The following is a 57,671-nucleotide window of genomic DNA, read 5'->3' as shown; positions in this document are numbered from 1 at the left end:
TAACCAAGGCCGCGAACAGTTTTTATATATTCTGGTTTACTTGGATCGTGTTCAATTTTTTCACGTAGTTTTCGAATGTGGACCATAACAGTGTTGTCATCGCCATTATAGGCAGGTGCTCCCCAAACTTTTTCGTATATTTCCTCTTTCGAAAATACGTAGTTCGGATTCTCGCAAAAGAAGAGTAGTAGTTGAAAGAGTTGAGCGGAACATTCGACAATGTGACCATCCACTGTCAGTTCTGCAGAGTGTTGATCAATTTCAAATCTTCCAAATGAAATCGAGTGTGATTTTTGTTCGTGCGGTACTGCTTGTTTCATATGTCTCCGAAGCTGTGCTTTCATGCGTGCTACTACTTCTAATGGATTAAAGGGCTTCGTAATATAATCATCCGCACCGTATGAAAATCCAGATATTTTATCTAAATCAGATGCTTTTGCTGATAGGAAGAAAATGGGACAATCTGTTTGTTGGCGAATGATTGGACAAATATCAAAACCAGATTGTCCAGGAAGCATTACATCTAAAATAATTAAATCGTAATTGTTTTCCTTAGTTAGAGATAAAGCTATTTCAGCTGATGTTGCAGTTGTAATATGAGAAAAACCTTCTTTTTCAAGAATGGTAGTTAGTAATTGTAAAATTGCTGTTTCATCATCAACGAGTAAAATATTTGCTTGGTACATAAACATCCCTCCTAATTTTCTCGAATATCATATCATTCTTTTGTAACTTATGGAATTTTTAAGGAAATTTTAAGGTTTTCTTTCGCAAAAAATTAAGAATCAAATGATATGATAAAAGTAACATAGGGGAGGAGATGAGTGTGAATCCGTTTCAAGTGATGCGAGCTAGATATTTTTTAATTGTATTTGCACTATTAATTTTAATAGCGAGAAGTAGTGGCGAGTTGCTAACAAGTATATTTCATATACAAAATTCTTCTTTTATAAATATCCTTATATTCTATATCCTTCCGATGGTATGGATTTTTTATGAGTATAAAAAGCATCGCATTTCATTTTCATTGTTTGTTAATAAAAATGAAACATTTAACTTGGTGCAAGTTTTATACATTACGGTTATGTTATGCATATTTAGTTACGGGTATCTTATTTTGTATATGTATAGTTTTGCATGGATCACACCAGACTTTATTATGAATGCATTGCATGAACCGATTATAGATAGTACTGGGGGATATGTATATCAAGTCATTAGGGTTGTATTCATCGCACCAATTATCGGGGAGTTTGTTTTTCGCGGATTTTTACTTCAACGCTTTGCAACAAAATGGGGAACGAGCATAGCGACCATCGTTGTAGCAATATTGTTTGCATTGTTACATGTTGATTTCCTCGGTGCAGCCATATTCAGCATCGTATTGTCGATCGTATATATTCGTACGGAAAGTTTACTCATGCCAATTGCAATACATATGTTAAACAATGCATTTGTAATGGGCGCGTCTTTTTTAATAAGTAGAGAAAAAATTATGAGTTTTGCAGACTTCTCAAATTATACGACATTCTTTCCTGGACTTATTATATTTATAACGGGATTAAACTTAGTACTTATCTTTTTATTTGTTAATCGCAAGTATTGGAGTAAAGAAGTGCCAGTTATATATGCAGAGCAGGAAAAGAGCTTTTCAGATGTAGTCGGGAGTAAATAAGATGAAGAAGACGGTTGAAAAAATATTAAAAGAAATTATAGATGCTACGTCTATTGCAGATATGTGTGATAAAAGCTTTTGTAATTGGATTCAACCTGTAGTATTTGTTTTCTAGTAATCATTTAAAAGAAAATATTATTTCTCTTCTTATTGTATTAGGAGTTGTACTAATATTTGGTCTAATTGTAGAAGAAATGATGAAGCGCATCTTCAGAAAAAATGGAGAGAAGTATATGTGGGTTCATAAAGTATTCGAGAAAGTAATAGTGGCTTTCCTTTTGTTTTATAGTATGAAAACAATCATTTACTTTATAGCTTTGAAACATCATTAATTCTAAATTTGAAAGGGATGTATAAAATTATATGAATGAAACGATATCATCAAATAAGTTTTTTTATTTGATTTTACTTAGTCTAGTGTTAATAACGACAGTGAATGTTATTTTGCGCTGGGAGGAAGCTTACTTTTTCATGTATTTAGCGCTCCATTTGTTGGGGATTTTATGTATAAGTGGTGGAGTCGTTACTGAAAAAAAGAGTGAAGAAAGCGTTAACTATATGTGTGTGATCGGTCTTATTTTACTTTTAGCTGTACAGGGTATTATGAAATATAGTTCCTTCTCTTTACAAGATTTTAGTTTATTAATAGATGTACTTCCTTAAAGAGGCTCTTTATGTTATCTAAAAAGCAAGTAGGGTACGTACTAGTTTTAATCGGATTTTTTAAGATTATCCCGCTATTTGCCGGGCAGTAAGACCCCACTGATTAAAGTTTCGCTTTATTATAACGACGCTATTCTTTCAAGACTATGAGTATATTTGATATGTAAAAGGCGTTGGTTTGTAAGTGCTTCCGGATTATGAACCGAAGAAAGTGTTTAAAGATAGGTAAAACTCTTCTTATGTAGAAGAGTTTTTTTATGTAAATAAAAAGATCCAGAGCAATTCACATAATAAGCTTGTTCTAATTTAGCGTGTACGAACTTACAATAATAATAGACAGGCAGCATAGAGGAGGGAATAGCGTGAGGAAGGTTATTGGTTGGTCGCTTTTTTTGTACGTTGGATTTGCGTTACTTATATATTGGTATTTATTTGGATGGAATCATGAACTTATTCCGGACATGTATAAAGGAACAAGTGCAGATCCAGAAAGGTTTATGAGTGCTAGAGAGCTTACGCTAAGCCAAGATTATTCGCGCGTGAAAAATTTACTATACTTTTTAGCGACGCCTCTTGAATGGATTATTTTATTATTTGTACTTGTGCTAGGTATTTCAAGAAAGTTTGAGAAATGGTCGAAGGAAACGACTAAAATAAGTGTCTTGCAAGTTGCGATTTATCTCTTTTATTTATCATTACTGACAACAGTGCTTGCCTTACCGATGCAATGGATTGGCCGGAAAGTATCCGTTGATTACGGCATTTCAACACAAAGTACACAAAGCTGGATAAAAGATCATGTTATCGGTTTTTGGGAAAGTTATGCGACTATGTTAATTGTAGTTACCGTTCTATTATGGCTTATCCGTAAATTTCCGAAGAGGTGGTGGCTAGCAGGGTGGGCGCTCTCTGTTCCATTTACAATCTTTTTAACATTCATACAGCCTGTCGTTATTGATCCGCTTTATAACGACTTCTCAACGCTGAAAAATAAAGAATTAGAAACGAAAATTTTAGCGATAGCAGACAAAGCTGACATTCCTGCTAAACACGTATATGAAGTAAATATGTCAGAAAAAACGAATGCATTAAATGCTTACGTAACAGGAATTGGTCCTAACGCCCGTATTGTAATGTGGGATACAACGCTTAAGCAGTTAAAAGATAAAGAGATATTATTTATCATGGCTCATGAAATGGGACATTATGTTATGAAGCATATATACTTTGGCGTTGCAAGTTATGTATTGCTATCGTTTATAGGTATGTTTTTAATTAGTCGTATTATAAATATGTGTATTCGCAAATGGGGAGATACATTGCAAATTTCAAAAGTAGCATGTTTCTCCATTTTACCTTTATTTTTCTTAATTTCTTCTGTACTCTCTTTTGCAGCACAGCCAGCAACAAACTACGTTTCACGTATAGAAGAAAGAGCGGCAGATCAATATGCTTTAAATATGACGAAGGATGGTAAATCTGGTGTGAAAACTTTTCAATATTTATCAAAAACAAGTTTAAGCCAAGTCAATCCGCCTGCGTTAGTGAAATTTTTCTTATACACGCACCCACCAATTTTTGAAAGAATTCACACGTTTGAACAATATGAGAAACAAAGAAAAAAGGAGTAGCTATTATGCTACTTTTTTTTATAGAGATATAAGTTTCATATTGGGAATATTTATCATTGTTTTTTATTGCGATTTTGTAAATAATAAGCTATAAAATTCTAAAAATCTATATATAAAGGAATAAAGGTGAAAAAATGTATTTTTTACAAAATTTAAAAGTGAAATATAAATTATTAGCGCTTATTTCATTAGCAGTTTTAGGTATGATAATTATAAGCAGTGTAGCAATTCATTCTATTAATAAGATTAAACAAGATACAGAGGTTGTAGTAGATGATTATCAATATTCTGCAATTTTATTAGAAGGAATGCTTCGCACACAAAATTCACTAGAATATAACTTATTAGAGTTAATTACGGCATCACAAAATGAAGTAGCAAATAAAGAGGGAATAATTGATAATATTGAAAAGGATCTTAAAAAATATGATTCTTTATTAAAAGAATATGATGATGGTTTTAATTTAAGTAAGCAAGAGGATGAACTGTTTCAGAAGATGAAGAAATCTTTACCAAGTTATAAAGATACATATAAAAAATTATTTGAAAAGGCGAAGGCAACAAACGAGCCACAAATGGTACATGAATTTCAGAAGGAATTAAAACCGAAGGGAATAGAGTTAGCTGGTTATGCAGTGGATCTAGAATCGTATGTTTCAAACTTAGCTGATCAAGTGTTTAAAGATTCTCAAAAAATGATTGATCGATCCGTTATTACCTTTATCATTCTTGTAGTAGTTACTACAATCGTTATATGTATAGTAAGTTATATTATTAGCAAGCTTATAGTTGCTCCTTTACAAACGGTTAGTCGTATGATGGAAAGAGCGAAAGAAGGAGATTTAACCGTACATGGTGATTATACTGCTAAGGATGAATTAGGTGTATTAGTAAGTAATTTTAACGAGATGATTGCAGGGCTAAGAACAAATATGCAAGAAGTAGAGAATAATATTCAGCTTTTATTCCAACATGCAGACGGAGTAGTATCTGCATCAGAAGTATCTAGTAGTGCAGCGAAGAAAATCACTATGGATATTGAAGAAGTTGCAAATGGTGCAGAGAGTCAAATGCAAGCAATGGAACAAACTGCGGGTGCGATGGAAGAATTGACACAAGGAATGCAGAGTATAGTCAATACATCGTCCTCTGTAAATGAATTGTCTGCTCAATCAGCATTAGATGCAGAGAATGGTAACAAATTAATGAAACAAATGATTCAACAGATGGATACAATCCAAAATTCGGTACATAGCGGTGTGAAACAAGTAGAGACTATGAAAGAACAATCAGAAGAAATTGTTAAAATCATTGATGTTATGCAAGGTATTACCTCTCAGATTAACTTATTAGCATTAAACGCCGCAATTGAGGCTGCACGTGCTGGTGAAAGTGGTAGAGGATTTGCAATTGTGGCAGATGAAGTGCGGAAATTAGCAGAACAATCTAGTGATTCTGCAAAACAAATTGAGAATCTTATTACTCAAGTTATGGGAACAACGAACCATACGGTACATATGATGGGGAAAGTAGATAATGAGGTACAGGCAGGTACACAAGTAGTAATGCACACAGAAAAAGTATTTGGAACAATTACAGAAAAAGTACAGCAAGTATCTGAGCAAATTCAAACGGTATCTATGTCTACAGATGAAATTGCAGCGAGTAGTGAGGAAATCTCGGCTTCTGCAGAAGACATGGCTCAAATTTCCCAAAGATCATCTGACCGAACTGATAGGGTAAAAGAGTCTATTCAACAGCAAGAAAAATCTGTTCAAGAGATTTCGGTTTCAATTGAACATATGCATAACGCAGCAGGAAAATTAAAACAAATAGTTGGCCAATTTACTCTTCAAAAGTAGTAGCATATTTGAGTGTTAATAAATATAAAAAAGCATCCTCTTTTAAGAAAAAAGGATGCTTTTTTTATTACTACTATTCTTAGATTTCGAGCATTTTCAAGGTGATGATCTGTACATACTAGATTTGTATATTACTTATTTTTTGACAGTTTAAGACATTTATCGACGAGAATTATTTCTGTATTAGTGTTTTTAGATCCTGCTGTTGCAATATTATTAGATACTGTTTTTACCGGATTTAGACCAACTAGTATGCAAGTAGTAGGGATTATCCTTATATTTGTAGGGATGGCGCTAACTTTTCGCAAGGGAAGAGAAGGCGAGTTATCAGTGGAGAGGAATGCTACCTCTGAAATATAAATCATGAATATAGTAACCTTCATTAGGCATCTCCTTTACGCGCCAATAAAGGGAAGTTGTAAAGTGAAAAGGAGTTTATAAAGAGATTGTAGAATGTTTTAGTATATAACACCTTAGATGTGACAACTTCCTTTTTGAAAAAGAAAGAAGGAGGCATAAAGCAGAAAGGTAGTGGAAATATTTCTTCTAGAAGATTTGCATTTTATCTTACATTCACCAAAAAATAGTACTCCTGAAACAATGAAGTTCATTTTATTTGAATGAAATAGGGAGAGAGGACGATGAAGAAAAAAATATTGGGTGTAATGATGATTGCGACAATGGCAGGAGGGATATTTGCAGGGACGAATGTGACGCCTGTAAAAGCGGAAGAGTATCCACAAATGATTGTGTTTGAAGATGTTCCATACGGGTTTTGGGCATATGACGCTATTATGGATTTAGCATATCATAAAATTATATTAGGGTATGGAAACGGGAAGTATGGTGTTGGTGATCTTACAACACGTGAACAAGTAGCTGGTATTATTTACAGAACACTTGAAATGAAAGAAGAAGGATCAGTAGCGAATCCGTATAAAGATATTTCTGATAGTACAACAACTTTTAAAAAGGAAATTTTGGCGTTAACAAAACGTGGTGTTTTTACAGGGGATGGGCAAGGGAACTTTAGGCCGAAAGCACCAGTCTCTAGAGCGGAAATGGCTGTCATTTTAAAACGAGCATTTACTTTTGAAACGAAGCAAAAACATACATTTAAAGATATTCCAAAAGGCCACTGGGCAGAAGATGCAATTAGTGCGCTACAATCTAATAATGTTGTAAGAGGAACTGGGAATGGCATGTATGAATTAAATCGCCCTGTACCTAGAGAACAATATGCTCAATTTATTAATAATGCGATTATTAATTATCATTTGAAAGAGGATTGGAGATAGAGTGAAATATGAAAGCACAAATAGAAATATTTGTGCTTTTTTGTTTGTTTAAAAAAGAATTATTATTCGTTTTTATGTATTTTTAATGTTATACATAAGCTTTATAATCAACCCCATAAAAAAGACATGATGTGTAATATGATTCACAAAACCGTCACGAAATGTGTCGGAAAATATATTGTTACTATACTATTTGTTATGTATATTTGAAAAAACATATACATATTGGGGAGGAAATGTAATGAGCAAAAAATTATTAAAAACAGCTACAGCATTAACAATTATGGGTGGGGTGTTATTCTCAGCAGAGAGTAACAATGTAAAAGCGGAAAGTGCACCGTTGCAAAAAACAAATACAATTGTATTTAAAGATGTACCAAAAGGGCATTGGGCATATGAGGCGATTCATGATTTAGCGGAACAAGAAATTATTTTGGGATATGGCGATGGAATATTCGGTTTTGGGGATAATGTAACACGTGAGCAAGTTGCAGCTTTAATTTACCGTGTGTTTGATATGGAAGAACAAGATGAATATGAAAACCCATATGGAGATATCGATGAAAATTCAACAAGCTTTATCGAGGAAATATTGGCTTTAACGGAAATGGGAATTTTCCAGGGAGACGAGAATGGAAACTTTAGACCGAAGGCGACGTTAACGCGTGCGGAAATGGCACAAGTTCTTACGAATGCTTTTGACTTACAGGCAAAGGGATCTCATAACTTTAATGATGTTTCAGCAAATTCATGGGCAACGAATGCAATTAGTGCAGTACAAACAAATGGTATTACAATGGGAATCGGAGAAGGTAAATTCGGTCCGTCTATGAAGGTAACGAGAGAACAATACGCACAGTTTTTACATAGAGCAATATTGCATGATATGGAACAAGGGCAGTAATAAAGTTTAACTAGTCAAAGTGAAATTTAAAAATAATACAAAAAGGTCGTTGTTGTATAACAGCGGCCTTTTTTTGTATGAAATAAAGCGCGAAAGAATGGCGTTTTGAAAAAAAAATGAAGTGAATTTTCAAAAAAAACTTCCTTTTCTGAAGATTTGTTATATAATATAAAACATGAAATCAAATCTGTTATAAAACAGTTTAAGAAGGGGATGCTAATATGTCGACGCAAACTTCACGGGTTACACTCGTTGGAGAAATGTTACCAGCGTACAACGAAATATTGACACCTGAGGTGCTTAGTTTTTTGAAGGAACTACATGAGAATTTTAATGAGCGCCGCATAGAACTTTTACAAAAACGTGTAGAAAAACAAAAGAGAATTGATGCAGGGGAGTTTCCGAAGTTTCTAGAAGAAACAAAACACATACGTGAAGCGGATTGGACAATTGCCAAGCTGCCAAAAGACTTAGAGGATCGCCGCGTAGAGATTACTGGACCGGTAGATAGAAAGATGGTCATTAACGCTTTAAATTCAGGAGCGCATCTTTTTATGGCGGATTTTGAAGATTCGAATTCACCAACTTGGGAAAATGCAGTGGAAGGTCAAATCAACTTACGAGATGCAGTAAAGGGAACGATTTCACATGAAAATGATAAAGGGAAAGAATATAGATTAAATGAGAAAACAGCTGTACTCATTGTACGTCCAAGAGGATGGCATTTAGAGGAAAAGCATATGCAAGTTGATGGGGAAAATATGTCAGGTAGCTTAGTAGATTTCGGCTTGTACTTTTTCCATAATGCGAAAGCTCTTTTAGCAAAAGGGAGCGGCCCATACTTTTACTTACCGAAAATGGAAAGTTATTTAGAAGCGAGATTATGGAATGATGTATTCGTATTTGCTCAAAAATATATCGGCATTCCAAATGGAACGATTAAAGCAACTGTGTTACTGGAAACGATTCACGCTTCGTTTGAAATGGATGAAATTTTGTATGAGCTAAAAGATCATTCTGCTGGCTTAAACTGTGGAAGATGGGATTATATTTTTAGCTTTTTAAAGAGTTTCCGTAATCATAATAAATTCTTACTACCAGATAGAGCACAAGTCACGATGACAGCGCCATTTATGCGTTCGTATTCTTTGAAAGTAATTCAAACGTGTCACCGCCGTAATGCACCAGCAATTGGAGGAATGGCGGCACAAATTCCGATTAAAAATAATCCAGAAGCGAATGAAGCAGCTTTTGAAAAAGTGCGTGCTGATAAGGAGCGCGAAGCTTTAGACGGTCATGACGGGACTTGGGTTGCTCACCCTGGACTTGTACCGGTTGCAATGGAAGTATTTAATCACATTATGAAAACACCAAATCAAATTTTCAGAAAAAGTGAAGAAATATGTGTAACAGAAAACGATTTACTAGAGGTACCGGTGGGAACGATTACAGAAGAGGGCCTTCGCATGAATATTAGCGTAGGTATTCAATATATTGCATCTTGGTTAAGCGGACGGGGAGCAGCACCCATTTATAACTTAATGGAAGATGCGGCAACTGCTGAAATTTCAAGAGCACAAGTATGGCAATGGATTCGTCATGAAGGTGGAAAACTAAATGATGGTCGTAATATTACGCTTGAATTAATGGAAGAGCTAAAAGAAGAAGAATTAGCAAAAATAGAAAGAGAGATTGGTAAGGAAGCCTTTAAGAAAGGGAGATTCCAAGAGGCGACAATGTTGTTTACAAATCTCGTTCGAAATGATGAATTCGTACCATTTTTAACATTACCAGGTTATGAAATTTTATAAAAAATGAAAAGGGGATGGAATAAATGAAAAACGAAAGAATCGAGAAATTACAAGAAAGCTGGGAATTAGATGAGCGTTGGAAAGGGATCACACGTCCATATTCGGCAGAAGATGTAATTCGCCTGCGCGGATCAATTGATATTGAACATACATTAGCGCGCCGCGGTGCTGAGAAGCTTTGGACATCGCTTCATACAGAAGACTATATTAACGCACTTGGCGCATTAACAGGAAATCAAGCGATGCAACAAGTAAAAGCTGGGTTAAAAGCGATTTACTTAAGTGGTTGGCAAGTGGCAGCTGATGCAAACCTTTCTGGACATATGTATCCAGACCAAAGTTTATATCCAGCGAACAGCGTACCTGCTGTAGTGAAACGAATTAATCAAACACTTCAACGTGCGGATCAAATTCAACATATGGAAGGAAGCGATGATACAGACTATTTCGTACCGATTGTAGCAGATGCAGAAGCTGGATTTGGTGGACAATTAAACGTATTCGAACTGATGAAAGGTATGATTGAAGCAGGTGCATCAGGTGTGCATTTTGAAGATCAATTATCTTCAGAGAAAAAATGTGGCCATTTAGGTGGAAAAGTACTACTACCAACGCAAACAGCGGTACGTAATTTAATTTCTGCACGTCTTGCAGCAGATGTAATGGGAGTGCCAACAATTATCGTTGCAAGAACAGATGCAGATGCAGCTGATTTAATTACGAGCGATATCGATCCTGTTGATAAAGCATTTATTACAGGAGAAAGAACACCAGAAGGATTTTACCGTACGAATGCAGGTCTTGATCAAGCGATTGCGCGCGGTTTAGCGTATGCACCGTATGCAGACCTCGTTTGGTGTGAAACGTCGGAACCAAATTTAGAAGATGCAAAACGATTTGCGGACGCAATTCATAAGGAGCATCCAGGAAAGTTACTTGCATATAACTGTTCACCTTCATTCAACTGGAAACAAAAACTAGATGAAAAAACAATTGCGAGCTTCCAAAAGGAAATCGCATCTTACGGTTATAAGTTCCAATTCGTAACACTTGCTGGATTCCATTCATTAAATTACGGTATGTTTGAACTAGCACGTGGCTATAAAGAGCGCGGCATGGCAGCATACTCTGAACTACAACAAGCTGAATTTGCAGCAGAAAAACACGGCTACTCTGCAACACGTCATCAACGCGAAGTAGGAACAGGTTACTTTGATGAAGTTGCACAAGTGATTACAGGCGGAACTTCATCAACGACAGCGTTAAAAGGATCTACAGAAGAAGCACAGTTTACGAAATAAAAGGAAGGGGCACCTGTTTGAAGGGGGCCCCTTGTTATTTTGTGAACGATTCGAAAAGAGATATCAATTTATCGGCAAAAAACGATACTAACTTTTCTTTATTACTAAATCAACGCCACTCAGCCCTATGATTACGAATAAACTTCATATCTTTCTCATAATGCTCTAGATGTCCTTCATCAATCATTCTTTGGAAATTCAAGTCGCCTTCTTGCGCTTTTCGTTTCATATATGTACATAACCCTTCTAATCGTAGCAACACCATTCCTAAGTAATCTTCATCCATATTTTTACCATAGGAATGAACGAATAATTTCACTCTCTCTTTAATACGATCTGCATGTTGCGATGATTCATAATGAATGGCTTCACCAGATTCTGTATAATACACTCTACTTAAAGGCACACAAGTATAAAGTGTATAAGCGATATCCCATAGTCTTGGACCAGGAGCAGCAACATCGAAATCAATAATCCCTACTGGCTTCTCATTATTAAAAATAATGTTATATATGGCAAAATCATTGTGGCATAAAACCTCAATGTTATTTGGCGTGTGATCCATCGGTTTCCAATCATCTAATAGCGGAAAATCACTTACAGCATCATGGTAAAGGCGGAGCATCTTTGCGATTCCTTTTAATACATCATTAGATCGCATATATTCTTTTAAAGGATAATTCCCAGCTTCTCCTTCAATAAAGGATAAAACCTCTCTATCTTCTTCATCTACACCTAAAAACTTTGGAGTATAATGAAATCCTTTGTTTTCTAAGTGTTGTAATAGCTTATGGATTTTTGCGCTATCTGGCTTTAACTCTCGACGAACAGTATTTTCAGAACGATATACGTTCGAAACGTTTTCGCCTGTTAGCTTTTCTTCGTTATCGTAGTTTGACATGTGAAAATTCCCCCTATAATTAAAAAATCCAATTCCAAATAGTGAATAGACCAACAATGGCAGAAAAGAGAAGGCAAGCAAGGAATGCTAGACAGCCAAAAGGAACTAGCTTATCTTGCCATGTTTCTTTATACTCATAAATTAACTCCTCTGCTACTTTCTTCTGCACTGAAGATAAAGGTTGATCTTTATACAAAGCTTTTATATGGTTAGAATCGCCTTTAAACTTTAAAGCGCGTGCAATATGATGAGGGTTATTTCCCATTGATTTCTCAAATAATAAACATGATTCATGCATAATATCTGTTTTATGCTCCTCTAGATACCAGTAACGTCCAGCCATTTCTGGATATTGTAATTTATAATAAATATCTCCGAGTTGTTTTCGAAGATGTAATTCATTTGGGTATGTAAAGATGAGGCCGTGCAATCTGTCTCTTGCTTTTCCAAGATTATTATTTTCAATATCCTCTTCGATTCTTTTTAATGTTTTTCTAGGAATTTTGTTGTTCATAAATTCCTCCTTATTTGGAATAGAGATAATTATATTTTATAAGAAATACTAAAAATTAGAAATTCCATTTTAGAAAAAGATTGTACATTTTATTTTAATGTGCTATGATGATGTCAGTTGAATAGTTAAATTAAGCAATCCATATGTTATCAAGTGCTGAAAACGAACGAGAAAAAGTATGTGAGAACTAGTTTATGTTTCGTATTTGATAATGTGTGGATTCTTTTTTTAGACAGGAAGACTAAAAAATTTAAAATTTGTATTTTCTTAGGAGGAAATAATTATGGCAGTAACAGGACAAGTAAAATGGTTTAACAACGAAAAAGGTTTCGGTTTCATCGAAGTTCCAGGCGAAAACGACGTATTCGTACACTTCTCAGCAATCGAAACTGACGGTTTCAAATCTTTAGAAGAAGGTCAAAAAGTTAGCTTCGAAATCGAAGACGGTAACCGTGGACCTCAAGCTAAAAACGTAATCAAACTATAATTTTATAGTTGATGATGGAAAAAAGGATGGCTAATGCCATCCTTTTTTTTTAGGTTGTGCAGAAATTTTTTTCAGAGCCTGTTTTTATATCTAAATCTCTTTTTCTATGTTACAACTGGTAAAAAATTATCGGGAATGCGTATTAGTTTCTGTATAAGAATTAGTTCAGCAAGAGCATTTGCTGCGTATGATAGTAAATAACTATAAGTTTGTATTCTTTATTGAAATAGGGGAATCTTTTCCAGATAGACCTTGAGTCTCATCTTTTTTGTTAGTATTGTTATTGGAATTTTGTACGTTTTGAGATGATGTTTCTAACAGTTGTTCTTGTTCCTTGCTAGGAGTATTCAGAGCATCTGAGGGGATGCTATTAACCTGCTGACTTAATAGATTTTCTTTATCCATAGTATACAACTCCTTTTTAGAATTCGATAAAAAGCAATGTAATTATAAATAGCTACTTATATATATTGTGTTTTTGAATGACATTATATACAAAACTTATATTACAAAGTTAATTAATTGACGAATTGTTAGTGATGGAAAAAGATGTACAAATTTAAATTTTTTAGTAAAAATTAAAAGCGGGTAACAAGTACAAATACTCTTTCTCATGTTTTATATAAGGATCATATTACAAATTAAAAAAGATGTAGAGAACCTTGGAAGAAAATATAGTTGTTTTTCTAAGGGTGAAGAAGAATAAATAAAATGATACTACAAATGTAAAAAGGCTTTCCAAAAAGGAAGGCCTTTTACTCTTTTTTCGCTACGTTTTTCTTCTCACGTTTTTTACATTCTGTACATTTTGATTTACGAAACGGTTTGGCAAAGAATAGCAGAATAAAAAATAAACCGAATATAATACTAGCTGAATTTTTCACGATAATGACGCTACTATTTTTCATTTGAATCGATGGTTGGATCTCTTTTTCTTCCATAGTGGCCCTCCATATATTGGATTTACATTTTAATTATAACAAAGTTAATTGTTGTAATGATGTGAAATGAGGAAGTGATTTCAAATATTTATAGCAGTATAAATGCTTTTTTGTGCACAATGCCATCTTGTTATTTTTATATATTTATTTTGAAATTTGAAGAATGTTTGATAAATAATAAATTAATGTAAAATAGTAGAATGTGCAATCCGTTTTCTTTTCATAGGTGCTAAAATTATATATGCAGCTGCTAATATAAATGGAAAAAAGGAGATAATAGAGTATGGAAAGTAAAGTGGAACGCTATGTCGAAAATTATGTTGTAACGAAAAATACGATGGCCTTACTTCCTGTTATTCTAAGTGAAAAGAAAATTGTTACGCGAGTCGTTGAAATGAATGATTCTTTTTTCGTATTTCAAAAACCACTAGATATTATAGAAAGAAGTTGCCGAAAGCATGGTTCTAGTTTCTTAGGCAGAAAAGAAGGAACGAAAGAATTAACTCATATTACACATAAAGCACCGATTGCGATTAGTCCTACAGATCAACTTTATTTTTTCCCTACCTATTCTTACTCTAGAAAAGAGTGCGCTTGGTTGTCTCATTTTTATATTGAAGGTAATAAAGAATTAAAAGATGGAAATCTTATTATTAGGTTTATAAATGGCTTTGCTGTGAAATTAGAAATATCAAAAACTAGTTTTGAAAATCAACAAAATCGTACAGCGAAATTGCGTACTGAATATGAAGATCGTAGGAAAAAACAAGGGAGCCCTTGTTTTAAAGAGATTGATAAAAAAGAGGAATCAACATTAAGACCTGCTTATGAGAGAGTGTATTTTGTGAAGGAAGGCGAAGTGTGAAAGGATGGGGGAATCATCCCCATTCTTTTTTTGTTTATCCGCTATTTACCGGGCAGTAAGACGCACACATCAAAATTCAGCGAAAGCAAAGAAGTTAGGTGGGGGCCCTGCTGCCTGTAAAAGCCGGATTGGTGAGGGTTGATTAAAGTTTCATTTTATCAATCTTTATAGATAAAGAGATGTGTTAGAAAAACCGAGTTGTAATTTCATTTACCGATAAAAATATCGGAAAACCACCTAAATAACAAAACGAACGACATTTCCTGTCGAATATTGATAGATTATCATAGCTAAATAATGAAGGAATTCTTATGAAAGATATGGAAACTTTAATAAATACATCTCCATATGTCGTATCTACCATTTCCTCTTTCATATAAGCAATGATACAGTAGGGATAGTATTTAGAGTAAAGGGGTAAAGTGTAGAATGGATTTTCAGACAATCAAAGAGTATTTTTCACCAGAAAATATGGATCATATTGTTGAGAGTTATAAAGCGTTCGGACCACTTCTTGGTATTGGTTTACCGATGATAGAGGCGTTGATTCCAGCATTACCGCTTATTGTATTTGTACTGGCGAATGCTGTTGCATTTGGCTTTTGGCTCGGTTTTCTTTATTCATGGCTTGGATCAGTAATGGGTGCATTACTTGTCTTTTTCATCATCCGCCATTTTGGTCGCAGTCGTTTCTTTTCGTTTGTAAATAAGCATGAGAGAGTAAGAAAAGCAATGGGGTGGATTGAAAGGAAAGGATTCGCACCGATTTTTGTTATATTTTGTTTTCCGTTTACACCGTCAGCGCTAATAAATGTTGTCGCTGGTTTATCACGAATTAGTGTAAAACAGTTTGGGCTAGCGTTAGCATTCGGAAAGCTTGTGATGATTTTTATTTTAACGTATATCGGTCATGATTTAATGTCATTTATTCATAATCCGGTGAAATCAGTCATTGTAGCGATTGGTATTTTTATTTTATGGTATGTCGGTAAGAAAATTGAAGTAAAGTTAGAACTACATTAAGAATAGTCTTCTTTGTAAAGGAAAGCTTCAGTATTAAAGGATAAGGGGAGAAGCGGATGAAGAAAACTTTGAAAAAAGAAGGCATAGAGTGGATACGAACAATTTTAATTGGTGTATTATTAGCTGTATTTTTTCGAACGTTTTTCTTCTCAACGTATGTTGTAGAGGGGAAGTCAATGATGCCGACATTGCAAGATGGTAATATGCTCGTTGTAAATAAGGTGAGTTATCAAGTTGGGGACTTGAACAGATTTGACGTTGTGGTGTTTCATGCGAATAAAAAAGAGGACTATGTAAAGCGAATTATCGGTTTACCTGGAGATCATATTGAATATAAGCATGATAAGTTATATATAAATGGACAATTTATTGATGAGCCGTATCTAGAGAAATATAAGAAAGAGATAAATGGAAGGCAACTAACAGGCGACTTTAAATTAGAAGAGTTAACGAAAGAAAAGCTGGTGCCACCCGGGTTTATTTTTGTAGTAGGTGATAACCGGCTCGGGAGCTGGGATAGTAGACACTTTGGCTTTGTAAAAGCTGATACAGTCGTCGGTAAAGTTGATTTGCGATATTGGCCAATTCAAGAGGTGCAAACGAATTTTTCAAAAGGTTGATATAATAGATAGAAGTATAGAAAAGACAAACAACTCAGTTTGTCTTTTTTCGTGTACTATAATACAATTATAGTAGCAAACTAACGTTCGTTATGTAAGTGAAAGGTGGGGTTACATGTCACTTCGATTTGTGATTGGTAGAGCGGGAAGTGGAAAAAGTACACTTTGTTTACGCGAAGTGCAAGAAGAGTTAAAACAGCGCCCGAGAGGGAAAACAATATTATATCTTGTGCCAGAACAGATGACATTCCAGACGCAGCAGGCGTTAATTGGAAGTGAGGATGTAAGAGGTTCTATTCGGGCACAAGTTTTTAGTTTTTCACGATTAGCGTGGAAGGTACTGCAAGAAGTTGGCGGAGCGAGTCGTCTTCATATTGATGAAGCTGGTGTACATATGTTACTCCGTAAAATTGTAGAGTCTCGTAAAGATGGATTATCGGTGTTCCAAAAAGCAGCGGAGCAAAACGGTTTCTTTGAACATCTTGGCAGTATGATTGCGGAATTTAAACGTTACAATGTAACGCCATCTAACGTATATGAAATGTGGCAACAATTAGATGCGCATAGTAGCAGTGCCGAACAAAAGCTACTAGCGAATAAAGTGTATGATTTACAGCTATTATATGATGATTTTGAACGTGCTTTAATTGGAAAATATTTAGATTCAGAAGACTACCTGCAATTGCTAGTGGAAAAGCTTCCGCAGTCTGAATATGTAAATGGTGCGGAAATTTATATAGATGGATTTCATTCATTCTCCCCGCAAGAGTTAGAGATTGTAAGACAGCTTATGGTTTGCGGAGCGAGAGTTACAATCACGTTAACGATAGATGAAAAAACGTTAGCGCAGCCAGTAAATGAACTCGATTTATTTTATGAAACGACGTTAACGTATGAAAAAATAAAACAAGTAGCACGTGAAGGGAAAATAGAAATTGAAAAAACAATCCCACTTATGGAACAGCCGCGTTTTCATTCTCCAGCATTAGCGCATTTAGAAGCTCATTATGAAGCGCGTCCGAATGAAAAATTTAACGGTGAAGCGAGTGTAACGATTAGTACAGCTGCGAATTTACGAGCGGAGGTAGAAGGTGTTGCTCGTGAAATTCGTAAACTTGTTGCGGATGAAAGGTATCGTTACCGAGATATTGCAGTGCTTCTTCGTAATGGGGAAAGTTATTACGATGTGATGCGAACGTTATTTACAGATTATAATATCCCGCACTTCATCGATGAAAAACGCCCGATGTCACACCACCCATTAGTAGAATGTATTCGTTCTGCACTCGAGATTATTAGTGGGAATTGGCGTTATGATACGGTGTTCCGCTGCGTGAAAACAGAGCTTTTATATCCATTAGACGTAAGAAAAGAAACGATGCGTGAAGAAATGGATGAATTTGAAAATTACTGTTTAGCGTACGGTGTACAAGGAAAGAGATGGACTTCAGAGGATTCATGGATGTATCGCCGTTATCGTTCTCTTGATGATACGAACGGGATGATTACAGACGGTGAACGTGAAATGGAAGAAAAAATAAATAGGCTACGTGACGTTGTAAGAACACCTGTTATTCGCATGCAAAAAAGGTTAAAGCGTGCAGGAACAGTTATGCAAATGTGTGAAGCAGTTTACTTATTTTTAGAAGAACTGGATGTTCCGAAGAAGCTAGAAGAATTACGTATACGTGCAGAAGAAAGTGGAGATTTCTTATTTGCGACAGATCATGAACAAGTATGGGAAGAAGTAATGAGTCTTCTTGATACATTTGTAGAGATGCTTGGTGAAGAGAAAATGTCTCTTTCTATGTTTACGGACGTTATGTCGACAGGTCTTGAGGCACTTCAATTTGCTAACATTCCGCCGTCATTAGACCAAGTGTTAATTGCTAATATTGATCACTCCAGGTTATCTGACGTGAAAGCAACGTTTATTATAGGTGTAAATGAGGGGGTCATTCCAGCAGCACCTATGGATGAAGGTATGCTTTCTGATGAGGAAAGAGAAGTTCTTGGTGCGGCAGGGATTGAATTAGCGCCAACGACGAGACAAACTTTGTTAGAAGAACAGTTCGTTATGTATCAAATGGTAACGAGAGCGTCTGAGAGGTTATACATTTCATGCCCGCTTGCAGATGAAGAAGGAAAGACGTTACTTGCGTCTAGCTTTATTAAGAAAATAAAAAGAATGTTCCCTAATGTGAAAGATTCATTTATTACGAATGACGTAAATGATTTATCACGTTCAGAACAAATTTCATACGTAGCAACGCCAGAAGTAACGTTATCTTACGTTATGCAGCAACTACAAACGTGGAAGCGATACGGATTTGAAGGGAATTTAGACTTTTGGTGGGACGTATACAACTTCTACGTAACTTCAGATGAATGGAAACAAAAAAGTAGCCGCGTCTTATCAAGTTTATTCTATCGAAATCGTGCGAAGAAACTAAGTACAGCAGTAAGTAGAGATTTATATGGAGATATAATTAAAGGAAGCGTCTCTCGTATGGAACTATTTAACCGTTGTGCATACGCTCATTTTGCACAGCACGGTTTATCACTTAGAGAGCGTGATATTTTCAAGCTTGATGCACCAGACATCGGTGAATTATTCCATGCGGCATTAAAGAAAATTGCGGATAAGTTATTGCGTGAAAACCGCACTTGGGCGGATTTATCTATAAAAGAGTGTGAGCATCTTTCTGTCTTAGTAATAGAAGAAATCGCACCGTTATTACAACGACAAATTTTATTAAGTTCAAACCGTCATTTCTATTTAAAACAAAAACTACAACAAATCATTTTCCGTACGTCAATCATTCTTCGTGAACATGCGAAGTCGAGCGGATTCGTACCAGTTGATTTAGAAGTGCCATTCGGTATGGGCGGTACAGGATCACTTCCGCCGATGGAATTCTCACTACCAAATGGTGTGAAGATGGAAGTAGTCGGCCGTATTGACCGTGTTGATAAGGCAGAAGATGAGAACGGGACGTTCTTACGTATTATTGATTATAAATCAAGTTCAAAAGCGTTAGATTTAACAGAAGTGTATTACGGATTAGCACTTCAAATGTTAACGTATTTAGATGTTGTTACTTCGAATGCACAGACGTGGATGAAAAAAGGCCAAGCAGCATCACCAGCGGGTGTATTGTATTTTCATATCCATAATCCAATTGTTGAAATGAAAGGTGACGCATCTGAAGCCGAAATTGAAAAAGAAATTTTAAAGAAATTCAAAATGAAAGGACTCGTACTAGGAGATGCTGACGTTGTTCGTTTAATGGATAACAAACTTTCAACAGGAAGCTCGGATATTATTTCTGCTGGCCTGAAAAAAGACGGTAGCTTTAGTGCGCGTTCAAGTATTGCAAGTGAGCAAGAGTTTAACGTATTGCAAAAATATGTACACCATACGTTTGAAAATATTGGAAAAGATATTACAGAAGGTGTTATCGATATTGCTCCTTATAAAATGGGAAATAAAGCAGCGTGCACGTTCTGTAACTTCAAATCTGTTTGTCAATTTGATGAGTCACTTGAAGATAATCAATTCCGTACGTTAAAAGATATGAAAGATAGTGAAGCGATGGAGAAAATAAGAGAGGAGGTTGGCGGAGAATGATAGAAAATTGGCCTAAAAAACCAGAAGGTAGTCAATGGACAGATGACCAGTGGAAAGCTGTTGTAGCGAACGGACGTGATATTTTAGTTGCGGCTGCAGCTGGATCAGGTAAAACAGCAGTATTAGTTGAACGTATTATTAAAAAGATTATTAATGAAGAGAATCCAGTCGATGTCGACCGCCTGCTCGTTGTAACATTTACAAATGCAGCAGCGCAAGAGATGAAAAATCGAATTGGGGAAGCGTTAGAAAAGGTATTAATTGATGAACCAGGCTCTCAGCATGTAAGAAAGCAACTGAGCCTATTAAATAAAGCTTCCATTTCAACAATTCACTCATTCTGTTTACAAGTAATTAGAGGATATTACTACATGCTGGATGTTGATCCTCGTTTCCGTATTGCGAATCAAACAGAAAATGAATTGTTAAAAGAAGAAGTGCTAGATGACATATTAGAAGAAGAGTACGGAATCGAAGATAATACAATCTTCTTTGAACTTGTTGATCGTTATACGAGTGACCGTAGTGATGATGACTTACAACGTATGATTTTAGCGCTTCATACAGAGTCAAGAGCGCATCCAAATCCGGAAAAATGGCTTGATAAATTAGTAGAAGCATATGACGTAGAAGGAAAGACAATTGAAGATTTAGTATATGCTTCTTATTTATTAGAAGATGTGAAATTCCAGCTTGAAACAGCGGAACAGCATATTCGTAAGGCAACAGAACTCGCAATGCTTCCTGACGGTCCAGCGCCTCGCGTTGAAACCCTGCAAGCAGATGTAGCATTACTTGGAACGTTATCATCAGCTGCTCGTGAGTCGTGGACAAGCGTGTATGAAGCGATGCAAAACGTATCGTGGCAAACGTTAAAGCGTATTAAGAAAAGTGATTACAATGAAGATGTTGTAAAACAAGTAGACTCTCTTCGTAATAAAGCGAAAGATGAAGTAAAGAAATTACAAGAAGAGTTATTTAGCCGCAAACCTGAAAGTTTCTTACGAGATTTTCAAGATATGCACCCAGTATTAGAAAAGCTTGTTCAACTTGTAAAAGTATTTACAGAGCGTTTCCAAGCGATGAAGCGAGATAAAGGAATGGTCGATTTCACAGATTTAGAGCATTTCTGTTTACAAATTTTAAGTGAACAAAGTGAAAATGGTGAAATGAATCCGTCAGCAGTGGCGTTCCAATATCGTAATAAATTTACTGAAGTATTAGTCGATGAATATCAAGATACGAACTTTGTACAGGAATCCATTATTAAATTCGTAACGAAAGATTCTGAGAGTGAAGGAAACTTGTTCATGGTTGGTGACGTAAAGCAGTCGATTTATCGTTTCCGACTAGCTGAACCAGGACTATTCCTAGGAAAGTATAAACGCTTCACACAAGAAGGATTGGGCGGCGGAATGAAGATTGACTTAGCGAAAAACTTCCGTAGTCGTCATGAAGTACTAGCAGGTACGAACTTCATTTTCAAACAAATTATGGGCGAAGAAGTTGGAGAGATTGACTACGATGCTGACGCTGAATTAAAACTAGGTGCTACCTATCCAGAAGGTGAAGATGTAGCGGCAGAATTACTCTGTATTCAGCAAACGGAAGAAGAAGTAATAGACGGTGAAGAAGGTGCAGAAGTCGAAAAAGCACAGCTTGAAGCTCGCCTTATGGCGCAGCGCATTAAAGCGATGGTTGATTCCGGTTATGAAGTGTATGACCGTAAAACGGATAGTATGCGTCCTGTACAATACCGCGACTTCGTTATTTTACTTCGCTCCATGCCGTGGGCGCCGCAAATTATGGAAGAGTTAAAATTGCAAGGAATTCCGGTATATGCTGACCTTGCGACTGGTTATTTTGAAGCAACGGAAGTAAATATTATGATGAACGTATTCCGCGTTATTGATAATCCGATGCAAGATATCCCGCTTGCAGCTGTACTTCGTTCCCCAATCGTTGGATTAAACGATGAAGACCTTGCGACGCTTCGTGCTCACGGAAAGAAAGGCTCGTTTTATGAAGTAATGAGCTCATTCTTAAAAGGTGCACCGCTTGAAGAGGAACAAGAACTTCATGAAAAACTAGAGTGGTTTTATAACTTACTGCAAGGATGGCGTGAATTTGCACGTCAACAATCACTTTCTGATTTAATTTGGAAAGTGTACGGCGAGACAGGTTATTACGACTTCGTTGGCGGTTTACCAGCTGGAAAGCAAAGGCAGGCAAACTTACGCGTACTATATGACCGTGCAAGACAATATGAAGCAACATCATTTAGAGGATTATTCCGCTTCTTACGTTTTATTGAACGTATTTTAGAACGCGGTGATGATATGGGGACGGCGAGGGCCCTCGGTGAACAAGAAGACGTTGTTCGCATCATGACGATCCATAAAAGTAAAGGGCTAGAGTTCCCGGTTGTATTTGTAGCTGGACTCGGCCGTCGTTTTAATACACAAGACTTAATGAAACGTTTCTTACTCCATAAAGATTTCGGTTTCGGTTCGCAATTTATCGATCCGCGTAAACGAATTAAATACACGACATTATCACAGCTTGCGATTAAACGTAAAATGAAAATGGAATTAATTGCGGAAGAAATGCGCGTACTATACGTAGCGTTGACGCGTGCGAAAGAGAAGTTAATTTTAATCGGAACAGTTAAGGATGCAAATAAGGAGATGGAAAAATGGCTTGATGCGAGGGAACATAGTGAATGGTTATTACCGGATCACATACGTGCCGGAGCGTCTTGTTATTTAGACTGGATTGCACCTTCATTATATAGACACCGTGATAGTGAAATGCTTCTTGAATTAGGACAAGGAAGTATTCCAGATGAAATTTACGGGTATGACACGAACTGGAAAGTAGAAGTTGTGGACGGTAACACGCTACTTGCACCAGAGCCAGTTCAAGAAGAGAAACAAGAATTGTTAGAAGCGCTTCGTGAGAAAAAGGCTGTTCCCCTGCAAAGTGAACGGAAAGAAGAAGTGTACGACAGATTAATGTGGAAGTACGGATATGAGGATGCAACATCTTATCGTGCGAAGCAATCTGTTACAGAAATAAAGAGAAATTATCAATCTGAAGAAGGTAGCGATAATGCCTTTATTAAAAAACTACGTGCGCCAATTAAAACACGTCCGCGCTTTATGGAGAAAAAAGGATTAACGTACGCAGAGCGTGGAACAGCAGTCCATGCCGTTATGCAGCATGTTGATTTGAAGAAGCCGATTACGGTTGAAGTTCTGCAAGAGCAAATTGCTGGAATGGTAAATAAGGAATTATTAACATTCGAGCAGGCGGAAGAAATAGCGATTGAAAAAGTAATTTCATTCTTTGACAGTGATTTAGGTAAAAGGGTACTAGCGGCGAAAAGTGTTGAGCGTGAAGTGCCATTTACGATGATGCTTGCAGCAGAAGAAGCATATCAAGATTGGCAAGGGAAGAGTGAAGAAACGATTCTTGTCCAAGGGGTTATCGACTGCATGATTGAAGAGGAAGACGGCATTACGTTAATCGACTTCAAAACAGATACGATTGAAGGGAAATTCCCAGGCGGATTCGAACAAGCAAAACCAATTTTAGAAGATCGATATAAAGTACAGCTTTCGTTATATGTAAAAGCGCTGGAGAAAAGCTTACAACATCCTGTGAAAGAGAAATGTTTATACTTCTTTGATGGGAATCATGTTGTAAATATTGAGGAATAGAGGGGCTTGAAAATGGTAACGGAAAAAACGTTAAGAACTTGTGAAAAAGGACATGAATACTACAAAAGTAGCGATTGCCCAACTTGCCCGACTTGTGAGAAAGAAAAGAAACCTAAAACAGGATTTCTTTCACTTCTTTCATCACCAGCACGAAATGCGCTGCAACATCATGGAATTCACACGATAGAAGAACTATCCAAGTATAGTGAAAAAGAGATTTTAAAACTGCATGGTATGGGACCTGCGTCTATGCCGAAGCTTAGAAAGGCTTTGGAGGAGAGAGGGTTATCATTTAAATAAAATGAAATAGTGCCTCTTTACTACTTACTTGTTTATACTGCTATTTGTGGACAGTAAAGCTCTTTCTTATTAAAATTTCATTTTAATAATTTTGAATTAGATAAAAGAAAAAAGTAGGAGAATATCTCCTACTTTTTTTACGCTGTTCCAATCTGATCTTGATCCGCCACATCAGAATCAAACGTATTTGTTGCACTAACACCGTTAAACGTATTTACGACAAATCCAACATTGGAAGCCCCAGATCCGTTATAAGCTTTCGTGTTTTCTTTCGGAGATACGTTATAAAAATCTCCTAAGTTGAAAGAGCCGTTACTATTTTGAACGACGAGATTTCCTACAACCGAAGGCATACCATCCACCTACTTTACTAAGCTTTTTACTTACTATATGAATTATTGTGCGGAAGGTTCATCCGTAATATATTGGCGGATTTGCATAATACGAGAGTTATTAAAACCATAATCAACATTTCCAATTTGAAAGCAACCAGAATTTAAAAGTGTCCGCAATTCAACATTATTAACTTCAATAAAAGGGCATTCATTTACAATATTTAATTTTACATCTGTCGTTCGTTTTGGAATTGTAATGTGTTCATCTGTAAAGATTTCAAAAGCATCAAAGCGACCTTCTCCCCTTATATAACAAGGAATTTCACGGTGGACGGCAAGAGCTCTACTTTTTAATTCCATTTGGTTTGCATCTCCAACTTGAAATACGGCAGTAATCCCTAAAGAAATAATAGAAACATTTTGGACAATGGACACATGATGCAACATAATTTCTCAGTCTCCTTAACCTGGAGTAGGAGGGACATCTGTTACTAATGGTACAAATGGACCCTCTGTAACTGTTTCAAATGGTGTATCGAGAATAGAAGATAGAATGAGGAGATTTGCATCTCCAATTAAAAAGAGTGCGGACGACGATACACCGTTCATTTTAATCTGTCCGACTTTTAACTCACGGTTTACAACGTTAAGGTTCATACATACTTACTCCTTTCGGAAATTTCCCGGTATGTGCTGAATAAATGAGAGAAAGGCTTTGTCAATATCTTGTTTCATTGCCTGGATAATGATATCTCGTAAATAATCTGGATCTGTTGAAATACCTTCATATGATTGAACTTGTGATAAATAATAAGGGAGTCGATGCTCCATCTGTTTTTTTATGTCATCCACCATCATTTGTCGATACATTTCATCAAGCGGTGTTCTCTCTTCTTGTTCAAAATGGAGAATACGATTATATGCTTCTTCATCTAAGTATCGATGCATTTCTTGGAGGATACCTTGATAAAAGTCTGGGTTTGTTTCGGTTTCAGGATTTACCTTCAATGTTTCTGTATCCACTTGAAAATCTTCAATTTGTTGTCCTTTTGCTGAAAATGGGTTTAAGCCAATATTTAAAGTGCCATTTAAATTTTCGACTTTTAATTGATCGAATTTGTATTCCACTTTTCCTACAGAAGAGGAGGGGCGATTTTTTAATTCGTTAAGCTCTTCTTGGAGTTGACGCACTTGATCTTCTAAATTGAGGATGGCTGCTTGTTGTGTTTGAAGAGCTTGTTGAAGTTGGTGTAAGTAAGTATATATATCTTGATTCATTTGTGAAACCTCCTTTTCAATAGGGAGGGTAAAAATATTCCTGCTATATATTTATGACAAGGATGTCTTAAGAAGAACTAGTTGATGGTTTGATAGAAATAATTTGTCCGTTTGCCTGTAATGGGCGAAGCGGCTCCGTAAATCCGCCCGTATTTGAAAATTTGGATAGGGCTTTAATACTTCCGGCAGTGCCAATTTGGAATACAGAAGAGGTTGTAATGCTATCAATTTTAATGCTGTTAATGATAATGCTTTGGTTTACGTAAAAATTCAATACAATCGCCCCCTTTAAGTTGAACCAATTATCGCTTGATCAACGACATCTGAATCATTAACAGTCGTTGCACTTTGGTAATTGTAGACAGAAACATTATCTCCAACATTAAAAGAGCCGGCCCCGGCGAAAGCACGTGAGTAACTAATAGGCCTAATCGCAAATACATCTCCAATATGAAAAATACCACTTGATCCAATATTGACGATACGAATATGTCCGACCATAGCTGGCATACAAAACACCCTTCGTTTTTAAAATTTTCTTTTCTACTATTGTATGGGCGTTTCCGATAAAATGTGTGTTTTTTTGAAATAAAAGAAACACACACATTATTGCGTGTGTGTGTTGAGTGTTTGATTTGAGTGAAAATCCGTATGTACATGCCAAATTACATTTAAGAGCCTGTCCAGTTCTTGGCTACAATCCACTGTTTTTTGAGAAGTCATTCCATAGCGTTCAGCAAAATAAATCATTTTTTCACGTTTTTTTTCAATCGCTTGCTCAAACATTGAAATCGGCTCCATCTCTAAATGAAATTTTTAGTATATATGTAGTACATATTATACAAAAACTCCATAAAAAAGAAATACCTTCGCTAAAAAAAGTAAAAATTCTACATTTTATGCCAAATGTAGAGGGGTAACGAATAGGATGTGAGAAGAATATTGTAAAAATTAGCGTGCATGAGAAGGTTTTTTTCTTGCGGATGCGAATACAATTAAAGGGTATGAGTTTTAGGATGGAGAGTGGAAATATTGCGTTTTGTAACGGCGAAGAAAGAAGAAAAGGTATTTGTAGGTATTGTGGATGAAGAAGAAGAAAAGGTATTACACTTAAGAGAAGCGCAAAGACAAAAAGGGGAAAAGGTTACAATCCCTATTACAATGTTAGAGTGTATTGAAAGAGGGACTGAGTGCTTTGAGAAAGTATGTGAAATTGTAAATTGGGCAAAAGAGAACGGGGAAGCGGCGTATTATCCGTTAACAGAGGTGAAAATATTAGCACCGATTCCAAGGCCAAGAAAGAATATTTTGTGCGTTGGAAAAAACTATCGTGAGCATGCGGTAGAAATGGGCGGAGTAGAGTCTATTCCAGAAAATATAATGATCTTTACGAAAGCACCAACAACAGTTATTGGCATAAATGAGCAAATTAATGGTCACCCTCACGCAACGGACGAACTAGATTATGAAGGAGAACTAGCTGTCATTATAGGTAAGCGAGGGAAGCAAATTAAAAAAGAAAAAGCGCTTGAGCATGTTTTTGGTTATACGATTATAAATGATGTAACAGCTCGAGACATTCAAAGAAAACATAAACAGTTTTTCCTTGGGAAAAGCTTCGATACATTTTGCCCGATGGGACCGTATTTAATTCATAAATCGGTGGTTAATGCGCCGAATGCATTACACATTGAAACGGTAGTAAATGGAGAAGTAAGGCAAACTTCCAACACAAATAAAATGATTTTTTCGATAGAAGAAATTATTTCAACGATAAGCAAAGGAATGACTTTAGAACCAGGTGATATTATCGCAACAGGAACCCCGGCTGGTGTCGGAAAAGGTTTTACACCACCGAAGTTTTTACATGCTGGTGATGAAGTGGTCATTACAGTAGAAGGAATTGGTACTTTGCGAAATGTAGTGAAATAAAGAAAAGAGCTATCTTGTTAAAAGATAGCTCTTTTTTATGGCCTTGGGTTATAGAGGTAATCGATAACGGAAAAAGTGTAAAGGCCAATGAATGCAAGTGTACAAATGCCAAATAGTATAACCGTAAGTGCACTTTTTTCTCGTCCAAAACCAATGATAGTAAGAATAACAGCAGTCCAAAATGATGCTTTCAGTAGTGTGAATGTAGTAGGAGTTGAGTAGTGAGTAAGCCATGTTGTGGAAAGTAGGAAGCCACAGAATGTAACTAAAATAAAAGATGTAGCTAAATAGTTAATCTGTTTACCGTATCTTAATAGCATATCGCACCTCCTTTACGATTTTAAAATACAGAAAATTACGATTTTATCTTAATATAAATGAATATAAAAAGAAAGAGGTTGTCCCAACATGTCGGACAACCTCTCTATTATTATGATAATACAGCTTTAATTTTTTGGAATGCCCACTCTAAATCTTCTTCAGAGATTACTAGAGGTGGTGCGATACGAATTACGTTTTCGTGTGTTTCTTTACATAGTAGACCAGCTGCTTTTAGTTGTTCACAGTAAGGACGAGCTGGCTCGTTTAATTCGATACCGATGAATAAACCTTTACCGCGAACTTCAGTGATCATTGGGTTATCAATTTCTTTTAATTGCCCAACTAATTTTTCTCCTAATTGAAGAGAACGCTCTGTTAATTTTTCTTCTTCTAACACTTCAAGAGCTGCGATAGATACAGCACATGCAAGTGGGTTACCGCCGAATGTAGAACCGTGAGAACCTGGCTCAAATACACCTAAAATGTCGCGGTTTGCTGCAACGCAAGAGATCGGGAACACACCGCCACCAAGTGCTTTACCAAGTATGTACATGTCAGGAGTTACATCGTCCCAGTCACAAGCGAATACTTTACCAGTACGGCCTAAGCCTGTTTGGATTTCATCGGCTACGAATAAAACGTTTTCTTTTTTACATACTTCAAGAGCTTCTTTTAAGTAACCAGCTGGTGGGATGTTAATTCCTGCTTCACCTTGAATCGGTTCTAAAATGAATGCTGCTGTGTTTGGTGTAATTGCGGCTTTTAATGCTTCTAAATCACCGTAAGGAATTACAACGATGCCAGGAAGCATTGGACCGAATCCACGCTTGTACTCTTCATTTGAAGACATAGAAACAGAACCCATTGTACGTCCGTGGAAGTTATCTTCACAAACGATGATTTCAGCACGGTTTGCTTCTACTTTCTTCACATCATAAGCCCAGCGGCGAACTGTTTTAATTGCAGTTTCAACAGCTTCAGCACCTGTGTTCATTGGAAGTACCATTTCTTTATTAGTTAGTTTCGCAACTTTTTCGTACCAAGGACCTAATTGATCGCTATGGAAAGCACGAGAAGTTAACGTAACACGATTAGCTTGGTCAATTAAAGCGTTAATAATTTTCGGGTGACGATGACCTTGGTTTACTGCAGAATATGCACTTAATAAGTCCATATAGCGGTTTCCTTCAGGATCTTCTACCCAAACACCTTCTGCTTTAGAAATAACGATTGGAAGTGGGTGATAGTTATTTGCTCCGTATGTGTCTGTAAGTTCGATAATATCCTTAGTTTGAATCATGATTGTTCCCCCTTTTGTTATTACAAGAAGTTTGTAAATACTCTAAATATTATATCATTTAAATGTAAAAAAGCGAAACATTTCCTGAAAATAAATGAACATGTTATCATATAGAGTGAAAAAGTGTGAAAAGAGGAGGTAAGGGATACGATGGTACATATGCATATTACAGCATGGGCGTTAGGTTTAATTTTATTCTTCGTTGCGTATTCACTTTATTCAGCAGGAAGAAAAGGTAAAGGTGTACATATGGGGCTTCGCCTAATGTATATCATCATTATTGTGACAGGCTTCATGTTGTACATGAGTATTGTGAAGACAGCAACAGGTAGCATGCACATGTGGTATGGCTTAAAAATGTTAACTGGTATTTTAGTTATCGGTGGAATGGAAATGGTTCTTGTGAAAATGAGCAAAAACAAACCAACAGGGGCGGTTTGGGGCTTATTTATTGTTGCGCTAGTAACAGTATTTTACCTTGGGCTGAAATTACCGATTGGCTGGAAAGTATTCTAATAAAAAATAAAACCACCTTATAATCTCAAAGACTGGGGAGATAAGGTGGTTTTTTACGTTATCCCGTATTAACTGGCAGTAAAACTCCCACCTCAAAATTCAGCTTAAGCAAAGAAGTTAGGCGGGAGATCAACTGCTCGTAAACACCCGATTGGTGAAGGCTAATAATCAGTGGGGCTGCCCCACTGATTAAAGTTTCACTTTATGTCGCATCGATATGCAACTCTTCCCCATTTACTTTCGTAAAACGGAACATATTTTTATTGGATGTAGTGTGACGGACGAAATGGTGCTGCAGTGTACAGATCATCTCTTCGTTATCAAACAAAAGAATATTTACTCCTTCGCGTGACTCCTCTTTCGGTAAGAAAGATAAATAATTATGACAATACATGCAATCATATAAAGAGTAGTGAAGTGATTGCAATGATTCAGTTAATAATGTGAAGACGGAGTCAGGTAATTCCTCGAGCCATTCATTATAACTAAGAAGTAACTTTTTTCGAATACGTATCATTTCACCATTTTGCAAATGGTGTTGTTCGTTGGCGATTTGTAATACATCTTGTTCATAGAAACGGGCTGGTAGCCAATTGTTATTATATAAAACTTCAAACCCATCTTCGGCAATATCTTCTAATAAAAACGCTTCATCATTTTCATCATCAAAGAATACCCATTCATTGTTTATATATTCTACATTACCGACTGTATGAGCACGGGGCTGGTTATATAAAATATGTTTACGTTGTATCATACACGATTTCTCCTTTATGAAAAGTAGTTATTCCTGTTATAGACAGTTCGTGCATTCTTTATAACTAGACACATCGAAACATAGGTGGGCATACAATAAAACACGTTTTACTGAGTGAGAATGCTATTCCATATGTGGATAGTAGGTTATCGTCAAGTTTGTCATTTTTTTGATCCGCACTCACAGGGTGGGGATTACTGCACGTTCAAGAAAAGAAATAAGATGGAAGGATGATTTATATGTGCGGGATTACAGGATGGGTGGATTATAAACGCTCATTAGAAGGAGAAAGAGATGTCGTTACGAAGATGGCTGAGACGTTAGCGAAACGCGGTCCAGATGATAATAAAGTTTGGATTAAAGGTAATGTCGCATTTGGGCATAAACGGTTAATCGTTGTTGATCCTGAGGGTGGTAAACAACCGATGACTTGTTTAAAAGATGAAACGAATTATGCCATTTGTTATAACGGTGAACTTTATAACACAGAAGACATTCGAAAGGAATTATTAAGAAGAGGATATACGTTCAAAGGTCATTCTGATACAGAAGTATTATTAGCTTCTTATATTGAATGGAAAGAAGAATGTGTCGATCATTTAAACGGTATATATGCGTTTGCAGTATGGGACGAACAGAAAGAACAAGTATTTATTGCGAGAGATCGATTAGGTGTAAAGCCACTTTTTTATAAATATGATAGCGGACGCTTATTATTTGGTTCGGAGTTAAAAGCGATATTGTCGCATCCAGATGTGAAGGCGGAAGTAACATTAGAAGGATTATCAGAAATATTCGGACTCGGACCGTCAAGAACACCTGGCCACGGTATTTATGCTGGTATAAAAGAATTACGTCCAGGTCATGCGATGACATTTTCAAAGAACGGTTTATGTATATGGAGATATTGGAATGTGGAAAGTAAAAAACATGAAGACTCCTTTGAAGAAACAGTAGAGAAAACACGCTTTTTATTACAAGATGCGATTACAAGGCAGCTCGTTTCTGATGTACCACTATGTACTTTTCTATCAGGCGGTGTAGATTCGAGCGCTATAACAGCAATTGCTGCGAAAGAATATGCAAGGTCAGGAAAAGGGCAATTACACACATATTCTGTTGATTATGAAGATAATGACAAATACTTTAAAGCGAATGCGTTTCAGCCAAATTCAGATGCTCCGTTTATTAATTTAATGACTGAGACATTTCAAACAACCCATCATCGCTGCGTCATTTCGAATGAACAATTAGCAGAGTATTTAACTGAAGCGGTACTCGTTCGTGATTTGCCTGGTATGGCAGATATCGATTCGTCATTATTATGGTTTTGCCGAGAGATTAAACAAGATTTTGTCGTTGGCTTATCTGGAGAATGTGCAGATGAAATATTTGGTGGATATCCGTGGTTTTATAGAGAAGATGATTTACAATCGAGTGCATTTCCGTGGATGCGTTCTACAGAGGCACGTGAACAACTTCTAAAAAAAGAATGGAGAAATAAACTAAATTTACAACAATATGTACAAAGGCGCTATGAGGAATCGATTCAAGAAGTTCCTATTTTAGAGGGGGAAAGTCCACTAGAAGCAAAAAGACGCCAATTATTTTATTTAAATATGGTATGGTTTATGACAACATTATTAGACAGAAAAGACCGTATGAGTATGGGGGCAAGTTTAGAAGTACGCGTTCCATTTGCAGATCATCGTCTTGTCGAATATGCGTGGAATATTCCTTGGGAAATGAAAATGTATAAAAACCGCGAAAAAGGTCTATTACGTAAAGCGTTAGAAGATGTACTCCCACATGACATCTTATATAGGAAGAAGAGTCCTTATCCGAAAACGCACAATCCACACTATACAAAGGCAGTAACGGTATGGCTTCAAAATCTATTAACAGATAAAGGTTCAATTTTACACGAACTATTTGATAAAGAGCAGTTGAGCGGATTGATTCAGTCTGGTGGCAGTGCATTTCAAACACCGTGGTTTGGTCAATTGATGACTGGGCCACAGCTTTTAGCTCATTTAGCACAAATTCATGTTTGGTTTAAAGAGTATGGGGTAAATATTAAAGAATAGGAGAAAAGCGGCTTGCAATTATGTAAGTCGCTTTTATTAAAGAAATTGTCATATAAAATTCAAAATCACCTTATAAATAATACTTAATTAGAATTATTATTTTGACGTACTTATTATTACTTGTTATAATTTGAAACAAACGTTCTGAAAAGGATTCTCATTTATAAAATTGAGGTGTTATATAGATGACAAAGGAAAAAATAGGTTTACTCGTAATGGCGTATGGAACACCAGAATCATTAGACGATGTAGAGGCATATTATACACATATCCGTCACGGACGTAAGCCATCAGAAGAAGCGCTTGAAGATTTAATTGGGCGCTATAAAGCGATTGGTGGAATTTCGCCGCTTGCAAAAATTACGAAAGAGCAGGCGCATAAATTAACAGATTCAATGAATAACATATTTACAGAGTATGAATTTACTTGTTACTTAGGTTTAAAACATACTGCGCCATTTATAGAAGATGCTGTAGAAGAAATGAAGCGAGATGGAATTGAGCAGGCGATTAGTATCGTATTAGCACCGCACTATTCTACATTTAGCATTAAAGCGTATAATGACCGTGCTATTCGTCTTTCAAAAGAAATCGGTGGTCCTGTGATTGAACCAATTGAACAATGGTACGATGAACCGAAGTTTATTTCGTATTGGACAGATCAAATAAAAGAAACATTTACAAAGATTGAAGATAAAGAGAAAACAGTTGTAATTTTTTCGGCGCATAGTTTGCCAGAAACAATTATTGCAGCAGGGGACCCTTATGTGGAGCAATTGCAGCATACAGCAGATTTAATTGCGGGGGCTGCCAATATTCAAAACTATACAACGGGTTGGCAAAGTGCTGGGAATACTCCAGATCCGTGGATTGGTCCAGATGTGCAAGATTTAACGAAAGATTTATATGAAGAGCATGGGTACGAATCTTTCATATATTGCCCAGTTGGCTTTGTGGCAGAGCATTTAGAAGTTTTATATGACAATGATTATGAATGTAAAGTTGTAACTGATGAATTAAATGCTAAATATTTTAGACCAAATATGCCGAATGCACAATCTGCATTTATCGACTGTTTGGCTGAAATTGTTTCCAAAAAAGTGAAGGAAATAGTTGACAAAGATTTAGTTTTAAATAATAATTAATTTATAATAATTTTAAATAAATAATAATTACTATGAAAGAAAGAGGAGGATCCCCCTAGATGAATCCAAATAATCGCTTAACAACAAACCAAGGTGCTCCAGTTGGAGACAACCAAAATTCTCGTACAGCTGGTCGTCGTGGACCAGTATTATTAGAAGACTATCATTTAGTAGAAAAACTTGCACACTTTGATCGTGAACGTATTCCGGAGCGTGTTGTGCATGCACGTGGTGCAGGTGCTCACGGTGTATTCGTAACGAAAAATAGCATGAAGCCATATACGAAAGCAGCATTTTTACAAAATGAAGGAACTGAAACACCTGTATTTGTTCGTTTTTCAACGGTTATTCATGGTCAAGGTTCTCCGGAAACAGCTCGTGACCCACGCGGTTTCGCAGTTAAATTTTATACAGAAGAAGGAAACTACGATATCGTAGGTAATCATTTACCAGTTTTCTTCATTCGTGATGCAATTAAATTCCCTGACATGGTTCATTCTTTAAAACCAGCACCGGATACAAATATTCAAACGCCAGATCGTTATTGGGATTTCATGACGTTAACTCCAGAGTCTACACATATGATGACATGGGTATTTTCTGATTATGGTACACCAGCAAGCTATCGTGAAATGGAAGGTTTCGGTGTCCATTCATTTAAATGGATTAATGAAGAAGGTAAAATTGTTTATATTAAATACCACTGGAAACCGCAGCAAAGTGTACGTAACTTAAATGCGAAAGAAGTGCAAGAAGTGCAGGGGAAAGACTTCAATCATGCAACTCGTGATTTGTTCGACGCAATCGAAAAAGGAAATCATCCAAAATGGGATTTACACGTACAAGTTATGCAACTAGATGAAATGGATTCTTTAGACTTTGATCCACTAGATCCAACGAAAGTATGGCCAGAAGATCGCTTCCCGTTAATTGAAGTAGGGACAATGACGTTAAATCGTAATCCGAAAAACTTCTTTGCAGAAGTAGAACAAGTAGCGTTCTCTCCAAGTGCAACTGTAAATGGTATTGAACCATCGGAAGATAAATTATTACAAGGTCGTTTATTCTCTTACCCAGATACACAGCGTTATCGTCTTGGTGCAAATTACTTGCAAATTCCTGTAAACTGCCCATATGCAGCTGTTCATAACCAACAACGTGATGGTGCGATGCAAATGAATCAAAACCCATCTACAATCAACTACGAACCGAGCCGTCATGCAGAGAATCCAGTTGAAGACAAAGCTTACCGCGATTCGACTATGAAAGTAGAAGGCTATGTATCTCGTGAAAAAATCGAGAAACCAAATGACTTTAAACAAGCAGGTGAGCGTTACCGTTCATTCTCTAAAGAAGAGCAAGATAACTTAATTGCAAACTTAACAAATGACTTGAAAGACGTAAATGAACGCACGAAATTACTAGCTGTTTGTAACTTCTTCCGTGCAGATCAAGAATACGGTATGCGTTTAGCGCAGGCGTTAAATGTTGATATTACGCAATATGTAGGAAATGCTCCAAAATAAATAGGAAAAGACGACCGGGTTTCGGTCGTCTTTTTTGTATAACGTTATGTGGGGTATTTTGCTTGTAAATTATGTCGGAATTTGTTTGTAAATCGATATGTTGTGTCGGACCGTTGATATATTGAAAGAAACAATCGATATATTTGAAAAATCGTTGATATATCCAAAAAACCGTTGATATATTTACATTTATACTATGTGGGGTATGTTGCCTAGTACGCAAAAAAGAGATGCAATCTACTATCAATAGATTGCATCTCTTTTTTAGTTTACTCGCTCTGCATGTTCATAAGCCTTCTCGCCATGCATTGAAATATCAAGACCCATGTGTTCTTCGTGTTCATCGACGCGAACGGGGAGGAAGAAGTTGATCGCTTTAATAATGGCATACGTCATGATGATCGTGAATGCATATGTTGCGCCAATCGCTATAAGTTGTTTAAACAGTAACGCGGCATTTCCGTAAAATAATCCGTTTGCGCCATCCCCGTTTACGGCAGTAGTTGCAAATAGTCCTGTTGCAATACCGCCCCAAGTTCCTCCGATGCCGTGGCATCCAAAGGCATCAAGTGTATCGTCATACCCGAATTTTGTTTTTAGGAAGAAAACGGCGCCGAAGCATATTATACCACCAATTGCTCCGATAAGAAGGGCGGAGAAAGGTGTAACGAACCCGCAGGCTGGTGTAATAGCTACTAGACCAGAAACAACTCCGCAAGCAGCTCCCATCGCGGTCGGTTTTGATTGGAAGAACCATTCAGAAAGCATCCAAGTTAGAGCGGAGGCAGCAGCGGCTATATTTGTATTAGTAAATGCAGTTAAAGCTACGTCGTTTAAGGATAATGCGCTGCCAACGTTAAAACCGAACCAGCCAAACCATAATAAGCCTGCGCCTAACATTGTAAATGGCAAATGGTGAGGAGAAGAACCATTTATGTTTTTTCGTTTTCCAAGGAAAATAGCTAATACAAGACCGGCAACTCCGGAAGTGATGTGAACGACATTTCCGCCAGCGAAGTCTAGTGCACCAAGTTCCCTTAGCCACCCACCGAGGCCCCATACCCAATGAGCGACAGGATTGTAAACGATTGTTGTCCATAGAAGGATAAAAATAAGAAAGGCAGAAAATCGCATTCTTTCAGCGAATGCACCTGAAATTAAAGCTGGAGTTAAAATGGCGAACATGAGTTGAAACATCATAAATAAATTGTGAGGAATAGTAGATGAGTAGTCTGGATTTGGTGCGTAGGTAACTCCGTTTAGACCGAACCAATCAAGTGTACCGATAAGTCCGTGCCAATCTGGCCCGAATGATAAAGAATAGCCGATAACAATCCATTGAATCGAAACGATAGCCATTGCACTATAACTATGCATCGTTGTACTGAGTACGTTTTTGCTACGAACCATACCTCCATAAAAAAGTGCCAATCCTGGTGTCATCAACATGACCATTACTGTCGTCACAAACATAAAAACCGTATCTCCCATATTCATGATCTCTCCTCCTGGAATGTTAGAAAAAATAACATCTATTTGTTATGTTTCATATCATATTCGAAATAAAACTAAAAATCAACTAAAAATTCAGAAAATTACATACGTGATGTCATAAAATCTAACATAGATTATTTTGTGAGAATTGAAATCGGCATATGCGTTTCACTTGGATAATTGGTATAATATTCTTACAATTAAAAAATTGGGGGATGCGTGTGGGAAAAATATGGACTAGGAAACTATTCATTTGTTTTTGCTTAGCTGTTGTTTTGTTTGTACCAATACATACTTTTGCAGACGAAAAAAGAGAGTGGCGAGATGAGGTTATATACTCCATTATGATTGATCGCTTCAATAATGGAGAACCGAAAAATGACAAACAGTTAGAAGTTGGTAATTTAGAAGGGTATCAAGGCGGGGATATAAGAGGAATTATAAAAAGGTTGGATTACATAAAAGAAATGGGTTTTACTACCGTTATGCTTTCGCCACTTTTTGAAAGTGGAAAGTACGATGGATTAGACGTGCGAAATTTTAAAAAGGTAAATGAACATTTCGGGACAGAAAATGATGTGAAAGAACTTGTAAAAGAAGCTCAGGCAAAAGGAATGAAAGTTGTATTTCAATTTCCGCTTGGAGAAAACGAACAACAGGTAATTGACGCAATGAAATGGTGGATAAAAGAAGTTGATTTAGACGGAAGTTATGTTATACATAGTGAAAAAAAGCCGCGTTCCTTTTGGGATAACGCGCAAAAAGATATGCAAGTGATAAAGAAAGATTTTCGTATTATGACAAAGGAGGATAGCGAATACAACGAAAAAATAGTAGAATCGTTTTCCAAAGCGGATGTATCGGTGAAATCGTTATACGATGTGAGTAAAAAAGAAGGAGAATTTGTTACGTTCTTAGATGATCAAGAAACAAAAAGATATGCGCGTATTGCAAAAGAAAATATGTATTATCCGCCATCACGTTTAAAACTGGCGCTTACATATCTGTTAACATCACCTGGAATTCCGAATTTTTATTACGGAACTGAAATTGCATTAGATGGAGGAAGTGTACCCGATAATAGACGATTAATGGATTTTAAGTCAGACGAAAAATTTATGCAGCACATAACAAAACTAGGTGAACTTAGACAGGCGAGACCGTCTTTACGACGCGGTACGTTTGAGCTATTGTATGATAATAGCGGGATGAGCATACTAAAACGAAAATATAAAAATGAAGTAACTTTAGTAGCAATTAATAATACGAAAGAAACACAAAAAGTCTCCTTACCTGCAAGTACGATTGGTGAAAAACAAGAGTTAAGAGGATTGTTAGAGGATGAAATTATAAGAGAGGAAAATGGGGGATTTTATCTCGTTTTAAAGCGTGAAGAATCAAACGTGTATAAAGTTAACGGAGAAACAGGTGTGAATTGGTTATTTATCTCCTTAATCGTTGGTGTGAATGTATTATTTATTGCGTTTTTAATTGCAGTTAAAAGGAAACGTAGATGAGAAGTTGCTCGTTCTATGTTCATGTCTTCTTATTGTATTTGTTTGTTCGGTGGGGCAATAGTGTTTATTCTGTTGATATGAAATTTCTTAAGAGAAACGATACGAAAATGAAAACTTCTCTAATGAGAGGGGGTTCCAGGTTAGGGAGAAAGTCTTCTTCCTAGCCTGTTTTTGTGTCAATACGGATAGAGAAAGATCTTTGGAACGAACGATAATTGCAACTATATTAATTTTATATTACATTAAAAATTAGAGAATACTCTTATACTAATATAGTGCTAAATAGTAGGTGGGAAAATGGAATTTTACGATTTGGGTATTACCATTAAAGAGCTTAGAATTAAAAAAAATATATCACAATCCGAATTATGTCATGGAATATGTTCGCAAAGTCAAATTAGCAAAATAGAAAAAGGTATGATTTATCCATCTAGTATATTGTTATATCAATTATCAGAAAGACTTGGTATTGACCCGAATAATATATTTGCATTAACTCAAAACAAAAAATTTAAATATGTAGAAAATGTAAAATACGTAATAAAAGATTGCTTAAAGCAAAAACAATATAAAGAACTTTATGAAATAGTGAAAAAAGAGAAAGATGAAAAAAATTTCCAAGCAAAAGAAGATAAACAATTTCTCCTATGGCATGAAGCAATTGCTGTATTTGAGGTGAACAGATCCATAAAAACTGCTTTAAAACTTTTAAATAATGCATTAAAACTAACTTTAACCAATGTTGATTTTTTATCAGAAAGAGAAATAGATATTATGCAGACAATGTCTATATTTTATGCGGAAAATAAAGAATATGATAAAAGTATTACTATATTAGGAAGATGTTTAACTAATTTTAATAAGTTAGATTTTCCGAGAGATAAAGCGATTAAATTAAAAATCATTTTTAATTTAGCGAAATGTTTAGGTATGACCTATCAATATGAAGAAGCGGTAAAATACATTGATAAGGGCATCAAATTAGCTATTAATCTAAATACTTTATACTTATTAGGTGAACTGTACTATTTAAAAGGATGGAATTTATTAAGATTTAAACAACAGAATGAAGAAGATATTGCAAATAACATGAAAAAAGCATTATTTATATTTGAACTAACAGAAAAAGAAACTCTGATAAAAATGGTTAAAGAAAAATATTTTGAAAATCAAACTGAAAAAAGCCACTCATAATTCATTTGGAAATCACTTGAAATATAATAAAACCTACAGGGGAAATCCCTGTAGGTTTTATACTTATAAACTTGCTTCTAAAATATTAGTGTTTAATATAAGAGTGTCCTTAACGTACTTTTTTATTTTGAAGTCTGCATCTTTATTAACAATTTATGCTTCTTTTTAACTCCATCCAAATATGATTAAAATTAAGATGGTTCAAGTCGGAGGAAGGCACTTTGATGTGTCTTTTCTTATGACTTTTATCATTAACTATTTAATGTTTTTTAAATGATTACATGACATAGTTTTTTTGTACCAAGCTTTGTTGATACAGTTAGACTTATCCGTTAGTGTATTCGTATTATTAGAACATCCTACAGTATTTAGGGAGAATGTGGCCAATAAAAACCATAATATTAATTTCTTCATATAACCACTTCTAACTCTTTTTTAATTAACATTTTTTAAGATCCTTATTAATTTTACATTATATTAAAGGTTGGGAAATATTCTTATACTCATAAATTGTTACGTTTTGGCGGGAAGAGGAATTATAAGTTACAGCGATTTTTAAGATGACTTTGGCCTAGGATGTAATTACTAAGAAAAGTAATTCAAATCGAAGGGGAAACGTCTTAAATTGTCTTTTTTTTTATTTTCAATAAGGTCTGCTAAATGCATGTATGAAACAAATTCTACAATAAGGCCTAGTTTAATCATGCATTCACTTGTGAAGTATTCGTATAGTTAGACTCTGTTCACTTAGCAATTTTCACCGCAGATGCCTTTTTTCTATGGCTTGTTCTTGTAATATTGTCTCTACAAAACTAAAAAGAAAACTCCTCTAATTAAGAGGAGTTTTCTTTTTAGCGGTAGTTAATGAACTGTACGTCGATTGGTAAATCAGCGCTACGAACAGCTGCAATTACTGCTTGTAAGTCATCACGGCTTTTCGCTGTAACACGTACTTGATCGTCTTGTACTTGTGTTTTTACTTTTAATTTCATTTCTTTAATGATGTTGTTAATTTTTTTAGCGTTATCTTTATCGATACCTTGTTGAAGTGTTGCGCGTTGGCGAACAGTGTTGCCAGTTGCAGCTTCAACTTTTCCGTAATCTAAGTTCTTAATTGGAACGTTACGTTTTACAAGTTTAGAAATTAAAACGTCTTTTACTTGGTCTAATTTGAACTCGTCGTCAGAAGTTAAAACTAGTACTTCTTTTTCTAATTTAATATCACTTTTACTTCCTTTAAAGTCATATCGGTTTTGGATTTCTTTTAATGCGATATTAATTGCGTTTGTTACTTCAGGTAATTCTACTTTCGAAACGATGTCAAAAGAACTATCTTTTGCCATAGTTAGCACCTCCAAATAAATTTCTAATCTTGTTATGTACTGTACATACTAAAGTATAGCTGAAAACGAGTCTAGACTTAAGTGTTTTCATACTTATATTCATGTAACCTCACTTTATTATAGTGAATTTTGGGCAGTTGGACAAATACAGGAAAAATCATGTTATAATTAACTTTTGTTTGGAATGATAAAAAAGATAATTTTATATATATAGAAGGGAATTAAAAAATATGTATTTGCAAATAGGATCGATTGAACAGGTAACTGTTTTACGCGAAACGGAAATTGGATATATGGTTGGGAATGAAGAAGAAGAAATTTTCCTACATAAAAACGAAGTAGCTGGAGAAATTGAAGAAGGCGATACGATTGATGTATTCTTATACCTTGATCACCAAAATCGTATTTCAGCAACAATGAAGGAGCCAATTATTACAACGTATGATTGGAACTGGGTAAAGGTTGTAGAAGTCATTCCTAGTTTAGGTGTGTTTGTTGATATTGGTGTATCAAAAGATATACTAATTCCAGCTGATGAGTTCCCGATTTATATGCCGGTATGGCCAGAAGTAGGCGACGAATTATATTGTACGTTAAAATTAACGAATCGTGATCGTTTAATTGCTCTTCCGGCAAGAGACAGTGATATGCAAGAAATTATCGTAGATGCAACGCCATCTATGCGTAATAAAAACGTAAATGGACGTGTATATCGTTCTCTTCAAGTTGGTTCATTCGTACTAACTGATGAGCATTTCCGTGCTTTCTTACACCATACAGAAAGAAAAGAACAAGTCCGCATCGGGGAGCGTGTAACGGGCCGTATTATTGACGTGAAAGATGATGGTACAATTAACATTTCACTTCTTCCTCGTAAAGAAGAAGGAATGGAAGACGATGCGGCAGTAATTTATGCATATATGGAAGAACGAGGCGGAGCAATGCCGTTTTGGGATAAGAGCCATCCAGAAGATATTAAAGAACGCTTTAACATGAGTAAAGCTGCATTTAAGCGCGCACTTGGTAAGTTGATGAAAGAAGAAAAAGTTTACCAAGAAGAAGGTTGGACTTACTTTAAGAAATAAGATAGAAGATTAAAAAGCACACCCTTATTTTTAAAAAAATAAGGGTGTGCTTTTTTTAATTTCCTTGCGGAGAAACAAGAGTAAATGTATCTTTCAACTCACTATCGTTTATTTTAATATTTGCCTTTTTTAATTCCTCTTGTAACAATTTTTTGCTGAATACAGGATCAGCAGTACGTTCTTCCTCTAAGTTTTTGCGAATAGAGTTTTTTACTTCATCGTAAGGTTTTAAATCTTTTTTATCAGTTAATTTAATAACGTGATAACCGTTTGATGATTTTACGGGGTTGCTAATTTGTCCAACATTTAGTTTGTAGGCAGCCGTTTCGAATTCAGGAGCCATTGTACCTGAATTGAAGTATCCAAGGTCTCCGCCTTTATCTTTTGATAGTAGATCTTGTGATTCTTGTTTTGCTAATTCTTCAAATGAAGCACCAGCATCTAGTTTACTCTTTATTTCTTTCGCTTCATTTTCGTCACTTACTAAAATGTGACTCGCTTTAATTTCTGGCTTATAGTGGTCTTTTACGTCTTTCTCTGTAATGCTTTTCTTAATCGCTTCATTCATAGCAAGTTTGAACTTAATTTGATTTTTAAAATCCTCTTCATCTTTTAAACCATTATTTTCTAATACTTTTTTGAATTGATCTCCATATTGTTTTTTTACTTTTTCTACTTCTTTATTTACCTCTTCATCAGGTACTTTATATTTTTTTGTGATGACGTCTTGTGCCATCATTTCGTATAGCATGTCTTTTCCGTAACGATCTTTCAATTGTTTTTCGAAGTTATCCTTTGTAATGGTCGAGTCTGTTGCTGTAGCGACTGTAGCTGAGCCATTTTTTTGTTCGCAAGCAGATAGCATCAATATACTTATTAGTGCAGTAATAATGAAAATATGTTTCCCTCTCATGCCAACACCTCATCCGAATATGTTATCGCTATTGTAGAATATAGAAGTGAACATGAAGTGAATTTTTAATGTTTTTTTCCTTTAAAATGTAAAAAAGTACATCAACATAATTGTTGATGTACGATGGAATCAAAGGTGATCGGTCTTTTTAGAGTATGCACGTTTACCTTGCTCTATATTTTTTTGTTCTTGCTCATTTTTTTGTGCGCGTTTTGCATTATTATCGCGTGCTTTTTTGTCGTTATCACTCGTATGTGGCATATGTATCAACTCCATTTCTAAACGTTGTACGTTTATCATTTCCTTTTTCGTAAAGACTATGTATAGCGGTGCATTTATGAAGGGTAAAGGTGGATTCCAAATGGATTTGAAGTTGAATTATACTGAACTTATAAAGAAGTTAATCGTTGTAATCATCGCAGGTTTATTAAACGCGATTGGGATGAATTTATTTTTAACGCCAGCAAAAGTGTATGCGAGCGGCTTTGCTGGATTGTCTCAATTATTATCACAAATATTAGGTGATTTTTTATCGATTCACATATCTACGGGAGTATTGTTTAGCTTATTTAATATTCCTGTCGTTATTTTAGCGTGGAAAAAGGTTGGAAAGGCCTTCACCTTTTTTAGTTTTCTTTGTGTTATATTTATGACTCTGTTTCTAGAAATCATCCCTGTTAGAGCGGTTTCGAATGATATTATATTAAATGCGATTTTTGGCGGGATTATTTCGGCAATTGGAGTAGGGATTGCTTTAAAGTGGGGTGCTTCTACAGGTGGATTAGATATTATCGCCATGATTTTATCAAAAATAAAAGATAAGCCTGTCGGTACATACTTTTTCTTTTTTAATGCAATTATCATTATCGCTGCTGGCTATGTATATGGATGGGAAAAAGCGTTATATACGTTAGTGACTTTATATGTATCAACGAGAATTATTGATGCAATTCATACTCGTCATGTAAAGATTACAGCATTAATTGTTACGAAGAATGGGGCGGACGTAAGAAAGGCGATTCACTCGCGATTAGTAAGAGGAATTACAACGATACCAGCAACAGGTGCTTATACGAATGAAAATAAAGAAATGTTAATGATGGTTATTACCCGTTACGAGTTATACGAATTAGAGAGGATTATTAAACAAGTGGACCCAGGTGCATTTACAAATATACTGCAAACAGTTGGGGTGTTCGGATTGTTTCGGAAAGATTAAAGAGGACCAAAGTTGGTCCTCTTTTTTAATGTACATTCGTAATGTTTTGCAATTGCTCTTGCATTTCACGGAGCTGAACTTTTTCAGCAGTTGAAGAGTTTGCGTAAGCGGATTGCAAAGCATTTTTTGCTCTATACACGAGATCTTGTTGCTCAGTACCGCTTGAACAAGATACGGCATTTTCAACAGCATCTCTAGCTTGTTGGAATAGTAAGTTCCCCATTTAAACCCCTCCAAAAGAAGAGTTACTTCTTGCCTTTTCTGCCTCAGCTAATGTACCTCTGTACGGGAATCTTGCATCATGCTTCATAACAGCATCGGCTCCTTGTTGGATAAAACGTTTTGATTTGTTCTTTTTACCCATTCGAAAAACCCCCTTTATTTAGCTGAAAACAATCGACGCGATGTCTTATGCGTCTACTTATAGTATGGGCATTTGGCAGGAAACTATAAGTAGGGAATTTTTAGATTACAACCCAAGAACCTCTTCTAAATATAAAGCAATACCATCTTCTTCGTTCGTTAACGTAGTATGGTTTGCGAGTGATTTTAATTCAGGGATGGCATTTCCCATTGCGATGCCGTGACCAGCAAATTCAATCATTTCAAAATCATTATCTTCGTCACCGAAAGCGATAATTCGCTCTTGTGGAATGTTGTAATGACTAGAAATTTTTTGTAATCCGACCGCTTTATTTAATCCGCTTTTTACAATTTCAATAATCGGCCAAGGTGCACCCCATTTTCTATGGTCGATTACTTCCGCATGCATATCAGTTAAATGTTGACGAATTGCAGTAGAATGCTCGTCATGTGCGTCAATTAATAAGCAAGTTGGATGGTCATTTAAAATATTTAATAAGTCTCCTGTAAAAATCTTAGGAGAACCGAATTCGAAAATGTGTTTTTTATCTTCATCAATTTCACGAACATACACATCATCCATAACTTCAGCGTATATATTTTTTACGCCGAAATCAAAACAAGCTCGTACAATTTCTTGCGCTGTTGCTAGCTCAAGAGGAGAGTGATGTATACCCCAGTTTGAATCAAGAGGATGGTGCACGTACGCACCGTTAAAGTTTACGATAGGTGTATTCAGACCTAGTTCTTTATAGTAATCATAACTAGCGCGGAATGGACGTCCTGTTGAAATAACGACAACGTGTCCTTGTTCCTTTGCTTTTGCAATTGTATGTTTCGTTCGAGTGGAAATTATTTTGTTGTCTGTTAATAAAGTGCCGTCTAAGTCTAATGCGATTAAATGTTGTTTGTTCATAATTTCACCTCTTATAATAATTTTTTTGTTTCTATCTGTATTTCCGTTTTTAATATGCAGAAATAAGAGGTTAGACTGGGTGAGACCACCATAGATGGAGATTTCACTATATATCCATCTTACGTCGCGAAGTACTACGGTGTCTACTATTTCTCGTTGGAAATTAAGAAAAGTCAACATCTTTTTAGAAAGTTCAAATAATATTTCTTTCATTATGTACAAAATGTGAAAAGGGTTACATTGCTCGTATGATGAGGCATATAATGAACATGTAATCTTCTCGTATATGTTTGACTCTCCTTTGAAACTAGCCTAGAGTAGGTTGGTTTCTTTTTTTCTACAGATAGGAAAGGAATTCCTTCCTAAGCTTGTGTCATTCATGTATATGTACAAGAATGAGATGTAGTACTTGTTTCCTAAACATGACAGAAAACCTTTCTTTTAAAATGGATATACTAATGAGGCAAGACGTCATGGAAGGAGAATGAAGATGGGACAAAATCGCAGGTTTCGTTCTGGACAAAAAGCGCCAAATGATGGCATTTACGTAGAAATTGGTGAAACGGGAAGTATGGTAAAAAATCCGCAAATGGTACAATTAACTGCCGGTGAAAAGTTTCCAGATAACACGAATCATAACCGCCAGTGGACATATAAAAGAAAACCGTAACAGAAGCCGCAATCTTTATTGCGGCTTTTTTGTTGTTACATAATGTAGTTTCATTTATCGTACTTTTTTTAATAGCATAATGAATGCTCCTTTTTTCTTTTTCCAATAATAAGTTTGAAAATGCATAGGCGAATTTATTGTATAAAAAAGTCAGTTGGCGTATAATTAAATCAAAAGTCAAAGAAAGTCAAACATTTGGAGGGCTGTAAAGATGGACTTAAATCAAATGACAACAAAAACACAAGAGGCGATTATGAGTGCCCAATCTTTAGCGGTATCTCATCATCATCAAGAAGTAGATACTGTTCATCTCTTGTTTACATTATTAGAAGAGCAAGATGGGTTAGCAGTGCGTATTTTTCAAAAAATGAATGTCGATATAGAAGCGTTAAAGCAAGGCGCCGAAAGTTTAATTAAGAAAAAGCCTTCTGTAACGGGAAGCGGTGCAGAAGTAGGCAAATTATATATAACAGGTGCTCTGCAACAACTATTTGTAAGAGCAGGAAAAGAAGCAGAGAAATTGCAAGATGACTACATTTCAGTGGAACATGTATTGTTTGCTTTTTCTGAAGAAAAAGGCGATATCAATCAATTATTTACAAGATTTCATATTACGAAAGATAACTTATTACAGTCTTTAATGACAGTTCGGGGGAATCAAAGAGTGACTAGTCAAAATCCAGAAGCAACTTATGAAGCGTTAGAAAAATATGGCCGTGATTTAGTGGCAGAAGTGAGAGCAGGGAAAATTGATCCTGTTATTGGCCGGGATAGTGAAATCCGACGTGTCATTCGCATTCTTTCACGTAAAACGAAAAACAACCCTGTTTTAATTGGTGAGCCAGGTGTTGGTAAAACAGCAATCGTTGAAGGGTTAGCGCAGCGTATTGTGAAAAAAGATGTACCTGAAGGGCTAAAAGATAGAACGATCTTCGCGTTAGATATGAGTGCGCTCGTAGCTGGTGCGAAATTCCGTGGTGAGTTCGAAGAGCGTCTGCAAGCTGTATTAAATGAAATTAAAAAGAGTGAAGGGCGTATTTTATTATTTATTGATGAACTTCATACAATCGTTGGCGCCGGTAAAACAGAAGGTGCGATGGATGCAGGGAATATGTTAAAACCGATGCTTGCTCGCGGTGAACTACACTGTATTGGGGCGACGACATTAGATGAATATCGTAAATATATTGAGAAAGACCCGGCGTTAGAAAGACGTTTCCAACAAGTATTAGCAGAAGAACCAACTGTTGAAGATACAATTTCCATTTTACGTGGTTTAAAAGAGCGTTTTGAAATTTATCATGGTGTAAATATTCATGACCGCGCGATTGTAGCAGCATCAGTTTTATCAGATCGATATATTTCGGACCGTTTCTTACCAGATAAAGCAATTGATCTTGTCGATGAAGCGTGTGCAACAATTCGTACAGAAATCGATTCTATGCCGACAGAATTAGATGAAGTAACGCGTCGTATTATGCAGTTAGAAATTGAGGAAGCAGCTCTTGGAAAAGAAACAGATCGTGGTAGCCAAGAACGTCTTAAAACGTTGCAACGTGAACTATCAGATTTAAAAGAAGTTGCAAGTGGTATGAGAGCGAAATGGGAGAAAGAAAAAGAAGACATTCACAAAGTTCGTGACTTACGTGAACATTTAGAACGTCTGCGCCGTGAATTAGAAGAAGCAGAAGGTAATTACGATTTAAATAAAGCAGCCGAACTTCGTCACGGGAAAATTCCAGCAATTGAAAAAGAGTTAAAAGAAGCGGAAGAAATGGGCGCGCATAATAAACAAGAAAATCGTTTATTACGTGAGGAAGTAAGTGAAGAAGAAATTGCAGATATTGTTTCACGCTGGACTGGTATTCCTGTTGCTAAACTCGTTGAAGGTGAACGCGAGAAATTACTACGCTTAGAGCAAATCTTATCAGAGCGTGTCATCGGACAAGAGGAAGCAGTAAGCTTAGTATCAGACGCGGTTCTTCGTGCTCGCGCTGGTATTAAAGATCCGAACCGCCCGATTGGTTCCTTCATTTTCTTAGGCCCTACGGGTGTTGGTAAAACAGAACTTGCAAAAACGTTAGCGCAGTCTTTATTCGATAGTGAAGAGCAAATGATTCGTATTGATATGTCTGAGTATATGGAGAAACACGCAGTGTCACGCTTAATTGGTGCACCTCCTGGATATGTAGGATATGAAGAAGGCGGTCAATTAACAGAAGCGGTAAGACGTAAACCATATTCCGTTATTTTATTAGATGAAATTGAAAAAGCACATCCAGAAGTATTCAACATTTTATTACAAATGTTAGATGATGGACGCATTACAGATTCGCAAGGACGTACAGTGGACTTTAAAAACACAGTTATTATTATGACTTCAAATATTGGATCTGCTCATTTACTAGATGGATTAGAAGAAGATGGCTCGATTAAAGAGGAATCAAGAGACCTTGTAATGGGGCAATTAAGAGGACATTTCCGCCCTGAATTTTTAAACCGTGTTGATGAAATTATTTTATTTAAACCTCTTACAACGAATGAAATTAAAGGTATTGTTGATAAAATTGTAAAAGAATTACAAGGGCGTTTAGCTGACCGTCACATTACAGTAGAATTAACAGACGCAGCAAAAGAATTCGTTGTAGAAGCTGGCTTTGATCCGATGTATGGAGCTCGTCCATTAAAACGATACGTACAACGTCAAGTGGAAACGAAATTAGCGCGAGAATTAATTGCAGGAACAATTACTGACAATAGTCACGTAGTTGTCGATGTAGAAAATAACGAATTAGTTGTTCATGTGAAATAAAAATAAAAAAGAGTTCGGATAAAATCCGGACTCTTTTTTTAGTGTTGTTCTACTGGCTCGTTTGGAATTGCAGCTGAAATCGCTAGTACTAATATAGCAAGAACAACTGAGAAAATAGACGCTTGGTTAAAGTCGTATGTACCGCCAGTCATAGAGCCGATTACATAGCTCATCATATGTACAAGTAAGAACGACCAAATTAATGCCCAAATGAAACGCATATTTTACACCTCTATTCGTTCAATCTGTCCTTATTGTAACACAATTGAAAAAAGAATATAGAAAAATATTTGTAGATTTTTCAACGCAAATTTGCATTCCGTTCATACATTATAAAAGAGTGGTTTTATATGTTTAGAAAATAAGGCGGGGGAAAAATGAGTATTACGGAACGTTTTTTTTACTTAGAAAAAGAACCATGTGTCATTTATTTACCGGAGAAGCCAAATGGATTTTCGGTTATGCTCCTCGGTGATTACAACTACTTTATTGAGAATGGTACAAGTTTATGGACACAGCATGCGGGAAGATCTTATTTTTTACATGGCCTTATTGAGGAAGGCTACACAGTCTTTTCTTCTAATTTATACGGAAGGCACTGGGGAAACGACCAATCTGTTCGTCTAGCAAAACGTTTATATGATGTTGTTTTGAGAAAAGAGACGTTAAATGCGAAAATGCACATAATGGCAGATGGTATGGGTGCGCTTGTAGCACTTGAAATGATGAACAAATACCCTGAATGTATTCGTTCTGTCATTATGTTGAATCCATGTTTAGATTTACCAGAATATGTGGAATTTGAGAAAGAGCATAAGTTTTTTTACAAAAGATTAGTGAAGGAATTAAGTTTGGCGTATGATGCCAAAGAAGAAGAGTTAGATTTAAAAATAAATAAGAAATCATTTACGCTTCTGCCATCTTGTGTACCTGTCAAAGTTTTCGTATCAACACAAGAAAAAAGAGGAAGAAAACAACAGTTGCGTAAATATGAGAAAATGAGGCAATTAAATCAATGCGATACTTCTGTCTTGTTCCATCTGCAAGATGTGAAATATAAAATGGTTAGGCAAACGACTGATTTCTTTAAAAAATATGAAGAAGAATTGTGAAGCTCCCATATACATAAATGAGGAGCTATTTGTTTCAAGGAGAAAGGGTTGGTGGTATGGAACGCGTGCTGATAATAGGTGCACTTACGTTTGTAGGTTATCACCTTGTGAATAAAATGATCGCAGAAGAAGTAGAAGTGTATGGTCTTGATTTTGATGAATTCAATAGTATGACCAAAATTAATGAAGAGAAGTTATTGTTAATTGGGCGAAATGCGTTATTTACGTATTATTCGATAAGAGATGAAGATGGATGGAGATTAGTAGAGGAAGAGAGATTCGATACTGTTTACTTTTGCTTATATGAGCCAAATCAGCAATGTGGATTTCGGAATGAAAGAGTCATATTACAATATTTAAAGCGAATTATAAGAATGTGTGAAGAACAAAAATTGAAGTTAAATTTAATTTCTTCTATTGAAGTAGGTAGTACAGATGAATCGGAAAATAAGCGCATATTTTTGAAAGTAGAAGAAGGATTGAAAAAAGGGGATTTACAATATAGTGTATTTCGAGTTCCTACATTATATGGACCGTGGCAACCGTCTTTTATGATGTATCATCAGCTCATTTTATCAGAACTGGATGAGAAAGAGTGCTATTATGCGAGTGAGGAAAACGGAAGTGATCTACTGTACGTGGAAGATGTATGTGAATACTTATGGGAAAATGGAATGAACGAGCAGCATCTCGGTATATACAATTTGCTTAGTGGTAAAAAGTCATTATGGAAAAAAGGTATGAACCTTTTACGCGCGGATGATAAAGTAAATAAAAATAATAACGAAGTAAGAGATGAGGCTATCGAGGTAATTTCGATAAAAAGAAATACTCCGTTAGAATACGGTTTAAATAAGCAACTGGCACACATGAAAAAATATAAAGAGTTATACGAAGGGTAGCACGCGTGTTACACTATTGTATGTGAAAGTTTTAATGGAGAGGAAGAGTATAATATGAACGAAAAAAGCATGCAGTTTTTACAAATCGCAATGAAGCATTTACCAGAAGCAAAGGCCATTTTAGATGATAATGGAATTGCGCTTGATATGGAGAAAGCACAACCAGTATTAGAGTTATTGATGAAAGTTATGAACGAAGCATATGAGCTTGGGAAAGCAGATCAACAATAAAACCCTTTCTTTTTGAGGAGAAAGAGGCTCGAACCGTCGAGAGAAGCGGTTCGAGCCTTTTTATATTTCAAAAGAAACAGGGAAGGTATGTTTCTGTTTCTTTTAATAAACAATAAAGTGAATAATGCCTAGCTTTATGTTTTAGCTGAAATATATTCTAGACAAAAATACATTTATGTTTTAAAATTAGTACCAAGTCATAATAATTGATATAAAACGGAGGGCTGCGATGTGAACGTGGGCATTTTAGGGATCGGAAGATATGTGCCGGAAAAAGTAGTCACAAATCACGATTTAGAGAAGATAATGGATACATCCGATGAATGGATTCGTACGAGAACGGGAATTGCCGAAAGACGCATTGCCGATGATACAATAGATACTTCGTATATGGCCGTAGAGGCTGCTAAAAAAGCACTTGAAGATGCAGGGGTTAGCGGAGAAGATATCGATCTTATTTTGGTGGCGACAGTAACACCAGATCGTGCGTTTCCAGCAGTAGCTTGTGTCATTCAAGAAGCGATTGGAGCGAAACATGCAGCTGCAATGGATGTAGGTGCAGCATGTGCTGGTTTTATGTACGGAATGATTACAGCGCAGCAATTTATTCAAACGGGAACTTATAAAAATGTATTAGTAGTTGGTAGTGATAAACTATCTAAAATTGTAGACTGGAATGATCGAAATACAGCGGTACTATTTGGAGACGGAGCCGGTGCTATCGTAATGGGAGCTGTTTCAGAAGGAAGAGGCGTTCTATCTTTCGAATTAGGAGCAGACGGAAGTGGCGGTAAGCATCTTTATCAAGACGAGTATGTTATGATGAATGGCAGAGAAGTGTTTAAATTTGCCGTTCGTCAACTTGGTGAATCTTGTCTTCGCGTGCTGGATAAAGCTGGTCTTACGAAAGAGGATGTGGATTTCTTAGTACCGCATCAAGCGAACATTCGTATTATGGAATCTGCAAGAGAGAGATTAAATTTACCACAAGAAAAAATGAGTATGACAATTGAAAAGTTTGGTAATACATCAGCTTCTTCAATTCCAATTGCAATGGTAGAGGAATTGCAAAATGGACGTATTCAAGATGGTGATTTAATTATACTTGTTGGTTTTGGCGGCGGATTAACATGGGGAGCAGTTGCTCTTCGTTGGGGTAAATAAGGACTGAGAGAAAAAAAGGAGTGTATTTTGTATGGAAAAAAAGAGGGTCGTAATTACAGGGCTAGGAGCTGTTACACCGATCGGTACAGATGTTGAAACAGCGTGGGAAAACATTAAAAAAGGTGTATCTGGAATCGGACGACTTACAAGAATTGATCCGGAACTATTTCCAGCAAAAGTAGCAGCAGAAATTAACGACTTTGAAGTCGAGAAATATATTGATAAAAAAGAAGCGCGCCGTATGGATCGCTTTACACAATATGCAGTAGCAGCAGCGAAAATGGCAGTTGCAGATGCAAAGCTTGAAATTACAGAAGAAAACGGACCTCGAATTGGTGTATGGATTGGATCTGGTATTGGCGGTATGGAGACATACGAAGAACAATTTAAGATTTTTACTGAGAAAGGTCCGCGCCGTGTGAGCCCATTCTTCGTACCGATGATGATTCCAGATATGGCAGCAGGTCAAGTATCAATCGCAACAGGAGCGAAAGGAATTAACACTTGCTCTGTAACGGCTTGTGCATCTGGTGCAAACTCAATTGGTGATGCATTTAAAGCAATTCAGCGTGGTGATGCTGATGCAATGATAACAGGCGGAGCTGAAGCGCCGTTAACAAGTATGGCATTCGCAGGATTTAGCTCAGCGAAAGCATTAACATTTAATGAAGACCCAGCAACGGCTTGCCGTCCATTTGATAAAAACCGTAGCGGTTTCGTAATGGGTGAAGGTTCAGGTATTTTAATTCTTGAAGAATTAGAGCACGCATTAGCTCGTGGTGCTCACATTTATGCGGAAATCGCTGGTTACGGTGCAACTGGTGATGCATTCCATATTACAATGCCGGCTCCTGGTGGTGAAGGCGGCGTGCGTGCAATGCGTCAAGCTTTAGCAGATGCAGGTCTACAGCCAGAAGATATTGATTACATTAATGCGCACGGTACAAGTACGGATGCGAATGAAAAGTATGAAACGATGGCAATTAAAGAAACGTTCGGTGAGCACGCGTACAAAGTAGCAATTAGCTCAACGAAATCAATGACAGGTCACTTATTAGGAGCAGCTGGTGCTGTTGAAGCGATCTTCTCAATTAAATCAATTACAGACGGAGTAATCCCTCCAACAATTAACTATGAAACACCAGATCCAGAATGTGACTTAGATTACGTACCGAATCAAGCGAGACAACAAGAAGTAAATGCAGTATTAAGTAACTCACTAGGATTCGGTGGTCATAACGCAGTATTAGTATTTAAATCGTATAAATAATAGATGAAATAAGGAGTTTTTTCGTAGCATATTACGAAAAAACTCCTTATTTATTTTTACGTCTTTTTCTCTTGTAGCATATACATAAGAAAAAAGGAGGGATAAAGATGGGGGTTATTGAAACAGCTGAATGGCTACATTTATATTATGGACGGCCAGAAAAACTTTGTGAGAAATTTACGAAGTATATTCCGTTGCCAAAAGAAAGGTTGTATCGCTTTTTAATTTCAAAAGGGATGTATCGTCCGGTCATGCATGGGGAAAAGGAAATTAAAGAATTAGAGGAAAAGGAAATTTGGAAAGAGTTGAGCTTGGAGTATGATAAATTGAAAAATTGGTTGAAAGGTCCGGATGTCCCTGTCTTTATTTTATTATCAGATGCCTATAATCGAACTGTACAAGAAGAGTATAACGGTAGAGCTGGATTCTCTATGCGTCATGTTATTTTCTTATTTGTATGTGGACGGAATTCGGTGGAAGAATTAAAGGTGTTATTGGCGCATGAATATCATCACATATGCAGGTTACATCAAATTGAGACGAAAGAAACAGAATATACATTACTTGATACGATGATTATGGAAGGGCTAGCTGAGCAAGCGGTAACGGAAAGATATTCAGAAAAAAACAATGCACCGTGGACGATGTATCTTTCAAAAGAAGAGGCTATTTATTATTGGAAAAATGTTGTACATGAAAGAATAAGTATAAAACGAGGAACAAGGGAGCACGACATCTTATTAAATGGATTTCACTCTTATCCAAAGATGCTTGGCTATGCGCTTGGATTTCATATTGTCAAAGATTGTGTAACATTGGAAGGAGAAGATACACTTTCTTTATTATCTATAGATGCAAAAGAAATATTGAATAAAGCAAATACATTTCATATATAAAAAAACAGGAGCTCTATTTCCTGTTTTTTTAGTATTAATAGAAGAAAAAATAATAATTAGAATATATTTCCTTAGGTGGAATAAAGTTAAGAAAAATTGAACATAATGATTGATACAAACAGTAGTGAAGTGAGGGGTAGTGAATGTTATATCTACATGATGTATGGGTAAATTGGTTTGAAGGTGAAGAGAATGGGTATAACGTTTGTCATTTTTACGAATGGCGGAAAGATGATACGATTGAGCTATTAGATCAAGTGCCATTATTAAAAGTAGATGCCACATTATATCATTACATCGAGGACGAATTGTTAGAGCTTCCGCAAAAATTGTTGGAAGACGTACATCATAAGGCTTATATTCGTAAAAATCATGAACGTTTGCAGCAAGAGTATTGCTTTGTTGTTACAGATGGAAAAGGAATTATTGCGATTGATACAATTGGTTACAATGTACCTATTCGTAAAAGCAGACTTATACCACGGCAAGAGCAGATGGTATATGAGATGGTAGAAAACGTACAAGCAGAAAAGTATGAGTTCCAAGTAGAAGAAACAGAAAAAGAACACCACATTTTATCACCATCGCCTTTCATTATGAATGGCTTGACTCGTAAAGAAAGACAACTAAAACAATTATTATTTATGGCGTTAGATCAATTACATACAACGAAAAATACAGCGGAAATTCGCTATTGGTACACAGAGTGGGATCCGTCAGCATATGGAACGGTCCAACATATGGAATTTGAAGATATTTGGGCAAGACTATATGATGAAGCGAAATCAGGCTGGTCTGAGAAGCACGAACAATTATGCGAGCGCCTTGTAAAAGGACAGCCGTTTTTTGAAAAGTTATGGGAAATGGAAAATGAGCAAAAGGTAAATTAAAAAACCGCCAATTGGCGGTTTTTTAATTTGGTGAAATCCAGCTCCAGCGGCAAGAATGTTCGGTGGCTTCGCGCCTTCCTGCGAGGCAAAAAGCGCCTTTACGTCAGGAGCTCCATCCCCCTCACATTCTAAACGAGCCGCTTCCACTTTATATGTAATTTAGCTCCGGCTCCTAGCCCTTCGCGTCTAAGAACCTTCCCCACGAGAAGGTAAAAAGCACCTTCTGTGGGAAAGAACTTTAGCCGTCAGGGCTAAGCAGTCGCCTCCGCTTTTTATGTTACCTACGTTTTCTGCTTAGTCCCATTGCGTTTTCTACTTTGCGTAGTTGTTTGAATGCAACGCGGTTTGCTTTTTCGGCACCTTTGTCTAGAATTTCGTCTAGTTCTGGGGAGCTGATTAGTTCGTTATATTTGTCTTGGATTGGGCGAATTGCTTCTACGACTACTTGTGCTAAGTCGCCTTTGAAGTCGCCGTATCCTTTTCCTTCGTACATTGCTTCTATCTCTTCAACTGTTTTTCCTGAGAATGAAGAGTAAATTGTTAATAGGTTAGAGATTCCAGGTTTATTTTCTTTATCGAATTTCACGATACCTTCTGAATCTGTTACAGCACTTTTAATTTTCTTTTCAATTGTTTTTGGTTCATCAAGCATACTGATCATTGATTTTGGATTCGGATCAGATTTACTCATTTTTTTCGTAGGTTCGGTTAATGACATAACGCGAGCTCCTACTTTTGGAATACGAATTTCAGGAACTATGAACACTTCACGGAAGCGTTTGTTGAAACGCTCTGCTAGATCACGTGTTAATTCCATATGTTGTTTTTGGTCATCACCAACAGGTACGATTTCTGTGTTATAAAGTAAAATATCAGCAGCCATTAATGGTGGATACGTAAGTAATCCAGCTGGAACTGAATCTCTACCTGAAGCTTTATCTTTATATTGTGTCATACGCTCTAATTCTCCAACGTAAGCAACAGATTGCATGATCCATCCTAGTTGAGCGTGTGCAGGTACTTCTGATTGTACAAATAAAGTAGCTTTTTCAGGATCGATGCCGCATGCTACATAAAGTGCAGCAAGACTACGAATGTTTTTGCGAAGTTGTATAGGATCTTGAGGTACTGTAATGGCATGTTGGTTTACAATACAGAAATAGCAATCGTGTTCGTTTTGAAGCTCTGTAAATTGCTTCATAGCCCCTAAATAGTTTCCAAGTGTAATCGTTCCGCTTGGCTGAATACCAGAAAAGATAACTGACATAATTATTTCCTCCTAAATTTGAATGCGTGATAGGGAAGAGAAGGCAAACAAAAAAGCCCATTCATCCCAAAAAACTATAGGGACGAATGGACCGCGGTACCACCCTAATTATTTCACTACTGTGAAATCTCTCTAATCCATAGTAACGTCTGGATATAACGCCAAGGCCTACTACTTTCGGTTCGGTTTGGTGCTCAAAAGCCCATTCCACATTGTACAATTACTTGTTCACACCAGCCACAAGCTCTCTGAAATTGTTTCAATATGTACTCTTCTTTATCATCGCATACATATAAATTTATTTATTGTTAACTGAGCTCTTTTAATATGAAAGAACTAAAGTTTTATAACAAAATGTTTTGCTGATAATTATATCATATGGGATAGTGTTTGCAAACTACATCAAAATAGTAAAGCTAATGAGGGTCGAGAACAACCCAAGAACGATACCTGTAATACAAATTGGATATGTCCATTTGAATGAATATGTTTTATAAATACGTTCTTTCTTATCTGTAGGTTCCTCGACTTCTTCAATTAAAGAGTCAATCTTTTTGTTCGTGCCAAATACTCTCTGGAAAGCGTAAAGAGTTACATTGAAAAATCCATTTTGAAATATGAATAAAAAACCACCTATCAGAATAAAAAATAGCGCGATATAAAACGAGATGTTGACAAAGTTCAACAAAAATTGAGATGAAATGAGGAATGCACCAATACTAGAAGCAATCATCGCTATAAAAATTAGTATACAAGTATGAAAAAAAACTTTATTCAAAATATTCCCCTCCGTCAAAATATTACTAGAATTATTATACTATAAAAGCTATAATAAGTACTAGAAATAATTTTTTGAAAATTATACACAATTAAAGGTCTGATTTTAAGATGATGGTAGCAATGTTAACGTATCCCTTTACGAAAAATTAAAAATATAAACATTTTATTAAAAATTTTAACAAAAAAACAAAAAACTATATTCACAATCGTCGTATTATATGTATAATGAAAATTGTAGAAACTTGGAGATTATTCTTTCAATTCTACTTTTTAACAAGTGAGGGTAC

Annotated in this window: 58 protein-coding genes, 3 pseudogenes and 1 other annotated feature (1 of these 62 running past the window's edge); of the genes and pseudogenes, 36 read left to right on the top strand and 25 right to left on the bottom strand. The window is 36.1% G+C overall.

Annotated elements, in window-relative coordinates; genetic code table 11:
* On the bottom strand, window positions 1-686 hold the 5' portion of the coding sequence (locus tag MR167_RS07180) for a response regulator transcription factor (RefSeq protein WP_000283858.1). The gene continues 19 nt to the left of window position 1, outside the view; 686 of the gene's 705 nt are visible here — the first part of the coding sequence; it begins with the start codon at window positions 684-686; its stop codon lies beyond the left edge, outside the window.
* Between the two features lie 140 nt (window positions 687-826).
* Here MR167_RS07180 and MR167_RS07175 point away from each other — a divergent pair, with 140 nt between their 5' ends.
* The 11 genes and pseudogenes from MR167_RS07175 (at window position 827) to aceA (ending at window position 11,145) form a co-directional block, all read left to right on the top strand.
* On the top strand, window positions 827-1,675 hold the full coding sequence (locus MR167_RS07175; RefSeq protein WP_001067992.1) for a CPBP family intramembrane glutamic endopeptidase: 849 nt from the start codon (window positions 827-829) through the stop codon (window positions 1,673-1,675).
* 1 nt (window position 1,676) lies between these two features.
* Window positions 1,677-2,007 (top strand): annotated as a pseudogene (locus MR167_RS07170) (hypothetical protein).
* Window positions 2,008-2,038: 31 nt separating this feature from the next.
* A complete protein-coding gene (locus MR167_RS07165) occupies window positions 2,039-2,338 on the top strand; it encodes a DUF2101 family protein (protein WP_001006051.1) in 300 nt (99 codons plus the stop codon).
* 362 nt (window positions 2,339-2,700) lie between these two features.
* On the top strand, window positions 2,701-3,969 hold the full coding sequence (locus MR167_RS07160; protein WP_242314264.1) for a M48 family metallopeptidase: 1,269 nt from the start codon (window positions 2,701-2,703) through the stop codon (window positions 3,967-3,969).
* Window positions 3,970-4,103: 134 nt separating this feature from the next.
* A pseudogene (locus MR167_RS33665) lies at window positions 4,104-4,883 on the top strand (MCP four helix bundle domain-containing protein); the annotation flags it as partial.
* Complete coding sequence (locus MR167_RS33660) at window positions 4,878-5,831, top strand: methyl-accepting chemotaxis protein (RefSeq protein WP_404978327.1); 954 nt, start codon at window positions 4,878-4,880, stop codon at window positions 5,829-5,831. The pseudogene MR167_RS33665 and the gene MR167_RS33660, both read left to right, overlap by 6 nt.
* A 58-nt stretch (window positions 5,832-5,889) precedes the next feature.
* Window positions 5,890-6,191: pseudogene (locus MR167_RS33315) on the top strand (EamA family transporter); the annotation flags it as partial.
* A 281-nt stretch (window positions 6,192-6,472) separates the two neighbouring features.
* Window positions 6,473-7,129, top strand: coding sequence for an S-layer homology domain-containing protein (locus MR167_RS07145; protein ID WP_000727105.1), 657 nt, complete (start codon window positions 6,473-6,475; stop codon window positions 7,127-7,129).
* A 241-nt stretch (window positions 7,130-7,370) separates the two neighbouring features.
* Window positions 7,371-8,033 carry an S-layer homology domain-containing protein gene (locus tag MR167_RS07140; RefSeq protein ID WP_012614769.1) on the top strand — a complete coding sequence of 221 codons (663 nt, stop codon included), beginning with the start codon at window positions 7,371-7,373 and terminating at the stop codon, window positions 8,031-8,033.
* A 221-nt stretch (window positions 8,034-8,254) separates the two neighbouring features.
* The gene (aceB, locus tag MR167_RS07135; RefSeq protein ID WP_242314260.1) at window positions 8,255-9,844 is read left to right on the top strand and encodes a malate synthase A; all 1,590 of its coding nucleotides are present in this window, start codon (window positions 8,255-8,257) and stop codon (window positions 9,842-9,844) included.
* Window positions 9,845-9,867: 23 nt separating this feature from the next.
* The gene (gene aceA, locus MR167_RS07130; protein WP_000787346.1) at window positions 9,868-11,145 is read left to right on the top strand and encodes an isocitrate lyase; all 1,278 of its coding nucleotides are present in this window, start codon (window positions 9,868-9,870) and stop codon (window positions 11,143-11,145) included.
* Window positions 11,146-11,254: 109 nt separating this feature from the next.
* Here aceA and MR167_RS07125 read toward each other — a convergent pair whose 3' ends face one another.
* Together MR167_RS07125 and MR167_RS07120 are read right to left on the bottom strand one after the other, a co-directional pair.
* Complete coding sequence (locus tag MR167_RS07125) at window positions 11,255-12,046, bottom strand: phosphotransferase (protein WP_242314258.1); 792 nt, start codon at window positions 12,044-12,046, stop codon at window positions 11,255-11,257.
* A 19-nt stretch (window positions 12,047-12,065) separates the two neighbouring features.
* Complete coding sequence (locus tag MR167_RS07120; protein ID WP_001060337.1) at window positions 12,066-12,560, bottom strand: DUF6584 family protein; 495 nt, start codon at window positions 12,558-12,560, stop codon at window positions 12,066-12,068.
* 283 nt (window positions 12,561-12,843) lie between these two features.
* Here MR167_RS07120 and cspA point away from each other — a divergent pair, with 283 nt between their 5' ends.
* On the top strand, window positions 12,844-13,047 hold the full coding sequence (gene cspA, locus MR167_RS07115; RefSeq protein ID WP_000301518.1) for an RNA chaperone/antiterminator CspA: 204 nt from the start codon (window positions 12,844-12,846) through the stop codon (window positions 13,045-13,047).
* A 201-nt stretch (window positions 13,048-13,248) separates the two neighbouring features.
* Here cspA and MR167_RS07110 read toward each other — a convergent pair whose 3' ends face one another.
* On the bottom strand, window positions 13,249-13,452 hold the full coding sequence (locus tag MR167_RS07110) for a hypothetical protein (protein WP_000356915.1): 204 nt from the start codon (window positions 13,450-13,452) through the stop codon (window positions 13,249-13,251).
* 350 nt (window positions 13,453-13,802) lie between these two features.
* Window positions 13,803-13,988: a hypothetical protein gene (locus MR167_RS07105; RefSeq protein ID WP_000391375.1), complete on the bottom strand. Its 186-nt coding sequence runs from the start codon at window positions 13,986-13,988 to the stop codon at window positions 13,803-13,805.
* Window positions 13,989-14,271: 283 nt separating this feature from the next.
* On the opposite strand from MR167_RS07105, the gene MR167_RS07100 reads away from it, so the two are divergent.
* From MR167_RS07100 to MR167_RS07075, 6 genes are all read left to right on the top strand, one after another.
* Window positions 14,272-14,853: a competence protein ComK gene (locus MR167_RS07100; RefSeq protein WP_000444446.1), complete on the top strand. Its 582-nt coding sequence runs from the start codon at window positions 14,272-14,274 to the stop codon at window positions 14,851-14,853.
* 429 nt (window positions 14,854-15,282) lie between these two features.
* Window positions 15,283-15,876 carry a TVP38/TMEM64 family protein gene (locus tag MR167_RS07095; protein WP_000347517.1) on the top strand — a complete coding sequence of 198 codons (594 nt, stop codon included), beginning with the start codon at window positions 15,283-15,285 and terminating at the stop codon, window positions 15,874-15,876.
* 56 nt (window positions 15,877-15,932) lie between these two features.
* A complete protein-coding gene (gene lepB / locus MR167_RS07090; protein WP_000751896.1) occupies window positions 15,933-16,496 on the top strand; it encodes a signal peptidase I in 564 nt (187 codons plus the stop codon).
* 115 nt (window positions 16,497-16,611) lie between these two features.
* On the top strand, window positions 16,612-20,127 hold the full coding sequence (gene addB, locus MR167_RS07085) for a helicase-exonuclease AddAB subunit AddB (RefSeq protein ID WP_242314256.1): 3,516 nt from the start codon (window positions 16,612-16,614) through the stop codon (window positions 20,125-20,127).
* The gene (gene addA, locus MR167_RS07080; RefSeq protein WP_242314255.1) at window positions 20,124-23,849 is read left to right on the top strand and encodes a helicase-exonuclease AddAB subunit AddA; all 3,726 of its coding nucleotides are present in this window, start codon (window positions 20,124-20,126) and stop codon (window positions 23,847-23,849) included. Before addB ends, addA begins: the two co-directional genes overlap by 4 nt.
* A 12-nt stretch (window positions 23,850-23,861) precedes the next feature.
* The gene (locus tag MR167_RS07075) at window positions 23,862-24,149 is read left to right on the top strand and encodes an RNA polymerase alpha subunit C-terminal domain-containing protein (protein WP_000255718.1); all 288 of its coding nucleotides are present in this window, start codon (window positions 23,862-23,864) and stop codon (window positions 24,147-24,149) included.
* 137 nt (window positions 24,150-24,286) lie between these two features.
* Here MR167_RS07075 and gerPF read toward each other — a convergent pair whose 3' ends face one another.
* The 7 genes from gerPF to MR167_RS07040 form a co-directional block, all read right to left on the bottom strand.
* Window positions 24,287-24,502: a spore germination protein GerPF gene (gerPF, locus tag MR167_RS07070; protein ID WP_001141566.1), complete on the bottom strand. Its 216-nt coding sequence runs from the start codon at window positions 24,500-24,502 to the stop codon at window positions 24,287-24,289.
* A 42-nt stretch (window positions 24,503-24,544) separates the two neighbouring features.
* Entirely contained in the window at window positions 24,545-24,931 is a 387-nt protein-coding gene (locus tag MR167_RS07065; protein ID WP_000902327.1) for a spore germination protein GerPE, read from the bottom strand.
* Window positions 24,932-24,946: 15 nt separating this feature from the next.
* Window positions 24,947-25,141 carry a spore germination protein GerPD gene (gene gerPD / locus MR167_RS07060; protein ID WP_001052807.1) on the bottom strand — a complete coding sequence of 65 codons (195 nt, stop codon included), beginning with the start codon at window positions 25,139-25,141 and terminating at the stop codon, window positions 24,947-24,949.
* Window positions 25,142-25,147: 6 nt separating this feature from the next.
* Window positions 25,148-25,762 carry a spore germination protein GerPC gene (gerPC, locus tag MR167_RS07055; RefSeq protein WP_001070761.1) on the bottom strand — a complete coding sequence of 205 codons (615 nt, stop codon included), beginning with the start codon at window positions 25,760-25,762 and terminating at the stop codon, window positions 25,148-25,150.
* A gap of 67 nt (window positions 25,763-25,829) precedes the next feature.
* Entirely contained in the window at window positions 25,830-26,036 is a 207-nt protein-coding gene (gerPB, locus tag MR167_RS07050; protein ID WP_001012509.1) for a spore germination protein GerPB, read from the bottom strand.
* A gap of 14 nt (window positions 26,037-26,050) precedes the next feature.
* A complete protein-coding gene (gene gerPA, locus MR167_RS07045) occupies window positions 26,051-26,272 on the bottom strand; it encodes a spore germination protein GerPA (protein WP_001111188.1) in 222 nt (73 codons plus the stop codon).
* Between the two features lie 96 nt (window positions 26,273-26,368).
* A complete protein-coding gene (locus MR167_RS07040; RefSeq protein ID WP_000462848.1) occupies window positions 26,369-26,548 on the bottom strand; it encodes an aspartyl-phosphate phosphatase Spo0E family protein in 180 nt (59 codons plus the stop codon).
* Window positions 26,549-26,794: 246 nt separating this feature from the next.
* Here MR167_RS07040 and MR167_RS07035 point away from each other — a divergent pair, with 246 nt between their 5' ends.
* On the top strand, window positions 26,795-27,694 hold the full coding sequence (locus MR167_RS07035) for a fumarylacetoacetate hydrolase family protein (protein WP_001213078.1): 900 nt from the start codon (window positions 26,795-26,797) through the stop codon (window positions 27,692-27,694).
* A gap of 35 nt (window positions 27,695-27,729) precedes the next feature.
* On the opposite strand, the gene MR167_RS07030 is transcribed toward MR167_RS07035, so the two are convergent.
* Window positions 27,730-28,014 (bottom strand): hypothetical protein, encoded by a 285-nt coding sequence (locus tag MR167_RS07030; RefSeq protein WP_000926870.1) that lies wholly within the window; start codon window positions 28,012-28,014, stop codon window positions 27,730-27,732.
* A 110-nt stretch (window positions 28,015-28,124) separates the two neighbouring features.
* Window positions 28,125-29,315, bottom strand: coding sequence for an ornithine aminotransferase (gene rocD / locus MR167_RS07025; protein WP_000616660.1), 1,191 nt, complete (start codon window positions 29,313-29,315; stop codon window positions 28,125-28,127).
* Between the two features lie 150 nt (window positions 29,316-29,465).
* On the opposite strand from rocD, the gene MR167_RS07020 reads away from it, so the two are divergent.
* Window positions 29,466-29,831, top strand: coding sequence for a YisL family protein (locus MR167_RS07020; protein WP_242314253.1), 366 nt, complete (start codon window positions 29,466-29,468; stop codon window positions 29,829-29,831).
* Window positions 29,832-30,033: 202 nt separating this feature from the next.
* Here MR167_RS07020 and MR167_RS07015 read toward each other — a convergent pair whose 3' ends face one another.
* Window positions 30,034-30,588 (bottom strand): DUF2777 domain-containing protein, encoded by a 555-nt coding sequence (locus tag MR167_RS07015; protein ID WP_000616051.1) that lies wholly within the window; start codon window positions 30,586-30,588, stop codon window positions 30,034-30,036.
* Window positions 30,589-30,827: 239 nt separating this feature from the next.
* Between MR167_RS07015 and asnB the strand changes: the two genes are divergently transcribed.
* The 3 genes from asnB to katB all read left to right on the top strand — a co-directional run bounded on the left by asnB (window position 30,828) and on the right by katB (window position 35,346).
* Complete coding sequence (gene asnB / locus MR167_RS07010; RefSeq protein ID WP_000333993.1) at window positions 30,828-32,675, top strand: asparagine synthase (glutamine-hydrolyzing); 1,848 nt, start codon at window positions 30,828-30,830, stop codon at window positions 32,673-32,675.
* Between the two features lie 185 nt (window positions 32,676-32,860).
* Window positions 32,861-33,820, top strand: coding sequence for a ferrochelatase (gene hemH / locus MR167_RS07005; protein ID WP_000159538.1), 960 nt, complete (start codon window positions 32,861-32,863; stop codon window positions 33,818-33,820).
* 59 nt (window positions 33,821-33,879) lie between these two features.
* On the top strand, window positions 33,880-35,346 hold the full coding sequence (katB, locus tag MR167_RS07000) for a catalase KatB (protein WP_001069166.1): 1,467 nt from the start codon (window positions 33,880-33,882) through the stop codon (window positions 35,344-35,346).
* 264 nt (window positions 35,347-35,610) lie between these two features.
* Here the strand turns inward: katB and MR167_RS06995 are convergent, their stop codons facing one another.
* A complete protein-coding gene (locus MR167_RS06995; RefSeq protein ID WP_016097946.1) occupies window positions 35,611-36,843 on the bottom strand; it encodes an ammonium transporter in 1,233 nt (410 codons plus the stop codon).
* A gap of 158 nt (window positions 36,844-37,001) precedes the next feature.
* On the opposite strand from MR167_RS06995, the gene MR167_RS06990 reads away from it, so the two are divergent.
* Window positions 37,002-38,357: an alpha-amylase family glycosyl hydrolase gene (locus MR167_RS06990; RefSeq protein WP_003309197.1), complete on the top strand. Its 1,356-nt coding sequence runs from the start codon at window positions 37,002-37,004 to the stop codon at window positions 38,355-38,357.
* A gap of 297 nt (window positions 38,358-38,654) precedes the next feature.
* Window positions 38,655-39,551 (top strand): helix-turn-helix domain-containing protein, encoded by an 897-nt coding sequence (locus MR167_RS06985; protein WP_000397873.1) that lies wholly within the window; start codon window positions 38,655-38,657, stop codon window positions 39,549-39,551.
* Window positions 39,552-40,402: 851 nt separating this feature from the next.
* Here MR167_RS06985 and MR167_RS06980 read toward each other — a convergent pair.
* Complete coding sequence (locus MR167_RS06980) at window positions 40,403-40,894, bottom strand: YajQ family cyclic di-GMP-binding protein (RefSeq protein ID WP_001040146.1); 492 nt, start codon at window positions 40,892-40,894, stop codon at window positions 40,403-40,405.
* Between the two features lie 230 nt (window positions 40,895-41,124).
* On the opposite strand from MR167_RS06980, the gene MR167_RS06975 reads away from it, so the two are divergent.
* Window positions 41,125-41,979 (top strand): CvfB family protein, encoded by an 855-nt coding sequence (locus tag MR167_RS06975; protein ID WP_000281261.1) that lies wholly within the window; start codon window positions 41,125-41,127, stop codon window positions 41,977-41,979.
* Between the two features lie 55 nt (window positions 41,980-42,034).
* Here the strand turns inward: MR167_RS06975 and prsA are convergent, their stop codons facing one another.
* Together prsA and MR167_RS06965 are read right to left on the bottom strand one after the other, a co-directional pair.
* Window positions 42,035-42,892 (bottom strand): peptidylprolyl isomerase PrsA, encoded by an 858-nt coding sequence (gene prsA / locus MR167_RS06970; protein ID WP_242314251.1) that lies wholly within the window; start codon window positions 42,890-42,892, stop codon window positions 42,035-42,037.
* Between the two features lie 129 nt (window positions 42,893-43,021).
* Entirely contained in the window at window positions 43,022-43,153 is a 132-nt protein-coding gene (locus tag MR167_RS06965; protein ID WP_001120845.1) for a DUF3941 domain-containing protein, read from the bottom strand.
* A gap of 100 nt (window positions 43,154-43,253) precedes the next feature.
* Here MR167_RS06965 and MR167_RS06960 point away from each other — a divergent pair, with 100 nt between their 5' ends.
* Window positions 43,254-44,111, top strand: coding sequence for a YitT family protein (locus MR167_RS06960; protein ID WP_000364431.1), 858 nt, complete (start codon window positions 43,254-43,256; stop codon window positions 44,109-44,111).
* Window positions 44,112-44,136: 25 nt separating this feature from the next.
* Here the strand turns inward: MR167_RS06960 and MR167_RS06955 are convergent, their stop codons facing one another.
* From MR167_RS06955 to MR167_RS06945, 3 genes are all read right to left on the bottom strand, one after another.
* Complete coding sequence (locus MR167_RS06955) at window positions 44,137-44,334, bottom strand: DUF3813 domain-containing protein (RefSeq protein WP_000527408.1); 198 nt, start codon at window positions 44,332-44,334, stop codon at window positions 44,137-44,139.
* On the bottom strand, window positions 44,335-44,475 hold the full coding sequence (locus MR167_RS06950; RefSeq protein WP_000516816.1) for a hypothetical protein: 141 nt from the start codon (window positions 44,473-44,475) through the stop codon (window positions 44,335-44,337).
* A gap of 105 nt (window positions 44,476-44,580) precedes the next feature.
* Entirely contained in the window at window positions 44,581-45,390 is an 810-nt protein-coding gene (locus MR167_RS06945) for a Cof-type HAD-IIB family hydrolase (protein ID WP_001041241.1), read from the bottom strand.
* Between the two features lie 490 nt (window positions 45,391-45,880).
* Here MR167_RS06945 and MR167_RS06940 point away from each other — a divergent pair, with 490 nt between their 5' ends.
* Window positions 45,881-46,060, top strand: a complete 180-nt coding sequence (locus MR167_RS06940; RefSeq protein WP_000531422.1) for a YjzC family protein — start codon at window positions 45,881-45,883, stop codon at window positions 46,058-46,060.
* Window positions 46,061-46,271: 211 nt separating this feature from the next.
* Window positions 46,272-48,872: an ATP-dependent chaperone ClpB gene (gene clpB / locus MR167_RS06935; RefSeq protein ID WP_242314249.1), complete on the top strand. Its 2,601-nt coding sequence runs from the start codon at window positions 46,272-46,274 to the stop codon at window positions 48,870-48,872.
* 38 nt (window positions 48,873-48,910) lie between these two features.
* On the opposite strand, the gene MR167_RS06930 is transcribed toward clpB, so the two are convergent.
* A complete protein-coding gene (locus MR167_RS06930) occupies window positions 48,911-49,093 on the bottom strand; it encodes a YjzD family protein (RefSeq protein ID WP_106081472.1) in 183 nt (60 codons plus the stop codon).
* A 156-nt stretch (window positions 49,094-49,249) separates the two neighbouring features.
* Here MR167_RS06930 and MR167_RS06925 point away from each other — a divergent pair, with 156 nt between their 5' ends.
* The 7 genes from MR167_RS06925 to MR167_RS06895 all read left to right on the top strand — a co-directional run bounded on the left by MR167_RS06925 (window position 49,250) and on the right by MR167_RS06895 (window position 55,337).
* Window positions 49,250-49,984 carry a lipase family protein gene (locus tag MR167_RS06925; protein WP_000028706.1) on the top strand — a complete coding sequence of 245 codons (735 nt, stop codon included), beginning with the start codon at window positions 49,250-49,252 and terminating at the stop codon, window positions 49,982-49,984.
* A 29-nt stretch (window positions 49,985-50,013) separates the two neighbouring features.
* Window positions 50,014-50,886 carry an NAD-dependent epimerase/dehydratase family protein gene (locus tag MR167_RS06920; protein WP_000486171.1) on the top strand — a complete coding sequence of 291 codons (873 nt, stop codon included), beginning with the start codon at window positions 50,014-50,016 and terminating at the stop codon, window positions 50,884-50,886.
* A 54-nt stretch (window positions 50,887-50,940) separates the two neighbouring features.
* Window positions 50,941-51,117 (top strand): ComZ family protein, encoded by a 177-nt coding sequence (locus tag MR167_RS06915; protein WP_001003335.1) that lies wholly within the window; start codon window positions 50,941-50,943, stop codon window positions 51,115-51,117.
* A gap of 231 nt (window positions 51,118-51,348) precedes the next feature.
* A complete protein-coding gene (gene fabH / locus MR167_RS06910; protein ID WP_001100533.1) occupies window positions 51,349-52,281 on the top strand; it encodes a beta-ketoacyl-ACP synthase III in 933 nt (310 codons plus the stop codon).
* A gap of 31 nt (window positions 52,282-52,312) precedes the next feature.
* Complete coding sequence (gene fabF, locus MR167_RS06905) at window positions 52,313-53,551, top strand: beta-ketoacyl-ACP synthase II (RefSeq protein WP_000412645.1); 1,239 nt, start codon at window positions 52,313-52,315, stop codon at window positions 53,549-53,551.
* Between the two features lie 107 nt (window positions 53,552-53,658).
* A complete protein-coding gene (locus tag MR167_RS06900; RefSeq protein WP_242314247.1) occupies window positions 53,659-54,447 on the top strand; it encodes a DUF2268 domain-containing putative Zn-dependent protease in 789 nt (262 codons plus the stop codon).
* Window positions 54,448-54,590: 143 nt separating this feature from the next.
* Window positions 54,591-55,337, top strand: a complete 747-nt coding sequence (locus tag MR167_RS06895; RefSeq protein ID WP_000966119.1) for a YjbA family protein — start codon at window positions 54,591-54,593, stop codon at window positions 55,335-55,337.
* A gap of 277 nt (window positions 55,338-55,614) precedes the next feature.
* Here MR167_RS06895 and trpS read toward each other — a convergent pair whose 3' ends face one another.
* Both trpS and MR167_RS06885 read right to left on the bottom strand, forming a co-directional pair.
* Window positions 55,615-56,604, bottom strand: coding sequence for a tryptophan--tRNA ligase (trpS, locus tag MR167_RS06890; RefSeq protein ID WP_000110979.1), 990 nt, complete (start codon window positions 56,602-56,604; stop codon window positions 55,615-55,617).
* 75 nt (window positions 56,605-56,679) lie between these two features.
* Window positions 56,680-56,896 (bottom strand) — a binding site (T-box leader).
* 105 nt (window positions 56,897-57,001) lie between these two features.
* On the bottom strand, window positions 57,002-57,382 hold the full coding sequence (locus MR167_RS06885) for a DUF3899 domain-containing protein (RefSeq protein ID WP_001045002.1): 381 nt from the start codon (window positions 57,380-57,382) through the stop codon (window positions 57,002-57,004).
* Window positions 57,383-57,671: the final 289 nt, after the last annotated feature.

It is taken from the genome of Bacillus cereus group sp. BfR-BA-01355, assembly GCF_022663675.1.
Classification (GTDB): Bacteria; Bacillota; Bacilli; order Bacillales; family Bacillaceae_G; genus Bacillus_A; species Bacillus_A thuringiensis_S.
This window is presented reverse-complemented; position numbering and strand designations above follow the sequence as displayed.

Bases quoted from the DNA above. Each gene is read 5' to 3' on its own strand.
- MR167_RS07165 (WP_001006051.1), top strand. From the start codon at position 2,039: ATGAATGAAACGATATCATCAAATAAGTTTTTTTATTTGATTTTACTT.
- MR167_RS33660 (WP_404978327.1), top strand. From the start codon at position 4,878: ATGATTGCAGGGCTAAGAACAAATATGCAAGAAGTAGAGAATAATATT.
- MR167_RS07145 (WP_000727105.1), top strand. From the start codon at position 6,473: ATGAAGAAAAAAATATTGGGTGTAATGATGATTGCGACAATGGCAGGA.
- MR167_RS07140 (WP_012614769.1), top strand. From the start codon at position 7,371: ATGAGCAAAAAATTATTAAAAACAGCTACAGCATTAACAATTATGGGT.
- aceB (WP_242314260.1), top strand. From the start codon at position 8,255: ATGTCGACGCAAACTTCACGGGTTACACTCGTTGGAGAAATGTTACCA.
- aceA (WP_000787346.1), top strand. From the start codon at position 9,868: ATGAAAAACGAAAGAATCGAGAAATTACAAGAAAGCTGGGAATTAGAT.
- MR167_RS07125 (WP_242314258.1), bottom strand. From the start codon at position 12,046: ATGTCAAACTACGATAACGAAGAAAAGCTAACAGGCGAAAACGTTTCG.
- MR167_RS07120 (WP_001060337.1), bottom strand. From the start codon at position 12,560: ATGAACAACAAAATTCCTAGAAAAACATTAAAAAGAATCGAAGAGGAT.
- cspA (WP_000301518.1), top strand. From the start codon at position 12,844: ATGGCAGTAACAGGACAAGTAAAATGGTTTAACAACGAAAAAGGTTTC.
- MR167_RS07110 (WP_000356915.1), bottom strand. From the start codon at position 13,452: ATGGATAAAGAAAATCTATTAAGTCAGCAGGTTAATAGCATCCCCTCA.
- MR167_RS07105 (WP_000391375.1), bottom strand. From the start codon at position 13,988: ATGGAAGAAAAAGAGATCCAACCATCGATTCAAATGAAAAATAGTAGC.
- MR167_RS07100 (WP_000444446.1), top strand. From the start codon at position 14,272: ATGGAAAGTAAAGTGGAACGCTATGTCGAAAATTATGTTGTAACGAAA.
- MR167_RS07095 (WP_000347517.1), top strand. From the start codon at position 15,283: ATGGATTTTCAGACAATCAAAGAGTATTTTTCACCAGAAAATATGGAT.
- lepB (WP_000751896.1), top strand. From the start codon at position 15,933: ATGAAGAAAACTTTGAAAAAAGAAGGCATAGAGTGGATACGAACAATT.
- addB (WP_242314256.1), top strand. From the start codon at position 16,612: ATGTCACTTCGATTTGTGATTGGTAGAGCGGGAAGTGGAAAAAGTACA.
- addA (WP_242314255.1), top strand. From the start codon at position 20,124: ATGATAGAAAATTGGCCTAAAAAACCAGAAGGTAGTCAATGGACAGAT.
- MR167_RS07075 (WP_000255718.1), top strand. From the start codon at position 23,862: ATGGTAACGGAAAAAACGTTAAGAACTTGTGAAAAAGGACATGAATAC.
- gerPF (WP_001141566.1), bottom strand. From the start codon at position 24,502: ATGCCTTCGGTTGTAGGAAATCTCGTCGTTCAAAATAGTAACGGCTCT.
- MR167_RS07065 (WP_000902327.1), bottom strand. From the start codon at position 24,931: ATGTTGCATCATGTGTCCATTGTCCAAAATGTTTCTATTATTTCTTTA.
- gerPD (WP_001052807.1), bottom strand. From the start codon at position 25,141: ATGAACCTTAACGTTGTAAACCGTGAGTTAAAAGTCGGACAGATTAAA.
- gerPC (WP_001070761.1), bottom strand. From the start codon at position 25,762: ATGAATCAAGATATATATACTTACTTACACCAACTTCAACAAGCTCTT.
- gerPA (WP_001111188.1), bottom strand. From the start codon at position 26,272: ATGCCAGCTATGGTCGGACATATTCGTATCGTCAATATTGGATCAAGT.
- MR167_RS07040 (WP_000462848.1), bottom strand. From the start codon at position 26,548: ATGTTTGAGCAAGCGATTGAAAAAAAACGTGAAAAAATGATTTATTTT.
- MR167_RS07030 (WP_000926870.1), bottom strand. From the start codon at position 28,014: ATGCTATTAAGATACGGTAAACAGATTAACTATTTAGCTACATCTTTT.
- rocD (WP_000616660.1), bottom strand. From the start codon at position 29,315: ATGATTCAAACTAAGGATATTATCGAACTTACAGACACATACGGAGCA.
- MR167_RS07020 (WP_242314253.1), top strand. From the start codon at position 29,466: ATGGTACATATGCATATTACAGCATGGGCGTTAGGTTTAATTTTATTC.
- MR167_RS07015 (WP_000616051.1), bottom strand. From the start codon at position 30,588: ATGATACAACGTAAACATATTTTATATAACCAGCCCCGTGCTCATACA.
- asnB (WP_000333993.1), top strand. From the start codon at position 30,828: ATGTGCGGGATTACAGGATGGGTGGATTATAAACGCTCATTAGAAGGA.
- hemH (WP_000159538.1), top strand. From the start codon at position 32,861: ATGACAAAGGAAAAAATAGGTTTACTCGTAATGGCGTATGGAACACCA.
- katB (WP_001069166.1), top strand. From the start codon at position 33,880: ATGAATCCAAATAATCGCTTAACAACAAACCAAGGTGCTCCAGTTGGA.
- MR167_RS06995 (WP_016097946.1), bottom strand. From the start codon at position 36,843: ATGAATATGGGAGATACGGTTTTTATGTTTGTGACGACAGTAATGGTC.
- MR167_RS06990 (WP_003309197.1), top strand. From the start codon at position 37,002: ATGCGTTTCACTTGGATAATTGGTATAATATTCTTACAATTAAAAAAT.
- MR167_RS06985 (WP_000397873.1), top strand. From the start codon at position 38,655: ATGGAATTTTACGATTTGGGTATTACCATTAAAGAGCTTAGAATTAAA.
- MR167_RS06980 (WP_001040146.1), bottom strand. From the start codon at position 40,894: ATGGCAAAAGATAGTTCTTTTGACATCGTTTCGAAAGTAGAATTACCT.
- MR167_RS06975 (WP_000281261.1), top strand. From the start codon at position 41,125: ATGTATTTGCAAATAGGATCGATTGAACAGGTAACTGTTTTACGCGAA.
- prsA (WP_242314251.1), bottom strand. From the start codon at position 42,892: ATGAGAGGGAAACATATTTTCATTATTACTGCACTAATAAGTATATTG.
- MR167_RS06965 (WP_001120845.1), bottom strand. From the start codon at position 43,153: ATGCCACATACGAGTGATAACGACAAAAAAGCACGCGATAATAATGCA.
- MR167_RS06960 (WP_000364431.1), top strand. From the start codon at position 43,254: ATGGATTTGAAGTTGAATTATACTGAACTTATAAAGAAGTTAATCGTT.
- MR167_RS06955 (WP_000527408.1), bottom strand. From the start codon at position 44,334: ATGGGGAACTTACTATTCCAACAAGCTAGAGATGCTGTTGAAAATGCC.
- MR167_RS06950 (WP_000516816.1), bottom strand. From the start codon at position 44,475: ATGGGTAAAAAGAACAAATCAAAACGTTTTATCCAACAAGGAGCCGAT.
- MR167_RS06945 (WP_001041241.1), bottom strand. From the start codon at position 45,390: ATGAACAAACAACATTTAATCGCATTAGACTTAGACGGCACTTTATTA.
- MR167_RS06940 (WP_000531422.1), top strand. From the start codon at position 45,881: ATGGGACAAAATCGCAGGTTTCGTTCTGGACAAAAAGCGCCAAATGAT.
- clpB (WP_242314249.1), top strand. From the start codon at position 46,272: ATGGACTTAAATCAAATGACAACAAAAACACAAGAGGCGATTATGAGT.
- MR167_RS06930 (WP_106081472.1), bottom strand. From the start codon at position 49,093: ATGCGTTTCATTTGGGCATTAATTTGGTCGTTCTTACTTGTACATATG.
- MR167_RS06925 (WP_000028706.1), top strand. From the start codon at position 49,250: ATGAGTATTACGGAACGTTTTTTTTACTTAGAAAAAGAACCATGTGTC.
- MR167_RS06915 (WP_001003335.1), top strand. From the start codon at position 50,941: ATGAACGAAAAAAGCATGCAGTTTTTACAAATCGCAATGAAGCATTTA.
- fabF (WP_000412645.1), top strand. From the start codon at position 52,313: ATGGAAAAAAAGAGGGTCGTAATTACAGGGCTAGGAGCTGTTACACCG.
- MR167_RS06900 (WP_242314247.1), top strand. From the start codon at position 53,659: ATGGGGGTTATTGAAACAGCTGAATGGCTACATTTATATTATGGACGG.
- MR167_RS06895 (WP_000966119.1), top strand. From the start codon at position 54,591: ATGTTATATCTACATGATGTATGGGTAAATTGGTTTGAAGGTGAAGAG.
- trpS (WP_000110979.1), bottom strand. From the start codon at position 56,604: ATGTCAGTTATCTTTTCTGGTATTCAGCCAAGCGGAACGATTACACTT.